This window comes from Treponema sp. UBA7567 (genome assembly GCF_002476655.1).
Lineage (GTDB): Bacteria > Spirochaetota > Spirochaetia > Treponematales > Treponemataceae > Treponema_D.
Genome location: NZ_DLLH01000027.1, coordinates 107,915 through 165,585 on the forward strand (window position 1 = coordinate 107,915; position 57,671 = coordinate 165,585).

General features: G+C 39.6%; 50 protein-coding genes (1 of these 50 cut by a window edge). 15 read left to right on the plus strand and 35 right to left on the minus strand.

Annotated elements, in window-relative coordinates:
* Nucleotides 1-57 precede the first annotated feature (57 nt).
* The 3 genes from B3Y13_RS03305 to pxpB form a co-directional block, all read right to left on the minus strand.
* On the minus strand, nt 58-1,383 hold the full coding sequence (locus B3Y13_RS03305; protein WP_296019408.1) for an aminotransferase class III-fold pyridoxal phosphate-dependent enzyme: 1,326 nt from the start codon (nt 1,381-1,383) through the stop codon (nt 58-60).
* Nucleotides 1,384-1,529: 146 nt separating this feature from the next.
* Nucleotides 1,530-2,336, minus strand: coding sequence for a putative hydro-lyase (locus B3Y13_RS03310; protein ID WP_296692719.1), 807 nt, complete (start codon nt 2,334-2,336; stop codon nt 1,530-1,532).
* 49 nt (nt 2,337-2,385) lie between these two features.
* A complete protein-coding gene (pxpB, locus tag B3Y13_RS03315; RefSeq protein WP_296668366.1) occupies nt 2,386-4,068 on the minus strand; it encodes a 5-oxoprolinase subunit PxpB in 1,683 nt (560 codons plus the stop codon).
* A gap of 107 nt (nt 4,069-4,175) precedes the next feature.
* Between pxpB and sdaAB the strand changes: the two genes are divergently transcribed.
* A complete protein-coding gene (gene sdaAB, locus B3Y13_RS03320; RefSeq protein ID WP_296668364.1) occupies nt 4,176-4,838 on the plus strand; it encodes an L-serine ammonia-lyase, iron-sulfur-dependent subunit beta in 663 nt (220 codons plus the stop codon).
* Nucleotides 4,839-4,859: 21 nt separating this feature from the next.
* Nucleotides 4,860-5,729 (plus strand): L-serine ammonia-lyase, iron-sulfur-dependent, subunit alpha, encoded by an 870-nt coding sequence (gene sdaAA / locus B3Y13_RS03325; protein ID WP_296019420.1) that lies wholly within the window; start codon nt 4,860-4,862, stop codon nt 5,727-5,729.
* Nucleotides 5,730-5,976: 247 nt separating this feature from the next.
* Here sdaAA and B3Y13_RS03330 read toward each other — a convergent pair whose 3' ends face one another.
* The 12 genes from B3Y13_RS03330 to B3Y13_RS03385 all read right to left on the minus strand — a co-directional run bounded on the left by B3Y13_RS03330 (nt 5,977) and on the right by B3Y13_RS03385 (nt 21,762).
* On the minus strand, nt 5,977-6,717 hold the full coding sequence (locus B3Y13_RS03330) for an ABC transporter ATP-binding protein (protein ID WP_296019423.1): 741 nt from the start codon (nt 6,715-6,717) through the stop codon (nt 5,977-5,979).
* Between the two features lie 115 nt (nt 6,718-6,832).
* Nucleotides 6,833-7,669: an ABC transporter ATP-binding protein gene (locus B3Y13_RS03335; RefSeq protein ID WP_288516835.1), complete on the minus strand. Its 837-nt coding sequence runs from the start codon at nt 7,667-7,669 to the stop codon at nt 6,833-6,835.
* Nucleotides 7,666-8,790: a branched-chain amino acid ABC transporter permease gene (locus B3Y13_RS03340; RefSeq protein WP_296692723.1), complete on the minus strand. Its 1,125-nt coding sequence runs from the start codon at nt 8,788-8,790 to the stop codon at nt 7,666-7,668. The genes B3Y13_RS03335 and B3Y13_RS03340 overlap by 4 nt, the downstream gene beginning before the upstream one ends.
* A gap of 21 nt (nt 8,791-8,811) precedes the next feature.
* Nucleotides 8,812-9,723, minus strand: a complete 912-nt coding sequence (locus B3Y13_RS03345) for a branched-chain amino acid ABC transporter permease (protein ID WP_277075869.1) — start codon at nt 9,721-9,723, stop codon at nt 8,812-8,814.
* A 392-nt stretch (nt 9,724-10,115) separates the two neighbouring features.
* Nucleotides 10,116-11,279 carry an ABC transporter substrate-binding protein gene (locus B3Y13_RS03350; RefSeq protein ID WP_296668359.1) on the minus strand — a complete coding sequence of 388 codons (1,164 nt, stop codon included), beginning with the start codon at nt 11,277-11,279 and terminating at the stop codon, nt 10,116-10,118.
* Nucleotides 11,280-11,509: 230 nt separating this feature from the next.
* Nucleotides 11,510-12,418 (minus strand): patatin-like phospholipase family protein, encoded by a 909-nt coding sequence (locus B3Y13_RS03355; RefSeq protein ID WP_296668357.1) that lies wholly within the window; start codon nt 12,416-12,418, stop codon nt 11,510-11,512.
* Between the two features lie 60 nt (nt 12,419-12,478).
* The gene (locus B3Y13_RS03360) at nt 12,479-13,966 is read right to left on the minus strand and encodes a pectate lyase family protein (RefSeq protein ID WP_296692725.1); all 1,488 of its coding nucleotides are present in this window, start codon (nt 13,964-13,966) and stop codon (nt 12,479-12,481) included.
* Between the two features lie 203 nt (nt 13,967-14,169).
* A complete protein-coding gene (locus tag B3Y13_RS03365; RefSeq protein ID WP_296692726.1) occupies nt 14,170-16,428 on the minus strand; it encodes a pectate lyase family protein in 2,259 nt (752 codons plus the stop codon).
* Nucleotides 16,429-16,723: 295 nt separating this feature from the next.
* Entirely contained in the window at nt 16,724-18,343 is a 1,620-nt protein-coding gene (locus B3Y13_RS03370) for an MBL fold metallo-hydrolase RNA specificity domain-containing protein (protein ID WP_296692728.1), read from the minus strand.
* Between the two features lie 127 nt (nt 18,344-18,470).
* Nucleotides 18,471-19,178 (minus strand): tRNA 2-thiocytidine biosynthesis TtcA family protein, encoded by a 708-nt coding sequence (locus B3Y13_RS03375; RefSeq protein WP_296019448.1) that lies wholly within the window; start codon nt 19,176-19,178, stop codon nt 18,471-18,473.
* 1 nt (nt 19,179) lies between these two features.
* Nucleotides 19,180-19,944 (minus strand): protease inhibitor I42 family protein, encoded by a 765-nt coding sequence (locus B3Y13_RS03380; protein WP_296692731.1) that lies wholly within the window; start codon nt 19,942-19,944, stop codon nt 19,180-19,182.
* Between the two features lie 96 nt (nt 19,945-20,040).
* Entirely contained in the window at nt 20,041-21,762 is a 1,722-nt protein-coding gene (locus tag B3Y13_RS03385; protein ID WP_296019453.1) for a GGDEF domain-containing protein, read from the minus strand.
* A gap of 196 nt (nt 21,763-21,958) precedes the next feature.
* Between B3Y13_RS03385 and B3Y13_RS03390 the strand changes: the two genes are divergently transcribed.
* Genes B3Y13_RS03390 through B3Y13_RS03405 form a run of 4 tightly spaced genes read left to right on the plus strand, consistent with a single transcriptional unit; the run spans nt 21,959 to nt 24,978 of the window.
* Nucleotides 21,959-23,080: a C40 family peptidase gene (locus tag B3Y13_RS03390; protein ID WP_296692735.1), complete on the plus strand. Its 1,122-nt coding sequence runs from the start codon at nt 21,959-21,961 to the stop codon at nt 23,078-23,080.
* A gap of 21 nt (nt 23,081-23,101) precedes the next feature.
* Nucleotides 23,102-23,779 (plus strand): hypothetical protein, encoded by a 678-nt coding sequence (locus tag B3Y13_RS03395; RefSeq protein ID WP_296668572.1) that lies wholly within the window; start codon nt 23,102-23,104, stop codon nt 23,777-23,779.
* Nucleotides 23,780-23,796: 17 nt separating this feature from the next.
* Entirely contained in the window at nt 23,797-23,997 is a 201-nt protein-coding gene (locus tag B3Y13_RS03400; RefSeq protein ID WP_273329324.1) for a SlyX family protein, read from the plus strand.
* Nucleotides 23,998-24,021: 24 nt separating this feature from the next.
* Nucleotides 24,022-24,978 carry an RluA family pseudouridine synthase gene (locus tag B3Y13_RS03405; protein ID WP_296668570.1) on the plus strand — a complete coding sequence of 319 codons (957 nt, stop codon included), beginning with the start codon at nt 24,022-24,024 and terminating at the stop codon, nt 24,976-24,978.
* A 29-nt stretch (nt 24,979-25,007) separates the two neighbouring features.
* On the opposite strand, the gene B3Y13_RS03410 is transcribed toward B3Y13_RS03405, so the two are convergent.
* The 6 genes from B3Y13_RS03410 to metK form a co-directional block, all read right to left on the minus strand.
* Complete coding sequence (locus B3Y13_RS03410) at nt 25,008-26,507, minus strand: NAD(P)H-hydrate dehydratase (protein ID WP_296692737.1); 1,500 nt, start codon at nt 26,505-26,507, stop codon at nt 25,008-25,010.
* 275 nt (nt 26,508-26,782) lie between these two features.
* Nucleotides 26,783-28,162 carry an MATE family efflux transporter gene (locus B3Y13_RS03415; protein ID WP_296692739.1) on the minus strand — a complete coding sequence of 460 codons (1,380 nt, stop codon included), beginning with the start codon at nt 28,160-28,162 and terminating at the stop codon, nt 26,783-26,785.
* Nucleotides 28,163-28,174: 12 nt separating this feature from the next.
* Nucleotides 28,175-29,071: a mechanosensitive ion channel family protein gene (locus B3Y13_RS03420; RefSeq protein WP_296019473.1), complete on the minus strand. Its 897-nt coding sequence runs from the start codon at nt 29,069-29,071 to the stop codon at nt 28,175-28,177.
* A gap of 84 nt (nt 29,072-29,155) precedes the next feature.
* Entirely contained in the window at nt 29,156-29,791 is a 636-nt protein-coding gene (nth, locus tag B3Y13_RS03425; RefSeq protein WP_296019474.1) for an endonuclease III, read from the minus strand.
* 30 nt (nt 29,792-29,821) lie between these two features.
* Nucleotides 29,822-30,511 carry a YoaK family protein gene (locus B3Y13_RS03430; RefSeq protein ID WP_296692742.1) on the minus strand — a complete coding sequence of 230 codons (690 nt, stop codon included), beginning with the start codon at nt 30,509-30,511 and terminating at the stop codon, nt 29,822-29,824.
* Nucleotides 30,512-30,626: 115 nt separating this feature from the next.
* Entirely contained in the window at nt 30,627-31,838 is a 1,212-nt protein-coding gene (metK, locus tag B3Y13_RS03435; protein ID WP_296019478.1) for a methionine adenosyltransferase, read from the minus strand.
* A gap of 231 nt (nt 31,839-32,069) precedes the next feature.
* Between metK and B3Y13_RS03440 the strand changes: the two genes are divergently transcribed.
* Nucleotides 32,070-32,459 carry an isoamylase early set domain-containing protein gene (locus B3Y13_RS03440; RefSeq protein WP_296019479.1) on the plus strand — a complete coding sequence of 130 codons (390 nt, stop codon included), beginning with the start codon at nt 32,070-32,072 and terminating at the stop codon, nt 32,457-32,459.
* A 168-nt stretch (nt 32,460-32,627) separates the two neighbouring features.
* On the opposite strand, the gene B3Y13_RS03445 is transcribed toward B3Y13_RS03440, so the two are convergent.
* The 4 genes from B3Y13_RS03445 to B3Y13_RS03460 form a co-directional block, all read right to left on the minus strand.
* On the minus strand, nt 32,628-32,990 hold the full coding sequence (locus B3Y13_RS03445) for a hypothetical protein (RefSeq protein WP_296019482.1): 363 nt from the start codon (nt 32,988-32,990) through the stop codon (nt 32,628-32,630).
* A 412-nt stretch (nt 32,991-33,402) separates the two neighbouring features.
* Nucleotides 33,403-34,587, minus strand: a complete 1,185-nt coding sequence (locus B3Y13_RS03450; RefSeq protein ID WP_296692745.1) for a hypothetical protein — start codon at nt 34,585-34,587, stop codon at nt 33,403-33,405.
* 190 nt (nt 34,588-34,777) lie between these two features.
* Nucleotides 34,778-36,949 (minus strand): hypothetical protein, encoded by a 2,172-nt coding sequence (locus tag B3Y13_RS03455; protein WP_296692748.1) that lies wholly within the window; start codon nt 36,947-36,949, stop codon nt 34,778-34,780.
* A 202-nt stretch (nt 36,950-37,151) separates the two neighbouring features.
* Entirely contained in the window at nt 37,152-40,508 is a 3,357-nt protein-coding gene (locus tag B3Y13_RS03460; RefSeq protein WP_296692750.1) for a DNA translocase FtsK, read from the minus strand.
* Between the two features lie 316 nt (nt 40,509-40,824).
* On the opposite strand from B3Y13_RS03460, the gene B3Y13_RS03465 reads away from it, so the two are divergent.
* Nucleotides 40,825-41,751 carry an alpha-hydroxy-acid oxidizing protein gene (locus tag B3Y13_RS03465; protein WP_296666618.1) on the plus strand — a complete coding sequence of 309 codons (927 nt, stop codon included), beginning with the start codon at nt 40,825-40,827 and terminating at the stop codon, nt 41,749-41,751.
* A gap of 38 nt (nt 41,752-41,789) precedes the next feature.
* On the opposite strand, the gene B3Y13_RS03470 is transcribed toward B3Y13_RS03465, so the two are convergent.
* The 8 genes from B3Y13_RS03470 to B3Y13_RS03505 all read right to left on the minus strand — a co-directional run bounded on the left by B3Y13_RS03470 (nt 41,790) and on the right by B3Y13_RS03505 (nt 49,768).
* Nucleotides 41,790-43,346: a phenylalanine--tRNA ligase subunit alpha gene (locus B3Y13_RS03470; RefSeq protein WP_296019624.1), complete on the minus strand. Its 1,557-nt coding sequence runs from the start codon at nt 43,344-43,346 to the stop codon at nt 41,790-41,792.
* 96 nt (nt 43,347-43,442) lie between these two features.
* Entirely contained in the window at nt 43,443-43,838 is a 396-nt protein-coding gene (locus tag B3Y13_RS03475; protein ID WP_296666616.1) for a hypothetical protein, read from the minus strand.
* A 37-nt stretch (nt 43,839-43,875) separates the two neighbouring features.
* Nucleotides 43,876-44,595 carry a hypothetical protein gene (locus B3Y13_RS03480; RefSeq protein ID WP_296666614.1) on the minus strand — a complete coding sequence of 240 codons (720 nt, stop codon included), beginning with the start codon at nt 44,593-44,595 and terminating at the stop codon, nt 43,876-43,878.
* Entirely contained in the window at nt 44,574-45,209 is a 636-nt protein-coding gene (locus tag B3Y13_RS03485) for a rhomboid family intramembrane serine protease (RefSeq protein WP_296019499.1), read from the minus strand. The genes B3Y13_RS03480 and B3Y13_RS03485 overlap by 22 nt, the downstream gene beginning before the upstream one ends.
* A gap of 5 nt (nt 45,210-45,214) precedes the next feature.
* On the minus strand, nt 45,215-46,339 hold the full coding sequence (gene dgcA, locus B3Y13_RS03490; RefSeq protein ID WP_296019502.1) for a diguanylate cyclase DgcA: 1,125 nt from the start codon (nt 46,337-46,339) through the stop codon (nt 45,215-45,217).
* The gene (locus B3Y13_RS03495; protein WP_296666611.1) at nt 46,336-47,922 is read right to left on the minus strand and encodes a hypothetical protein; all 1,587 of its coding nucleotides are present in this window, start codon (nt 47,920-47,922) and stop codon (nt 46,336-46,338) included. Before B3Y13_RS03495 ends, dgcA begins: the two co-directional genes overlap by 4 nt.
* 82 nt (nt 47,923-48,004) lie before the next feature.
* Entirely contained in the window at nt 48,005-48,985 is a 981-nt protein-coding gene (gene dusB, locus B3Y13_RS03500; RefSeq protein WP_296692752.1) for a tRNA dihydrouridine synthase DusB, read from the minus strand.
* Complete coding sequence (locus tag B3Y13_RS03505; RefSeq protein ID WP_296019508.1) at nt 48,986-49,768, minus strand: TatD family hydrolase; 783 nt, start codon at nt 49,766-49,768, stop codon at nt 48,986-48,988.
* A 296-nt stretch (nt 49,769-50,064) separates the two neighbouring features.
* Between B3Y13_RS03505 and B3Y13_RS03510 the strand changes: the two genes are divergently transcribed.
* The 4 genes from B3Y13_RS03510 to B3Y13_RS03525 are packed head-to-tail and all read left to right on the plus strand — an operon-like array spanning nt 50,065 to nt 53,004.
* The gene (locus B3Y13_RS03510) at nt 50,065-51,087 is read left to right on the plus strand and encodes a M23 family metallopeptidase (protein ID WP_296019510.1); all 1,023 of its coding nucleotides are present in this window, start codon (nt 50,065-50,067) and stop codon (nt 51,085-51,087) included.
* Nucleotide 51,088: 1 nt separating this feature from the next.
* The gene (locus tag B3Y13_RS03515; protein WP_296019513.1) at nt 51,089-51,496 is read left to right on the plus strand and encodes a bactofilin family protein; all 408 of its coding nucleotides are present in this window, start codon (nt 51,089-51,091) and stop codon (nt 51,494-51,496) included.
* Complete coding sequence (locus B3Y13_RS03520; protein ID WP_296019515.1) at nt 51,497-52,051, plus strand: YaaR family protein; 555 nt, start codon at nt 51,497-51,499, stop codon at nt 52,049-52,051.
* Nucleotides 52,052-52,068: 17 nt separating this feature from the next.
* On the plus strand, nt 52,069-53,004 hold the full coding sequence (locus B3Y13_RS03525; protein ID WP_296666604.1) for a PSP1 domain-containing protein: 936 nt from the start codon (nt 52,069-52,071) through the stop codon (nt 53,002-53,004).
* Here B3Y13_RS03525 and B3Y13_RS03530 read toward each other — a convergent pair.
* Nucleotides 53,001-53,729, minus strand: coding sequence for a class I SAM-dependent methyltransferase (locus B3Y13_RS03530; RefSeq protein WP_296666602.1), 729 nt, complete (start codon nt 53,727-53,729; stop codon nt 53,001-53,003). The genes B3Y13_RS03525 and B3Y13_RS03530 overlap by 4 nt on opposite strands.
* Nucleotides 53,730-54,041: 312 nt before the next feature.
* Between B3Y13_RS03530 and B3Y13_RS03535 the strand changes: the two genes are divergently transcribed.
* The 3 genes from B3Y13_RS03535 to B3Y13_RS03545 all read left to right on the plus strand — a co-directional run bounded on the left by B3Y13_RS03535 (nt 54,042) and on the right by B3Y13_RS03545 (nt 57,047).
* Nucleotides 54,042-55,166, plus strand: a complete 1,125-nt coding sequence (locus B3Y13_RS03535; RefSeq protein ID WP_296692755.1) for an NAD(P) transhydrogenase subunit alpha — start codon at nt 54,042-54,044, stop codon at nt 55,164-55,166.
* A 145-nt stretch (nt 55,167-55,311) separates the two neighbouring features.
* Nucleotides 55,312-55,608, plus strand: a complete 297-nt coding sequence (locus tag B3Y13_RS03540; protein ID WP_296692757.1) for an NAD(P) transhydrogenase subunit alpha — start codon at nt 55,312-55,314, stop codon at nt 55,606-55,608.
* An 11-nt stretch (nt 55,609-55,619) separates the two neighbouring features.
* Nucleotides 55,620-57,047: an NAD(P)(+) transhydrogenase (Re/Si-specific) subunit beta gene (locus tag B3Y13_RS03545; protein WP_296692760.1), complete on the plus strand. Its 1,428-nt coding sequence runs from the start codon at nt 55,620-55,622 to the stop codon at nt 57,045-57,047.
* A 61-nt stretch (nt 57,048-57,108) separates the two neighbouring features.
* On the opposite strand, the gene B3Y13_RS03550 is transcribed toward B3Y13_RS03545, so the two are convergent.
* A protein-coding gene (locus B3Y13_RS03550) for a Na/Pi cotransporter family protein (RefSeq protein ID WP_296668118.1) crosses the window boundary here: on the minus strand, nt 57,109-57,671 show its 3' end. 1,105 nt of this gene lie beyond the right edge of the window; the window shows 563 of its 1,668 coding nt (coding positions 1,106-1,668); the start codon falls outside the window, past its right edge — the gene reads right to left on this strand; its stop codon occupies nt 57,109-57,111.

Below are 57,671 nucleotides of genomic sequence, written 5' to 3' on the forward strand. Positions count from 1 at the left end.
TTTAAAGATAAAAACAGACGCTGTTTTCGGCTGTTTTTATCTTATCTCCTTTTTAAGCTAAATGTATTTTTCGTCAACAATACTCAAAACATCGTCCAGCTTTTCAAGTTCCTCGTCGATCTGTGCTTCGGTTATGATAAGCGGAGGAGCAACAATAATTACATTTTCGTGTGAATATGTAAAAAATCCCCGGCTTTTGAGTTCCTTTACAATCGCTCCCATTATCCCTTTTGGATCCTGTCCCCAAGGAACAAGCGGCTCACGGGTCTCTCTGTCCTTTACCAGTTCAATTCCAGAAAAAAGCCCGATGTAGCGAACATCTCCAATGCTCTTATGTTTAGCCTTAAGTTCCTCAAGTTTTTTTCCAAGATGCTTTCCAACTTTCTGAACATGAGATTCAATATCGTTTTTAAGGTAGAATTCCTGGCAAGCAACACCAGCGGCACATGCCAACGGATGACCAGAATATGTAAGTCCGCACGAAAGATACTTGTCGTCAAAGAAATGAGCAATTTCATTCTTTACGATACATCCACCCAGCGGAATATAGCCAGAGTTTACGCCTTTTGCAAAAGTTATAATATCTGGAGTTACGTCAAAATTCATATATGCAAACATTTTTCCTGTTCTGTACCAGCCAGCCATAACTTCATCGCAAATCATCATGATTCCAAATTCATCACAAATCTTGCGGACACCTTTTAAGTAGTTCTTTGGATAGATGATAATTCCGTTTGAACCAACTACAGTTTCAAGAATGATTGCAGCAATTCTGTCGCCGCCTTCAAAAATAACCTGTTCACGCAGACGTTCTACATAATATTCACATTCCTCATCTTCCGACTCAAAGTGAATTTTTTCCTGATAAGGATAAGGCCCGCGGAAGTGAATAAAGCCGGGGATAGCCGGCTCAAGCGCAAAATGGCGTGGTTCACCGGTCAAGTTTCCGGCTCCAAAAGTTGAACCGTGGTAAGAACGGTACTGGCTCATTACCTTGAAACGTCCGGTATACATTCTGGCAATTTTTATCGCATTCTCGTTCGCATCTGCCCCACCGTTTGTAAAGAACACTTTTCCAAAACAGTCAGGCAAACGGTCGATAATCGATTTTGCAAGCTTTGCACGGCTTTCTGCTCCCCAGGAGCCCTGAACATAAGCAAATTTATCAAGCTGAGCCTTTATAGCTTCGGTCATTTCCTTGTTTGCGTAACCGGCATTAACATTTACCTGCTCAGAAGACATATCCGCATATCGTTTTCCGTCGGTATCATAGATATAAATTCCTTCGGCATGATCAACAACAATTGGATCTAGTCCGCCCTGCTTGCTCCATCCCAAAAGCACATTTTCTGTCTGCATTTTTGCAATCTCTTTTGCATTCATATTCCTGCCTCCAAATTAAGTTCAATTTTAGCGTGAAAAACTTCTGCCTTCACGTTTTTGTTTATGACACAACATTAGCACGTCATTGTTTCGTGCACGATAGCAAATATGACAAACATTTATTTATTTTTTGTGCATTTTTTACATTAGTTCTGCAGAAAACTTTCTGGAATATCAGTTATGAGCATGTGTCCAGGCGCATGGGTTATACAAAAGTCAGGTTTTGAATTCATAACGACGCTTTGAGGAGTTACTCCGCATGCCCAGAACACAGGAACTTCATTTTCCTTGATTGTGCTCATTTCTCCAAAATCAGGCTTATTTATATCTTTTATTCCGATAAACTCAGGTGAACCAATATGAACCGGCGAACCATGAACTTTTGGAACCCGCGATGTAATTTCGACAGCACGAACGATTTTGTCATAAGGAATTGGCCGCATAGAAACAACCATTTTTCCGCTAAAAATTCCGGCCGGAACCGTATCTATATTTGTAATGTACATCGGCACATTGTGGTTTTCAGAAATATTCCGGACATCAATTCCACCATCAATCAAAAGACTCTCAAAAGAAAAACTGCATCCAATAACAAAAGAAACAAGATCATTCCTCCAATACGAAGAAACGTCCGTACATTCATCAAAAAGCTTTCCATTTTTCCAAACTCTGTATCCTGGAATTTCTTTGGCAATGTCTGCTCCTGGCGCAGAAGTTTTAAGGAATCTGGAGCCGCAATCGCTTACCTCAAGCAGCGGACAAGATTTTTGATTGCGCTGACAAAACAACAAAAAATCATAAGCATATTTTTCAGGCAGAATACAAAGATTTGCCTGGGCATAACCGTCACACATTCCAGAAGTCTGTCCTGTAATCTTTCCATCGCTTATCAATTGGCGGACTTCATTTGGCAAACTTTTCCGATACGGATTTGAATTTTCAATTTTTTTCATATTTTCCCCCATTTTTCGCAATTTTCTCTTGAATCAAAACTCTCCGAATTCAACAAAACACAAAACGCACTTTTTTTCCAGGACGCGCCTGAGCCAATTCCCGCATACTCCGCTGCAAAACCGTGGCAATCTTCGCATATCCTCCGGTCGTCTGTCTGTCCGCCGCCATTACAACTGGCAGCCCGCTCGATGTTATCTGAACTGCTCCAAATGGAATCGCATCAGAAATTATATCTGTCTTGCCGCAATCAAGACTGTTTCCTAAAAAGCGGATTCCCATCCTGTCGCTTTCAGAACTTACTTCATAAACCGTAGAAGTAAATTTTTCAATTGTTTTTTTGTCAAAAAAATCGTATTGAGCGCCAGGAAGAACTTTTAGTACAAGCGGCAAATTTTCATCGTCTTTTATTTCAATTCTTTCATTTTCTATATTCAAAACTGATGAATAAAATTCTTTGTTTTTAAAACCATGAGAACTTTCTCCAAAAGCAAGCTGTCCGCCTTTAACTAGTTTTCCGCCATAACCGCCCATTCCGCTCTTAACGTTTGTCGACGCACTGCCAAAAACTGGAGGAACAAGAATTCCGCCTCTAAATGCAATGTATGAACGCAAGCCTTTTACTGCAAAACCGCATTTTAGAACGCTTCCGGCGCTTGCCTTGACAGCTGTATTCATTGCGACAGTTTTTCCGTCAAGACTGGCATTCAATTCTGCACCTGTGATTGCAAACACGCAGTCCGAAGAAAATTCAAGTTCAGGACCACACAAGGTTGTTTCAAGGCAGGCTGTGTTTAATTCGTTTTGAACAAGAGCATTTGCAAAGGCAAGACTTTTTCTGTCCATCGCTCCGCTCTCTCCTATTCCGTATTTTTGAAAACCTTTTCTGCCGAAATCCTGCACAGTGGTCAACAATCCGCCGTCAATAATTTTTGCTCCTCCGCCACAGACAAAACGCGCTGTTTTTTTTGGCGCGCTCATTTTATTTTCTGAATAGCCGTTTTTTTCCAGCCAGTCCAATTCATCAAACTCGTCAAATTCGCGCCTTGTAACTGGCACAAATCTAATTTTGTCTCCTGCCGAATATAAAAAAGCAGGATTTCTAAACTGATTGAACACTTTTAATGGAGTACGTCCGATTATTCGCCAGCCTCCGGGAGAATCAACAGGATAAAGCCCTGTCTGGCTTCCGCCAATCGCCACGCTTCCAGCCTGTATTTTTGTGCGGGGAGTTTTTAGACGCGGAGTCTCAAGTCGCGGGTCAAGTCCGCCAAGATAAGCAAATCCCGGCAAAAATCCAAGCATATAAATCAAATAATCTGTTGAAGAGTGAATTCTGACAACTTCTTTCTGCGAAAGTCCTGCGTTCAAGGCAACATCTTTCAGGTCAGGAGCAAATTCTTCATCATCGTAACAGACAGGAATTTTTACAACTCGGCCTGAGTTTTCTGTCGTTTTTTCCCCATCCGAAAGAACCCTGTCCAAAATCCGCCGGGCAGCTTCAAGAACTTTTTTACGTCCTTCATCTCCATTTTCTGCGCAATCAAAATAGACGGTAACGGCGCAATAAGTCGGAACAATCTCTTCAATTTTTACGTCAGAAATCCCAACTGCCGCTTCTTCAAAAAACTTGGCAAACTCAAAAACCATTCGGTTCACTTCAATACAAATTTTCTGCTCAAACTGAACTTCAAGTGAATTTTCGCCCGAAAAAACTATCTTACAGCCTGTCATTTTCGTCCACTCCTTAATCAAGGCAAATCATAAAACCAAACAAAAATTTATTCAATACATCGTGCACGATTGTTTATTTTTTTGAAAATGGTTATTATTGTTTTATTATGAATATTTTCGATATTATCGGTCCTGTTATGGTCGGACCGTCCAGTTCCCATACGGCAGGAGCTGTAAAAATCGGCTATGTTGCGAGAAAACTTCTTGGAGAGCCTGTAAAAAAAGCGCAGATTCTCTTGTACGGTTCATTTCTCGCAACAGGAAAAGGTCATGGAACTCATAAAGCGATTCTGGCAGGACTGCTTGGAATGAAGCCGGACAACCCTGAAATTCCACGGAGTTTTGAAATTGCGGAGAAAAATGGACTTGAATTCAGTTTTGGCGAAGCAAAGTTAAAAGATGTTCATCCAAATTCTGTGCAGCTTATTCTGTCTGGAATAAACGGAAGACATTTGGAAGTTGTCGGAGAATCTCTTGGAGGCTCGCTCATAAACATAGCGGCCATAGACGGACTTAGCGCCAATTTTTCCGGAGAATATCCGACACTGATTGTCCACAATCTCGACCAGCCGGGACACATTGCAGAAGTTACAAGCATGCTGAGCCATAAATCCGTGAATATTGCCGAAATGCAGCTTTACCGTTCAAACAGAGGCGGAAATGCTGTCATGATTATTGAATGTGATCAGGAAATTCCAGAGGAATCCATAAAATGGGTTTCGCATCTGGAAGGAATCGAAAAAGTTACATATTACAGTCTTGAGGGGTAAATTTACAAACAGAGGTTTTAAATGAGTTTTAAAAGTCTAAGTGAAATAGTTGAAAAAGCGAAGACCGAAAAAAAAGAATTCTGGCAGATTATCATAAAAGATGACATGAAAGAACAGGGGACAAGTTTTGAAGAGTCGTTCGCAAAAATGAAGGACATGTACTTGGCAATGAAAAATGCGGACAAAAACTACGATCCTGCCCTTCGTTCAGCAAGCGGTCTAAGCGGTGGAGATGGCGCAAAACTGGAAGAATTCAAAAAACAAAAAAATCGTCTTCTTGGCGATTTTATGACGGAAGTAATGGAAAAAGCCGTAAAAATGGGCGAAAGCAATGCATGTATGAAAAGAATTGTAGCCGCTCCAACTGCTGGCTCCTGCGGAATAATTCCTGCAGTTCTATTAACTTACGAAAAACAGTGCAACACAACAGAAGAAAAAATCGTACAGGCTCTTTTTGTCGCGGCAGGAATTGGAGAAGTAATCGCTCAAAATGCGTGCATAAGCGGTGCACAGGGTGGCTGTCAGGCAGAAATAGGCTCTTCAAGCGCAATGGCAGCAGGCGCACTTACAAGTCTTGACGGCGGAACAAACGATGACATTTTGAATTCTGTGGCGCTTGCCCTAAAAAATATGCTTGGACTTACCTGCGATCCTGTTGCCGGACTTGTAGAAGTTCCTTGTATAAAAAGAAACGTGAGCGGAGCTGTAAACGCCGTTGTCGCCTCTCAAATGACAAAAGCCGGCGTAAAAAGCGCAATTCCGGCAGACGAAGTAATAGACTCTATGGGAAGAATCGGAAAACTTATTCCTGCATGTCTTAGAGAAACAGGAGAAGACGGCCTTGCGGCAACTCCAACAGGACTTATGATAATGCAAAAAATGAGAAAATAATAAAATATATAAAGTTTTTAAAAAATGCGTTAGGGATAGTAGGGGCGCGCCACACAGGCGCGTTCCGGAGCAATTGCGCAGGAATAAAACCCCGGATAGCCCGGTGCCTGGCATTCGCCAGGCAAACGCCCATAATTCAAAAAAAATTGTCTTTAATCAAAATTAAAACAAAAAAACCGCCCCCTTTCCTTGTGTCTGACAGCAACAGTCGGTCCGGGGACGGCCACAAAAAGGAGCAATTTTAATTTTAACCGCCGAGATATGCCTTTTGTACCTCGGGATCGTTGCGAAGCTGTTCACTTGTTCCCGATGCGATTATCTCGCCAGTTGCAAGAACATACCCACGATCGGCAAAATCAAGGGCGACCTTGGCATTCTGCTCTACAACGAGAATTGTCATCTGTCTTGTAAAATTGAGTTGTTTAAGCGCACGGAACATTTCGAACATAAGTTTAGGCGCAAGTCCCATGCTCGGCTCATCAAGCATTATAAAAGGACTGTCCGTCATAAGCGCCCTGCCAACTGCAAGCATCTGCTGCTCACCGCCCGACAAAAGTTCACTTCTCTGCCGGCGACGCTCGTACAGCCGCGGAAAAAGATCGTAAACCTGGTCATAAAGTTCAGCTGTCCGAGCTTTTGAATCCGGATTTTTTCTGCGCCCATAGCATGCCATCTGAAGATTTTCCTCGACGGTAAGATTGCCAAAAATGTGTCTTCCCTCAGGAACAAGACACATCATCTTTTTCTGTATCAGCTCATAAGGCTCAGTCTTTAAAATGCTCTGACCTTCAAACAGAATATCGCCTGATTTTACGACAGGCGCTTCCGGCCGGCCAAGGCGGGCAAGGCTCATCAAAGTTGAAGTTTTTCCAGCTCCGTTCGCACCGATTAGTGTTACAATTTCCCCACGGTTTACATCAAAACTTATTCCGTGGAGAGCTTCTATATTTCCATAGGATACTTTTAAGTCTTTTACTTCCAAAAGCATATTCACCTCACATAAAACGTTTACAACGCAAACTTTTAAAGGTAAAACTCAAAAAACAGCCGAAAATGGCGTCTTTTTTATCTTACCTCCTCCATAAAAATTCAAAACACATCCGTTATTCTGGTTTTCTGCTTTGAGATGCAATCTCAATCGGTTTAAAAGGCGCTTCAGCCTCTTCAACAATCTTCGAGTTTCCAAGATATGCGTCGATTACCTTCGGGTTTTTCTGAATTTCTTCCGGAGTTCCTTCAGCAAGTTCCTTTCCAAAATTTATAACTTTTATATTGTCACAAAGCGTGTTTACAACCTGCATCTGGTGTTCAATCATCCAGATTGTAACTCCAAACGTGTCGTGAATCCATTTTATGTAACTTATAAGTCCGTCAAGATCAGAAGTCGAAAGTCCGGCGGCAGGTTCATCAAGCATAAGAAGTTTCGGGCTCAGACTCAGAGCACGGGCAATCTCAACACGGCGCTGAATTCCATACGGAAGATTTTTTGGATAATCCAGGGCAGAATCCGCAAGTGAAAACTTTTCGAGAAGTGCCCAAGCTTCTTTATGAATTTCCGCTTCCCGCGATTTGTATTTTTTTGTCCGTAAAAAAACATCTTTTAACGAAAAACCAAGACGCGAGTGCTGGGCAATACAAATGTTATCAAGAACCGTCATATCGCTCCAAAGCCGAATATTCTGAAAAGTCCGTCCAATATGAAGGTCGGCAATCTTGTGCGGACGCAGACCGTTGAGTTTTGTTCCGTCAAAAGTAATTGTTCCCTCAGAAGGCACATAAAATCCGCTCACCAGATTGAATACAGTCGTCTTTCCAGCTCCATTTGGTCCTATAAGTCCGTTGATTGTTCCTTGCTTCAATTCCACATTTATGTCTGTAAGCGCCTGAAGCCCGCCAAAACGGTGTGTAAGATGTTCTATTTTCAACAATGTTCCACTCATGCCGCACCTCCTTCTGCAGAAATTTTCGCTGGTCTAATCTGATTTTTGTTTGCTGGAAAAAGTTTTTTGAGGAATGGAAAGAAATGAGTAAGTTCCTTTGAACCCATAATTCCTTCCGGATGAAATTCCATTATCAAAATCAAAATCAGAGGAATTATTACCCATTTCCAAATCTGCGCTGGACGAAGAAGCTCAAGCAAAATCGTAAAAATCACAGCAGAAAGAACAGAACCGCTCAACGAACCCATTCCGCCCAAATAAACCATGACAAGCGATTCTGTAGACTTCATAATTCCGAACGACGATGGATTTATAAAACCAAGAAGATGGGCAAAAAGACCGCCGGCAATTCCAGCAAGGAACGAACTAAAAGTAAACGCAATCAGCTTCATTCTGTTTGTGTCTACCGACATAATTTCTGCCGAAATTTCATCGTATCTTACGGCGCTTATTCCCTTGCCGAGAGTTGAATTCATCAAATAATAAATTGAAAGAATCGAAAGAACCGCAAAAACAAGTCCCCAAACTAAAATCCAAGGCACATCGACTACATCAGCCATTGAACTCATAACGGATTTCATTCCCATAAGTCCACGGCTTGCGCCTACTGCCGGAATATTGTTAATCGCTGTAATTACAATAAAGTTTGCCGCAACCGTAATAATCGCAAGATAGTCATCACGAGTCTTAAACGAAGGAATCGCAACTATAAGACTTACGAGCATTGCTCCAAGACCGCCGGCAATAATCGAAAGCGGAAAACCAAAAAGAGACAGACTTTCAGGCAAAAGAGCGCTGCCAGTAATAGAATTTCCGTCCTTAAACAGAATAAGCGAAATTACGGACGAAACATAAGCTCCTGTCGCCATAAAGCCGCCGTGTCCGCAAGAGAATTCTCCCATGTAGCCGTTTACAATGTTAAGGCTTGCAGACATTATTATGTTTATGCAGATTGTAACGATAATCGTCTGAAAATAATTGTTAATAATCTCAAAATGCGCCAGAACCGTAATCAGCAGAATCATGACAATTGTCGAAACTGGCATAAAAAGTTTCTGTGCACGGACAGAAGGATTCAATCTTCTATCCATCATATTGTTAAAATTTTTAATGAACGTCATTTTTTCACCTCCTGCGCCAGATTAGATTTTTGTCGATTTAGCCACACCAAAAAAGCCAGTCGGTTTTATCGTAAGAATCACAAGAAGAATTACAAACGAAACCAAATCTTTATAGCTTGAAGGAAGAAAAGCCGTAACAAAAATTTCAATAAAACCAAGAAGAAATCCGCCTATAAACGCGCCTTTTATATCTCCAATTCCGCCGACAACAGCCGCAATAAATGCTTTCCAGCCGATAATCATTCCCATATAAGGATCCATAACCGGATACGACATTCCAAAGAGAATTCCGGCGACAGCCGCAAGAGCAGAACCAAGTCCAAACGTAAAGGTAATTACAGTGTTCAGAGGAATTCCCATAAGAGGAATAGCAAATTTATCGAATGATATTGCCCTCATGCTCATTCCCAAAGTTGTAGTCTGAACAACAAACTGCAGCAAGGCAAAGATTACAACTGCGCTTACAATTACAAGAACTTTAAGCGAAGTAATAGTAACCGGACCGATATTCCATACATGTTTTGGAAGAATATCTGGAAAACTCCGTGCGGAAGCTCCAAGAAGAGCGAGATTTCCGTTTTCAAGAATAAAACCTATCATCAAGGCTGTAATAACAACATAAAGGCGGTTTGCACCCTTAGCCCGAAGAGGACGGTAAGCAACACGCTCAATTCCAATTCCCAGAAGAGCAGTCAATGCAACTGTCGCAACAAGTGTTATTACAAAAAGAGGAATACCTGTAAGACCAGCAAAATGTGCCGTCAATCCTGCCACAACAAAAAAAGCGATGTAGCAAGATGTCATAAAAATATCTCCGTGGGCAAAATTTATGAGTCGGAGAACGCCGTAAACAAGACAATAGCCCAATGCAATAATTGAATAAAAACTGCCCCACTGAAGAGCGTTAAAAATATTTTGAATCAAAAATGTCACAGTCTGTCTCCCATAAAAAGTCAAGATTAAAACTTTAAGCTTGGCTTTTTTAAGTTGTTTCGCGATGAAGTGAGAAACAACCGATAATAAGAAAGTTTGCAACGCAAACTTTTAAAGATAAAAACAGACGCCATTTTCGGATGTTTTTAGCACCCTTTCCTTATAAAACTCCGCGTTAGTGGCGAGCCACGGATGGCGAGAATTACAGTTTGCAAAAGTTATGCTTGAGCAAACTGTAATGATAAAAATTACAAGGATGTAATTTTTATCTTATTCCTTTTTGTGTCTGTTTTTAATTGATTAAAACCAATTCGGATAAAACCAAATCCAGCAATCTGAAATCCAGCCCAAAAAGAGCAGATTCCAGATTCTCTAAAAAGCAGCGCCTTAAACTATGGCTGCAATGACTTTACATATTCAAATTCGCCTTCAGGTGTAACTTTTACAACAACAGCGTCTTTAACTGGATCTCCGTCTGGAGTAAAGCGCATATTACCTGTAACTCCGGCAAAACTTGAAATTTTTCCCATAGCCTTCATAACGTTAGTACGGTCAGTCTTCAGTTTTCCTGTAATACCAGCATCCTGAATTGCCTGCAAAACAATATGAATCGCATCGTATGTAAGGGCGGCAACATCGTCTGGAGTATAGCCATAAGCTTTTTCGTACTTTTCAATAAATTCCTTGGTTTTGCCAGTTGCACCTTTTGCCGCATAATGGGTTGTAAAATAATCGCCAACAACCGCACCTTTAGAAAGTTTGAAAAGATCAGCCGAACCCCAAGAATCAGAACCCATAACAGGTTTAGACCAGCCCAAATCCTTAGCTTGCGATGTTATAAGACCAACATGATTGTAATAGCAAGGAAGATACAGAAAATCTGCGCCAGAATTTACAACCTTTGTAAGCTGAACCGAAAAATCCTGGTCTTTTTGGCCAAACGACTCAAAAACAACAACTTTTCCGTATTTCTTTTCCCATTCAGCCTTGAACAATTCTGCAAGAGTTTTAGAATAGTCGTCTTCAAGATTGTAGATAATGGCAACCGACTTTGCCGCAAACTGTTCGCTCGCAAATTTAGCGGCAACAGGAGCCTGGAACGGATCAAGGAAGCAAGCACGGAAACAATAAGGCCGGCCAGCAGTAGCCGCAGGGTTTGTCGCCCAAGGTGTAATCATCGGAACTTTTGCATCGTTATAAACTTCACCGGCAGGAATAGCGCGTCCAGAGCCTTCCGGTCCAATCGAAGCAAGAACTTTGTCAATATCAATCAGCTTATTCGCAACATTTATAGCAGAATCAGCTTTAAGCTCATTATCAACATAAATAAAATCAAGAAGGTATTTTGTGCCTTTTACATCCAGACCGCCGGCAGAGTTAATTTCGTTCTTTACAATCTCACCGGCACATTTTGCGCCCTCACCTACTTTTGGCGAGTCGCCTGTCAACGGAATATTGAATCCAATCTTTATAGTCTTCTGTTTTGCAGCAAATGCACTGCAAACCGCCATTGAAGCAACCGCTCCAAGTGCAAAAATTTTCCAGATCTTTTTCATAAGTGGCTCCTTTCTTGCGAGAAGCCCTTTTTCAAGGTCTCCCGCATATAAAATAAAAGGGCTATACAGCTCTTTTTATGCAACAACCTTGTTGACTTTTAATTACATCGTGCACGATATAATTTATGAAAAAATGGTACAGTTTAGATTTTTTAGTGTCAAGAATTTATTTTTATAATCTTGCACAAATTTTCACACTTTTTTTTATGCAAAATCACCATTCGAAAGGCTCAATTGCGAGCTATAAACTCTTTTATTTCAGAAAGCATTTTTTTAGCAATGTTTCGGCCAATTTCATAAACTCGCTGAAGCTCATCTGGATTTTTTTCGGTACGGCTAATTCCGAGAGAATTTCCAGGACAAATTACGAGAACATTGCCTTTTTTTTCCTGTTCAAAAACATATTCGGTTTCTGCATTATACATTTTGTGCCGATTTTGCATGGCTTGAATAAGCGCCGGATACTTTCTCAGCGACATTTTTATGAACGGCATAAGCGCATTCGGAGATTTTTTGTAGTGTCGCGGCTGAGTAAGAATTACAATATTGCGGGAAAATCCCAGTTTTTCAAAAAATTCCAGCGGAATAGAATCTGTCATGCCACCGTCAAGCAATTTATATCCGTCAACATCAACAGGCCGGCTCGCAAGAGGCATTGAAGCGCTCGCCCGCATCCATTTAAGGTCGTTTTCACCGCAAGTTTCGAGTTTTTTATAAACACATTTTCCAGTCCGGCAATCGCTTGCCGCAACATAAAAAGGAATCGGATTTTTTTTGTAAGATTCAAGGTCAAACACGTCAAGCTCATTTGGAATCCTGTTGTAACAAAAATCAGCTCCATAAAGGTCGCCAGTTTTTAAAAGCGAACGAACTGAACAATACCGCCAGTCGCCAGCAAAACGCTTATTATAACGAATAGTCCGCCCGATTTGCCGCGACTTGTAATTACAGCCAAAAACCGCACCGGCCGAAACCCCGATAACTCCGTCGGTATAAATTTCATTTTCCATTAAAACATCAAGCACGCCAGCCGTAAACATACCGCGCATTGCGCCGCCTTCAAGCACAAGCCCAGTTTTAGAAAAATTGCCGGAACAAACAGCCTCGCCTTTGATATTTTTATCAGCATCATCTTTCATGCCATAAACTCCAGTTCAAAATTCACAACGAACAGTTAAATTTCAATATTATTGTACGATTCATTGTACGCACACTTTTCCAGCGCCTGCATTTGCATTTATCCAGGATTTGACGTTTTTATTTTCAAGCGTAACATACAAATAATAAGACTCCGGATTAAAATTCGAATTTGGCGAATACGAAATTGAACCGCCAGCTTCATTTGGACTTGCAACAGTGCCAAAATAGTTATTTTCCGCACAAACAACAGAACCAGCCCTTGCATTTATCGAAGTCTGACTGTTATAAATTCGGTTGCTGTCGCTGTCATAAACGTTATTCAAAACATGACAAAGCGAATTTCTCACAAAAGGACAACGCTGCCCGCAATTAAGCCAGTAATTGTAAAAAAGCGAAATTTTTCTTGCGGCCGGATCATTTTCACCGTCCTTATCAGAAGAACCAATTAGCATAGTTTTGTCGTGATTTTTAAAAACGCAGTTAGAAACAGTCACATTTGTCGTAGTAGACTTCATATCACAAAGACCGTCATAAACCTGCCATTTTTCGCTATTTGCAGCTTTTCCAAGATTAAGAGTATCTTCAAAAGTACAATGATCAATCCAAATATTTTTTCCATTATCAATGCTAACTAAATCATGCTGAGCATTCCAGCCGTCGCCACTTTCATGATGAGGAAAAGGATCAACAGCATCTTTTAAAGAAAGATTTCTAATAACAACATTAGAAACATCTTTTACGCTAAAACTTCCACCTCGAACATACCCCCCCCTATCCAAAGCAATAATAGCTGTGTTATTTGCAACAGCAATCTGAATAATTTTTTTATACGCATTGCTAATCGAAGTCGTTCCTGTATTGTCACCCACAGAAACGTTTGTCGTATTTTTAATCCATTCACCATAAGTTGAATATTCAGAATTGCTTGCAACAAAAGAATTCATTTTGTCAGTGGCACTTGAACCGTCCATTACAGAGCCTTCGGCCGGCAAAATTCCCTCCGACATATCAATACTGCCTTCCACAAAAATCACATAACCGCCTCTTTTCGCGTATTGTTTTAATTCAGAGCCAGTCGAAACAGTAACCGTATTCACCATTTTTGACATATCAACGCCAAGCCCCGCAAAACCAATCGCTTTGTCAGAAACCAAAATCTCTTCGGAAGGATTAACTCCAAAAATCTTGTATGCAGAATAGCCATTACATTCCACCGCAACTTTTACAAAACCGCCGGCAACCGTTCCCACTTTTAGCAAAACATATTCTCCGCTTTTTGCACTCTCGCTTTTCAAAACAGCACCGCCAGTCGAATCACTTTCAACACAAAAATTTACAACTTCGTTAGAATCGGCACTTCCATCTTTATAAAAAGTAGCGCAAAAAGTAACTTCCTCTTCGGCTTCAACAAAACTAGAATTGCTAGAAATTACCAAACCGTTAAATTCATCTTCTTCCTGCTTACAACCAGCCATCAAAAAAGCCGCCGCCAAAACTAAACAGATTCTCTTAAACACTTTCATAACTTCCTCATCAAAAAATTCCATCTTTAATTATAATAAATTTTTAGAATTCTCCACAACTGCAAAAAAAACACCTCCGGCTCTTAAAAACCAGAGGTGTAATATAAAATTTTTGGGCGTACCGGCAACAAGTTGCCGTCGGGCTTTTCAGGGTTGTCATTCGCAAGCGAACGGCTCCGCCGCCCTTACAATCCCTTACGCAATTAACTCAAAGACAAACGGGAAGGTTATTTTCTTACAGTCCAGACACCAGCTCCGGCGTTGGCAGCAACGTAAGTTTTTGCATTTTCAGCTGTCATTGGTTCATAAGAATAAGTTACAGTAAATGGCGCAGAAGAAACCGCAGTATACTCGCTTGTTTTCTTTGTATTGTTGTCAACACTTCCTGTATCATACACTTTAGCCGTTGAAGCTGTGTCTGAGTTTCCACGGATAGAATACTGCATATTGCTGTCGAAATAATTTGCCTCAGAATAAATCAAGGCGCCTTTTCTTGCACCAATGCAGTAATCTCCTTTAGATTTACCATCTCCAACTGACTGTGTTGTGTCAAAAGTGTACCAGTTATTCAAAACATGGAACTGGCTGTTTCTTGCCATCGGCAAACGCTGAACACAGGTATCAAAATGGTTATTTATAATAGAAACCTTACGCACTGTATTATCGCCTTCGTCATCATCTGAACCTACAAGCATTGTTTTGTCATGATGATACATATGACAGTTAGAAACAGTTATTCCCTTGCCGTCGCCTTTTATATCGCAAAGACCATCATAATTCTGCCATTTTTCTTTTGTTCCAGACTGAACATGCTGCATAACAAGAGTGTCTTTCATTGTGCAGTGGTCAATCCATATATTCGCAGTGCTAGAGCCCTGAATTGTTATGCAGTCAAACTGAGCATTGAATCCATCATTTTTTTCGTGGTGCGGGAACATATCGATTGCATCAACCAAAGTAAGATTTCTAATTACCACATTCTTAATGCCATTGATGCTGATTGTTCCGCCACGAAGTCCAGAATTGCTTCCAAGACCAATAATTGTTGTGTTAGACTTTAAGTTAAGCTGGATTACAGACTTCCATGCATTATTTAAAGTCCATAACATACTGCATAATGAAGAATTGCCTGAATTGCCTTCTTTTTTATCGTCTGTGGATGTTGAACATACAGCGGCATAAGCCTCAACCCACGCACCATATGTTGTATAAGCACTTGAAGTTTTTTCCGCAATCCAAGAATCCATTACAGAAGAAACCGCAATGTTGCTAGCACCTTCAGCAGGAAGTTTTGAGCCGATTCCCTCATCTGACATATCAATCATTCCGTCAATATAAATCAATGAGTTTTCTTTTTTGATTGCGTTCATCAATTCTTTTCTAGTTGTTACAGTCACAACGTTAGCAAAAGTCGGCATTGCATAATTTACTCCAGCAAAACCAAGTGGAGTGTCGCTCGCTTTTATTACGTTTCCAGTCTCTACTGCAGCTGCCGCTCCAACCGTTACTGCGCAAGTGCTTTCTACAGAATTTGTTCCGTCAGAAGCGGTTACTTTTACAGTAACTGTCTGTTCTGCTGTATCTGTATTTTTGCCTGTGAGCGTAACTGTTTCTGTCGTTGACTCAGAAAGCTCCGCATAGTCGCCGCCTGCAGTGATTGTCCAAGTATAAGTGATTTCAGGATTGCCTGAATATTCTGCTTTTGCGGTTAAGGTTGTGCTTCCGTCGCAAGCAATTGAGTCTTTTCCTGCGCTAACGCTTACGGAAGTAACCTTGTTCTCCACAATCTGTCCTGCCGCAAGAATTTTTACAGTTGTTGTTGCTTCCTTAGCTGTTCCGTCGTAAGTTGCAGTTACTTTTACTGTAACTTCGTGTTCTACTGTATCTGTGTTTTTGCCAGTAAGCGTAACTGTTCCTGTTGTTGACTCAGAAAGTTCTGCATATTCGCTACCTGCGCTGATTGTCCAAGTATAAGTTACAGTTGGCGAAACTCCTTCAACTGTAAAAGCCGGAGTTGCCGTAAGATCTGTTTTTGCGGTTGATTCAATTTCTGCTGAACCTGCAATCGAAACGCTTTTTAACTCTGCTTTTGCTGCGCTTACAGTTACCGTTGCTTCTGCCTCTTTTGTGGCCGAAGCAAATTTTACAGTACATTTTATTTTTACGCTCTGAGCGCTTGCTGTTGTGTTTTTGCCTGTAACAATACAAGTTGAAGAAGTTTCATTGTCAAGGGTTGCATATTCACTGCCAGCTGTAATTGTCCACTCATAAACTGGATTGCCGGAGCCCTTTTTGTCAACTTTTGCAAATAGCGAAGTCTGTCCATTTGCGTTTATTGTACTTTCTGAAAGACTAATTGTCACATTGTTCAATTCGTCATCGTCGCTGTCTGTCTTGCATGCTGCTGCAAAAAAAAGCACTGCAAATAATGCGGCAAGACTTAACAAAATTGCGCCGAATTTTCTTTTTTGAGAGTTTTTTTTCATCGATTACCTCGTTATAAATAAAATTCTGTCGTATTGATTGAATTTACTCTTTCCCTTGAATTTGATGATAATCAAGAAAATGCCGGTTTTCTATATAAAACCTCGGATTTTTATATAAAATATGCTTTACAAAGAAGAATTAACTGTTATTTGAGATTTTTTAGAAAAACAAAAAAATGCGTTAGCGGCGGGAGGGGCGCGCAAAAGGCGCGTTGTGGAACGAAGTGGAACAATGCAAACCCCGGACAGAGCGGCGGCTGTTAAAAACAGCCGCAACGCCCAAAATATTTACAAATTACGCCAGTTCGTAAGTTTCGCCGTATTTTACAATCTGAACGTGCTTGTATCCGTTTTCTTTTAAATAGTTTTGCAGATATTCCTGGGCATCTTTTTCGCCGTGAACCAGATAGATTTTTTTAAGGCGGCTTGTATCAACCTGCTTGAGCCATTTTACAATTTCTTCGTAATCGGCATGAGCAGAAAATGCGTTGATTGTTTCGACATGCGCATTTACCTGATACCATTCGTCCATGATTTTTACTTCTTTTGCTCCGTCGCGGATTCTTCGGCCAAGCGTGTTTTCTGCCATATAACCGACTATCAAAATTGTGTTTTTTGGATCGCTTATGTTGTTTGCAAGATGATGCACAACGCGTCCGGCTTCGCACATTCCGTCTGCCGAAATTATAATCATAGGCCCGGATTTTTGGTTCAATGCCTTTGATTCGTCAACGCTCGTAACAAAACTTAGCTGGTCAAAGCCAAATGGATTTTTGTGCCTGTCAAGAAAAGCTTCTTCAACTTCGTGGCTGTAACATTCCGGATGAACCTGAAAAATACTTGTTGCGTTTACTGCCATTGGCGAATCTACGTAAATTGGAATTGAAGGAATTTTTCGCTGGTCTACAAGCATATGGAGGTAATAAACAATTTCTTGAGTGCGCTCAATTGCAAATGACGGAATTATGATTTTTCCTTTGCGGTCGATTGCCCGGCGAACCACTTTCCGCAGTTCTTCCATAGCGATTTCTGTGCCTTCGTGTTTGCGGTTACCGTAAGTGCTTTCCAAAAAAATGTAATCTGGCGCCGGAATTTTTACACTTGGGTCGCGGATAATCGGTTTTGAAGAACGTCCTAAATCGCCTGTATAGAGAATCCGCAGCTCGTCTTTTCCTTCGCGGCGGTCATAGCCAGAACGGCGTTCAATTCCCGAATACTGGGCCTGCTCTTCTGCGGTGGCTTTTCGTCTGTCAGAAGTTTTACGTCTATCGGCTTCTTCACTTTCTGCCCGTTTTTCCAAAATCGAATTTTTCCAGCCAAAAAGTTTGTTCCAGATATTTATTTTGTTTATTGAATCAAATTTTTTTGACGCGCCGCGCTGTCCTTTTATCGTTATAAACGCAAATGCCGAACCCAAAATGTGCCCTGCGTCAAAAAATTCGAGTTCTACGTCTGGCGCAATGTACATCTGGCGGTTATATCCGAGCGTTACAATCTGATTCTCCGCCTTAATGCAGTCTTTTTCATTAAAAAGTGGCTGCCATGTAAATTTTTCGCCTTTTTTTTGGGCCTGTTTGCGGAGATATTCGGCATCTCGCGCCTGAATTCTTGCTGAATCCATCATTACGAGGTCGGCAAGGTCGCGTGTTGCAGGAGTTGCGTAAATATTGCCGTCATAGCCTTTTTTTGCGAGCATTGGCAAAAGACCGCAGTGGTCGTAATGAGCATGCGTTAAAATTACAGTTTCGATTTTATCGACTGGAATTTCAAAATTCCTGTTTTTTGCATCGGCAACAGCGCGTTTTCCCTGAAAAGCCCCGCAATCAACCATAAAAGCCCGGCCATCAATTTCAAAAATATGTTTTGAACCAGTCACTTCTTGAGCCGCACCAAGAGAATAACAAACAACTGACATAAAACCTCCCAAGAAAAAATCGCCAAAATTGACAGCATTTAATCTTTTTTAAATTTTTAAGATTCCTCTTGTTCAATTTTAAATCCGAAAAAACAAATTCTCAAGATTTTTTTATGACAGATTTCTTTTATGGCAAATATTCTGGTCTTATGTTCTTTAGCGCTTTAAAAAGTCTTTCTTTCTTTTTTCTGTCTCCGCCAGTCAAAAGTTCAAGCCGGCGGCGGGCATCTTTTCTTGTGCTGTTATCCTGATACGTGCAAGTGCATGTCCATCCAAAATAGCCGCCTTTTTTAGAATGTTCAACAATTGTCTGAACGCCAGCGTAGCAAAGCGGGCGGATAATTTTTACAGGATATTTTTCGAGTTTTAGGGAAGGCGTCATTGTGCTGAGCTCGCCTTTATTCAAGGCATTCATCAGCAGAGTTTCTAAAATGTCGTCAAGATGATGTCCAAGCGCAATTTTGTTGAATCCGTTTTTTACCGCGAAGTTAATAAGTTCTTTTCGGCGCAAGTTTGAACACCAGTAACAGCTCATTTTATATCCGTCGCTCAAGCGTCCTGTTACATCTACAAAAATGGATTCTACAGGGACATTCCAGTCTTTAAAAAGTGTCTGAATGTCAGGAGGAAGTCCGCCGCCAAAATCTGTCTGAATATTCAATGCCAAAAATTCAAAATCGGAATTTTTTCTTTTTTGACGGTTTGCAAAATATTCTATGAGCGCAGTGGAGTCTTTCCCTCCAGATGCGCCCACAAGAATTTTGTCGCCTTTTTCAATCAGTTTATAGTCAAAAACTGCCTTGTCAATCAGATTGTATAAAAAAGGCTGCGGCATTTTACTGTCTTTCTACCAATGGTTCTTTTACAAGGCGATATTCTGCCGACAAGCCGTTTTTTAAATTTGCAATTGTAAGAATTTCTGTTCCATTTTTAACTGCCGGAATTACATAAAATTCTCCGTTAAAAAGCTGGATGTATTCGTGTTCAAAAGACATTGCATCTGCTGGTCCCATCATTCTGGTCATGGCAAAACCGCCTTCGCCGTTTCCAATATTTTCTGAAAGCTTTATATTTCCATTAAAAATATTTACTCCAGCTTCTCCAGAAACAAAAAAGTCATCCTTTTCTTTTTTTAGGTTTAGCACAACATCGCAAATTGCCTGTGCTTCATCGTTTTTATAAAAAGAATTTATTCTCCATTTTCCTTCTATTGTACCCTGAGCCAAAATTTCTCCATTCTTTACTTCGATTTTATAAACTATTGTATCAAGCGCTTTGTCTGCTTCAAAAGGACGTTTGTAAACAAAAGTTAAATCCGTAGTTCCGTCTTTTAAGGCCTTCACCGAATATTCAAATTTCGAAGGCGCGCCTGTAATTCCATCTTTTCCAAGATATGTTACTTTTTCTTTTATGCTTACAATCTCTTCATTTGTAAGAGTGTTTTCCCAGGAATATCCGGTTGTTTCGTTTCCCTCAAGAACTATTTTTAGTTCTTTTGAATTGCCTGCGTCCAAACTGTTCTTTGTCGAAGCGCATGAACTTGCCGCAAAGACTGCAACTCCTGCAAAAATCAAACTGAATAACGCTGGTGTTTTTTTCATTTTGTTACCTCATTAAATTTATTTTGTATCAGCTATATAAAATAAACAAAAAATCTTACGTAGAGCAACATCTATTACAATTATTTTATTATAAGGCTAGTCAATGTTAAAAGAACTTACTAAAAGCCGCGCGACAACCAGCATAAAAATGATTCTTTCTTTTGGAAAGGTTTTTGCCGGTTTAAAGACGTCAAAGCAGATTAGCGTTTTTTTGTTGCATAATACTTCCAAAGTTGATGATATGCAGTTTTCTTGATAAAAAACATATTTTTCCTGCGAAACTGAATCCAAAACGTTCGTATTGTCTAAATGTAAATAATCAAATTTATTAAAAAACGAAAAATAGTTTTCTTGCTTTAAAGCTTTTTCTCTAAAATTCTTTTCTGTGCGGCCTGCGCTGCAATAAAGTTTGTGTGTTGAATCATAAACCATAATCGTGCTTATGCCGAGATAATCGACCAATTTTTGAAGAATTTGCTGCAGTTCGTTTTTGCTCTTTTTTTCATGAATTGCTTTTAAAATTTCAAATACATCGTCTGCAGCTTCGTTGTAAAGCTGTCCGCTTGCAATTTTGTTTTCATTCTGTCTGTTCTGAATAAAAACATAGTCATGAAGCTCAGGTTTATAGATTATATAACAGTTGCGTCCTTTGTTTTTGGCAATGTAAAGGCATTTGTCGGCAAGATTAAAAAGCGAATCATAATCTTTTGTGTTTAACGGAAATCTTGCGACTCCCATTGAACAGGTTACGGTGCTGCCGGGTTCAATTGAAGTAATATTCCACTGAATTCCTGCGCGAATATTTCGCGTTATATTGCGAATATCGTCTTCTTCAGTTAAATCAAGCAAAACTAAAAATTCATCGCCGCCAATTCTTCCAGCAATTCCTTTTGTACCGATTGCGTCTTTTATACAATTGGCAACAGTAGTAAGAACCCTGTCACCAAAATTATGACCAAATGTGTCGTTGCATCCCTTAAAATGGTCAACATCAATTATAATCATTGAACACGGAACTTTCTGTCCGTTGATTTTTTTGATTGCAATTTCGGTTATTGCCTTTTTGTTGTAAAGTCCAGTTAAACCGTCGTGACTTTCAACATAAGCATTTTCTGCAGGTGCAATTTTCTGTCCAAAATTTACGTAGCCAACGACAATTGTCTTTTTGCGCGTGCTTGCCCGAAGTGTATGAACCGTAAGCATTTTTTTGTCTGTCTGCAAAAAATTGTAGTATTTGCCAGTTTCTAAGTTGCGAATATTTGCAAGCATGGCAATAAGCTGCTTGCTTTCTTGTGTGTACATTTTGTTAATATGAAAAAAATTCTCGAAAAATTCTTTAAATTCATCGCAATTTCCGACAAATATAGTATTAAGGTCTTTTGTGTTTTTTACGGTGAACTTTTCACATTCGTAAATAAAATAATATGCATCGAAATTTTGAAGAAGAGTTGAATATTCCCTGCTTTCCAAAAGCGCTTTATCCAAAATCTGCCGCGAATATGAAAGCTCTTCAATGCTTACCTCAAAAAGATTGTCGCCTGTCTTTATAACTGTAAAAATACAAGTTATTAAATAAAGCCTTGCCCTAAGTTTTGCAACAAAACTGGCAGATTCATTTGAAACTTCCGGATTAAAATTTGAAAGAAAATGTTTAAAATTTTCTGCGTCATTTTCTGAAAGGAATTCGGAAAGATTTATGCCTGAAACTTCTGTTTTACGAAGGAAAACAGAAAAAGTGCGGTTTCCTGCTTTTATACTTAAATCTTTGTCTATGGAAAATGAGATGTCACTTATACGTCTTGCGTTTTGAACATCCAAGACCGCCCCCCCCCCCGCAAAAAAATGCGCCTTATTTCTTAGTTTAGCACAGTTTTCTTATAAAGCAAATAATTTTTTTATAACTTGCAAAAAAAATCAGTGCAAGGCCAGCCTAATCTTGAAAGAAAATTGCGCCTCAAATAAAAAATCGTTCATCTTGCTTGTTATGGCTCTGTTTTTTTACGATAATTGAACTATGACAAGAAATGACAGAAATCAACTAATTGTATGGTTTTGGCTTGGTGCTTTTATTTTGTTTACTCCGCGGCTATGCGCGCAGACAATGGCTGCAAACACGGAAAATGCCGCGGCAAACCGACAAACTTTTGTTGATTACGGGAAAAAATATATTGGCCGCCCTTATGTAAATGGCGCAATCGGCCCAAATTCTTTTGATTGTTCAGGATTGATTTATACAGTTGCAAGAGAATCTATCGGTTATCAACTGCCAAGAACCGTAAAAAGTATTTATTCGTTTTGTAAAATAATTGACGAATCTGAGCGCGAACCAGGAGATTTAGTTTTTTTTAAAACAACAGCTTCTGAAAATCCGAGCCATGTTGGGATTTACATTGGAAACGGTCAGTTTTTAAATGCGGCTTCTGACGGCCCTAACACTGGCGTAATTTTAAGTTCCCTCAAAGAAAATTATTGGAAAGGCAAATATTACAAAACCGGCCGATTTTTGCCGCCTTCAAAAATTTTAGCCGAAAATAATACTGCTTCCAATAAAAACTTCGAATCCGTTTCTAAAGCCAATTTTTCTGGAAAAAACAACAATTCCAGCCAGACAAGCCGGCAAAATGGAAATTTTACGGACAAAATCGTTTTGGACGGAATGTTCTGTCTTGACTGGAACTTTTTTACTCCTGATAATTTTATGCTTACTTTCCGCGGAATTGCTGGAACTGTGCATGCAACTTACGAAGGAAAAAATCTAAAACCTGGAATCGGAACAACTGTGCGTTGGGACAGCGGAACTGGCGTAGTTCAATTGCCGTTGCTTTTTAGCCTTACAATGACCGACTATATGCGAATTTTCGCAGGTCCTGTCTTTACAATCGGAACTCCGTATCTTCCAGGAAACAACGACGAAAGAATAAAAGCTTCTGTTTTTCCAGGAATTTTGGGAATCAGTTTTAATTCACCTTCTTTTAAAGCTGGAAAAACCGACATAAGTTTTGAGCAAGATATTCACTACACAGTTTTTAATGACACCGATGGAAGCGCATTAAACGCTCTCAAAAGTTTTGCAACCGGACTTGTTTTTTCTTCTGGCGTGCGTGTAACCATTCCGTTGCGCAAATTGATTAAATAAAGAAAAGTTTTTGAGGAATTTATGAAATTTTTTAAAACCAAAATTTTTGCCCTTATAAGTTTTTCTCTTTTTTTAGTTTCGTGCTCGCCTTCAATTTCTGTCAAAGCAGAAAATTCTGACTCCGCAACAATCGCTTTTTCGGCGAATTTTTCGCTGTCGGCAAACGCAGCTTTTAAGGAGTTTCTGGATTTGGCTCAAGAAAATTCTGATTTAAACGAAAATGCAAATTCAACCCTATTCTCAAAACAAGAACTTGAAAATTTTCTGATTTCCGCTGGCGCAAAAAATGTTTCTGCAAATGTCGAAAAAGACGGAAAAACAAGCGGCTCTGGAAAAATCGAAAATCTTTCTAAATCTCTTCTTGCTTCATCAAAAATTCTTTCAAAAACTCAGTCGTCGCTCACTTTTTCTTTGGGACCGGAACAATTCAAGTCAATTTACGAAAAACTGGACGAAGAAACTCAGGGCTATTTTGATCTTTTGATGATTCCGTGTCTAACCGACGAAAAAATGAATGTTGAAGAATACGAAAATCTTCTCTCTTTTGTCTACGGTCCGGACTTGGCAAAACAAATCGTTTCTCAAAATCTTCAAATTGAATTAAAAAGTCCCGGCTCAAGAAAAATTCTCTCTCAAAAAATCCAACTTGGCGAACTTTTAACACTCAACGAACAAAAATCGTGGTCAGTTTCGTGGTAATCCGTTAAAATAAAGCTATGGATACAGAAAACCGCTTTATTGCTCTCGAAACAAAAATTGCTTTTATGGACGATTTTATCAACAAACTTCAGAACGAAGTCGTAGAGCAGCAAAAATTGATTGAAATTCTGCGCGAAGAAAACAAAATTCTTTCAAGCAGAATTATGGATTTGTCGGAAAACATTGAAATTCCAAACAGAAAACCGCCTCATTACTAGATTTTTTAATCGAAGGACAGGATTATGGCAAATTTAAGCACAAACAAAAATACAAAAACAAAAAAAGATTTTGGCCACGAAAAAATTGAAATTCTTTATTCAGACGAAACAATCTGCGTAATCAACAAGCCTTCTGGGCTGCTCAGCGTTCCGTATCCTGGAAGCCGGGTCAGAACGGCGCAAAGCATTCTCGAAGAAATCATGCACAAAAACGGAACTTTCAGCAGTTCACACAGACCATTTGCTGTCCACCGCCTTGACCGCGACACTTCCGGCGTAATGCTCTTTGCTCTTACCGAAAATGCGCAGAAAAAAATTATGGACTCCTGGCATCAAATAATAACAGAACGGCTTTACCGCGCAGTTGCAGAAAATCCGCGCAGCAAAAAACTTATTTTGCCGAATTGCGGTTTAATCGATGATGAACTTGCATTTAACGCCCACAACGTTGGCTTCGTTCCAAGAGAATCCGAAAACTCAAAAAATAATTCCGACTCTTATGGCGAAAACCGCTGTTTTAAAACTGTTCCGGCACGCACAAACTATAAAATTTTGCAGTCAGGTCCAACACATACGCTTTTTGAGCTTTCGCTCGATACAGGAAAAAAGAATCAGATTCGCGCTCATCTTGCGTCAAAAGGCTATCCTCTTGCAGGCGATGAAAACTACAGGGCAAGAACCGACCATTTTGGCAGACTTTGCCTTCACGCCAGAACTTTGGAATTTATCCATCCTTTTACGGGTGAAAAAATGAAATTTGAAGTTCCTGAACCAGAGGCCTGGCTCGAATACGTAAAAAGAGGCGATCCAAATCCAAAAACTCCGCTCTGGATTGAATCCTTAAAAAATTCTTTCGATAAAAAAGGCGAACGCTTCCACGGAAGACACGAAATTTCAGTGGATTTAGGTCAAAAACGCCTGAGCAAAAAAGATCGCGCCCATATGAATTTCATTGAAGCAGGAAAAAAAGAAAGAAAATAAAAAACTGGACGTTTTTGCGTTCAATTTCTCTATAATTCTCCAATATTTTGGATTAAATCTGTAGGTGTAAGAGCAAAATTATTTTTTATTTTGCAGGCAGCGAGAGAGTGGGCAAGGCAGGCTGTAATTGCGGCGTCTTTTGCTTCGTAATTTTGAGCCAAAAGCGCGCAAATCATTCCTGCAAGCGCATCTCCGCTTCCACCTTTTGCAAGCGCTGGAGAACCAAAACTATCAATAAAAAGATTAAAATCTTCTTTTGCAGAAAACACACCAATTGCAGAATTTGAGCCTTTTGCAACCAAAACGGATTCAGGAAAGCGCCGGCAAAACTTTTCGACAAGTTCAGAACGCCGAAAAATACATTCATCAACACTGTAATTTCCAAAACCGCAAAGCCTCAGAAGTTCGGAAAATTCTTTTGGATGAGGAGTCAAAACACAGCCTTTTGGGCGCCTCTCCAAAATTTCAAGAATCAACGGAGAATATAGAATATCCGCATCGAGCACACAGCGCACATCTGGCGAATCTAAAAGAAATTTTGCATAAAATTCAGTGATTTTTTCGTCATAGCCAAGTCCCATTCCAACGCAAAGCGCGCTAAGCCGTGGACCAAAATTATTTGCTACAAGAAATTCCATCGAAAGACCTGGAATTGGAGTTTTTGAAAAATTCTCCTCTGGACGAATAAGAGTTACAAGACCTGCTCCAAATTTTAGGCAGGCATTTGCTGCAATAATGCTCGCTCCGGATTTTTCGCCGCAAGCAATATAAGCGTTTCCAAAGCTTCCTTTATTTACAAGATTGTCTGTCCGATACGGCAAAATCATATCTTTTTGTTCAAGAAGGAAAAGATTTTTTTGACTTTCTTCCAAATTTTCAGCAGATTTTTCAAAAAGTTCTCTCGAAATGCCAAGTTCGCAAACCTTTATTTTTCCTGTAAAATTTTTTGCCATGTCGCTGTAAAGACAGAATTTTTGCGCGCCCATTGTAAGAGTAATATCAGCCTTAAAAACAGATTGCGCCAAAGTTCCGTCGGCATGAAGTCCTGTCGGAACATCGCAGGCAATTTTTAAACATTCTGAAGAATTTACAAAAGCAAGAAGCTTTATGAGTTTTTCGCCGGTTTGATCTGTAAATCCGCCTTTAAAACCGCTCCCAAAAATGCAGTCTACAACAACAGCCGAATTCAAATTTTCTGAAAAAAAACTGTCCGGTTCCAAAACCGAAACTCCGCACAACCTTGCGCGTTCAGCCTGCAAAACACAAAGTGACGATGAAGGCTTGCTGCACTCAAAAACATAAGTTTTAAAAAAACCAGAAATCAGTCTGGCCAGCGCATAGCCATCGGCACCGTTATTGCCGCTTCCGCACAAAATTAAAACTTTCTGAATTTTTCTAGTTAGCGAAATAGAGCAAATTTCGTTTTTAATGGCAACAGCCGCATTTTCCATCATAATTTCTTCGGAAAGAGCATATTTTTGTCGGCAGACACAATCCAAAGCGCGCGTATCATAAAACATTTTTTGCATAAAAAAATTATAGCACGAAAAAACAAAAAATGTGAAAAACTAATTTTACGTGTGCGCGCGAGCGTCCGCTTTTGCGGATAGAGCGTTAGCGGAACCCTGGAAAGCCGGTTTTTGCGGCAACTGGACGGTTCTAACTGACAAATTTTCTTTTTCGCTAATTGCGCTCCAAAAATTTATCCAGCTTGATCCGATAATCAATTGAAATTTTAGGTTTCCGTGTCGCAGCACGAAAATGACGCATAACTGACTGTTTTTTCCAATTTTTAAAATCCAGGCTAAATTACTTTTTTTTCAAGCCATTTTTTGCCACAAAAGCGCGCGTAGAACATAATTCCGCGGAAAATCCAGTCCAAAAACATTCCAATCCAAATGCCAAAAAGCGCAAGATGTGTGTTTCCCGGATAAATGTGCAAAATCCATTTTGAAATCAAAAAACTGCCAAGAACGCGGAAAAGCCACATGCTTATATTTGAAATTATCATCGTATACTTTGCATCGCCTGCTCCACGAAGAATATTTGGCATTGTAAAACTCATTGGCCAGAAAATTATATTTGCAACCATACAGGCGCGGATTACAAGCACGGCCAAACGTTGAGCTTGCGGCGTCAAATTGAAAACTTTTGTAACAAACGGCGCAAGTCCAAAAACCACAATTGCCGTAACAAACATTCCGCCGTAAGACAAAAGCATCATCTTTCGGCCATAAGATTTTGCCTGTTCTTTTTCGCCGGCGCCAATGCACTGACCGACAATCGTTACACTTGCAAGACCTATTGCATTTCCCGGAATATTTGAAAAACTCGCGACTGTGTTTGAAATTGCATTTGCAGCAATTGCCGTAATTCCAAAACTGGACATAAACGAATAGACAAGGGTTTTTCCGATATGAAAAACAGAATTTTCAATTCCACTCGGAACTGCAATTTTTAAAATTCGCCCCATGAGTGAAAAATCAAACTTCGGTTTCCAGATTTTTTCTAAAAAAAGCGGCCATTTTTTTTGGCTTAAAATGCAAAGCATTACAACGGCGGCAATGCCTCGGCTTACGAGAGTTGAAATTCCTGCTCCGGCAACTCCAATTTTTGCTCCGTAAATCAAAATCGCGTTTCCAGCAATATTTGCCAAATTCATTATAAGGCTGACTTTTAAACTTATTTTGCTATTTCCCATTGCCCGGCACAACGCAGCGCAACTGTTATAAATTCCAAGCAACGGAAAACTAAACAAAATCCAGACAAAGTAAGTTAGCGCATTGTCCATAATCTGCGGTTCAAGCGCGCCAAAAATTCCGTTCAAAATAATCCGGCGCAAAGGCAGACATATTGCTATAAAAAACACTCCGGCAATCACGCACAAATTTAGAAGTTGTTTTGCAGAAGCCTGAGCCTTTTTTTGTTCTTTATGACCGAGATATTGACTTGCAACCACCGCTCCGCCAGTAGCGAATGCAGCAAAAAGTTGAATTACAAGCTGCCCAAGCTGATCAATCAAACTTACTCCGCTAACGCCAGCTTCTCCGACAGAAGAAACCATAACCGTATCGCAAGCACCGATTGTCATTGCCAGAAATTGCTCTGCAACCAAAGGCCAGATTAAGCGATTGAGAAAATTTTTACTGAACAGCTGATTTACTGGTTTTGCCTGAGCTTGCATTCAATTCACTTCTTATTTTTTTTCGTTCAAAATCGCAACGTCCATACGGTTAAACGGAATATTGATTTGAGCCTCGTTAAAAGCTTTTAAAGTATTTACTGAAATATCGCTTTTTGTCTGCAAAAAATCTTCTATTTTGCTCCAAACAATAATGTTCAAATTCACTCCGCTGTCTCCATGAGTTGTCCAAAGCACTTTTGGAGAGTATTCCGGTTTATCAAGAACAACAGTCGGACATCGTGCAGGAACAGTTTTTGCAACTTCCATAACCTTGTCAAAATCGCTGCCATAATCAACACTGGTTTCAAAAATGTAGCGTCTGTACGGAAAAGCCGAATAATTTTTTAATTTTGTATTTATTATTGTTGCATTTGGAATTCGCACAAGCTGGTTGTCGCCAGTATGAATTTTTATCGAAATTATTCCTATTGAATCAATCGTTCCAGAAATCCCGTCAACTTCTATAAAATCGCCGATTTTCATTGCCTTGTCGGTAACAACAAAAAGACCGGAAATCAAATTGCTTACGGAAGTTTGCGCTGCAAAACCAATGGCAACTCCAGCAATTCCTGCAGCGCCCCAAATTGCGCTCAGTTTAATTCCAAAGAGTCCGAGAACATACATTACGATTAAAACGTAAAAACAATAACTGACTGCCTTTACAATAAGCGAAACAGTTTTTTTCTGCAAAGTTTTTGAAGCCGTTTTTTTTACAAAATGCCTGATTATGCGATAAAACACCCAGAAAATAAGAATTGCCACAACGCTTGTAATCACTTTTGCAAGATTTGCCCAAGTAAAATAAGCTGACAGTTCATCGAGATGAAACAGCGACTTTACTTCATTTGCCGTTCCATTTGCAAGTGCAATCGCACCGTTTGCCGCTTCCGCAATTACGCTTTCTTCCATTTTTATTATGCCTCCAATAAAAAAATACTAAATTTTTTCCAAAACTTGCAATTCATCATTTTATCAATTCAAAAATCAATTGTCTTAAAGACTTCTGCCGTTAAGACACAAATCTCTTATCAAACATTCATTGCACTTTGGATTCCGGGCTGTGCAAACATAGCGGCCGTGAAGCAAAAGCCAATGGTGCGCATGCTGCAAATATTCGGCAGGAATATTTTTTAAGAGCGAATTTTCAACCTGCTCCGGAGTTGAGCCTTCTGCCAGCCCAATTTTCGGACAAATCCGCAAAAGATGCGTGTCGACCGGCATTGTATTCTGACCAAAAACCACATTCAAGACAACATTCGCAGTTTTTCTTCCAACTCCCGGCAAAGACATAAGTTTCTCTCTGGAATTTGGAACAATTCCGCCAAAATCTTCAATCAGCTTTTTAGAAAGTGCAATTATATTTTTAGATTTATTTTTCCATAAACCGATTGGTTTTATAAACTCAATCAATTTTTCCTGACCAAGGGCAACAATTTTTTGAGGTGTGTCGGCAGCTTCATAAAGCGGTTTTGTATAAAAATTTACGGATTTGTCGGTTGCCTGAGCGCTCAAAACTACAGAAACAAGCAAAGTAAACGGATTCTTAAAATCAAGTTCGCTCTTTGGATTCGGATTTTGAACCTTAAAACGTTCCATAATTTCAACAATCTGCTGCTTTGAAAGAATCATTTTTCCAACCTTGCAAAATCACAAAAAAAACTATTTTGCTGAATCCTTTGGAAAAGTCGCGAGCAAAACCGCAATTATCGCACAAGGAATCGTAACCAGCGTAAAACAAAAATTTCCAAGTTTTTCAAAAAGCTTAAATCCGGCAAAAATTCCAAGATAATAGCCGGCAAGAACCGCGCCATAAAACTGCGCCTTCAATTTAAATTCACTTTTTCCGTTACAAAAATATTCCGTCAAGGCACTGATTGTCTGCTTAAAATTATTCGTGCAAAAATTTGTCGAAGCCGCATAGCCGTAACTTCCCGAAAAACTGCTCCACTGAAGCGACATTGCAAAAAAAGTAGGATAAAGATAAACAACCTTTGGCAAGTCTGCCGGCAAAAGCCACATTAAAAAGCCCATCGCCACATCAACCAAAAGAGCCGCATATTTTACGTTAATTTTTGTGTGTTCTTTGGCAAAAGTAACAAAAAAAATCGGCAGAGCAAAAATTAAAACACCGACAAACCTAAGTCCAAACTCAAACCAGTCTTTTCCAATTAAAAGACGCACCATTTCTATTAAATGCGTCGTCTGAGAAGAACCAAAACTCTTTACAATGTTCTCCAGCGGAAAAACCGTCAAAAAACCGCCGCAAAAAGCAACAATATAATGAATATGCGCATCCCGTTTTGCCTGCGGCGTAATTCTCGAATCAATTTCAACAGCTTTTGACTTCATTTTTTTATTGGCGTTCCCCGACATTCTGCCGGGTCGCTATGTCCGTGGTTCGCTACGCTCATTGCGGAGCAGTTTCGCAAAACTCAACCGCCCCGCAACTCCGCCACTCCCAGCGCTAACGCAACACCTCTTTTTTAAGTTCTTCAACTTTGTCAGTTTTTTCCCAAGGGAAACCTTCGCGTCCAAAATGTCCATAAGACGCCGTTTTTCTGTAAATCGGCTGTTTTAAATTCAAAGTTTTGATAATTCCAGCCGGTGTGCAGTCAAAAATTTTCTCTACGGCAGCAGCAATTTTTGAACGCTCAGCTTTTTCAGTTCCAAAAGTTTCCACAAGAATCGAAACAGGGAACGGAACTCCAATTGCATAAGCAAGTTCAACTTCCACTCTTTCGGCAAGTCCCGCGGCAACAACATTTTTTGCAATGTAGCGTGCCATATAAGCAGCCGAACGGTCAACTTTAGAAGGATCTTTTCCAGAAAAAGCTCCGCCGCCATGACGGCCCATTCCGCCGTAAGTATCGACAATGATTTTTCGGCCAGTCAAACCAGAATCTCCATCCGGGCCGCCAATTACAAATTTTCCAGTCGGATTTATAAAGAATTTTGTATTCTCGTCCAAAAGTCCAGTTGGTTCGAGAACAGGTTTTACAATCTGATTGATAATAGTTTCTTTTATTGTCGCATAATCAACGTCAGGATCGTGCTGATGAGAAACAACAACCGTGTCAATGCGAACAGGCTTGTTGTTTTCATCATATTCAACAGTAACCTGAGATTTTGCATCCGGCCTAAGCCAGCCAATTGTTCCGTTATGGCGAAGCTCATTTGCCTTTAAAAGAATCTGATGCGAATAATAAATCGGAGCAGGCATTAACGATGGAGTTTCGTTGCAAGCAAATCCAAACATCATTCCCTGATCACCAGCTCCCTGTTGACCTTCGTATTCGTCAAGTCCTTTACCGACAACGCCTTGATTTATGTCCGCAGACTGAGCATGAAGACGGTTCATAAAAAGACAGTTTCTGCCGTCAAGACCAACTTCTGGCGAAGTATAGCCAATGTCAACAGCAACCTGACGTGCGATTTTTTCGATATTTGCATTAAATTCTTTAGGATTCACCTTGTAATTCTGAAAACCAATTTCGCCGCCAACAAGCAAAAAGTCCGTTGTAGAAAAAGATTCGCAGGCAACGTGGACATCAGGATCAAGCGAAAGGCAATAATCCAAAACAGCATCAGAAACCTGATCGCAAAGTTTATCCGGATGGCCTTCGCCAACCGACTCAGATGTAAATAAATAATGATTTTTGTTAGAAAGACTGCTCATAGCCGAGCCTCCATTTTAGCAAGATTTGCCGGTTCAAATAAACCGGTCTCCGCTCTGCAATTTAGGTTAAATCGGCGGAATTTTTTTATCTGTTCGCTTTTTAATATATAATTTATTGGCAAGTCGGACAATAAGTTGTATACTTCTGAATGAATTTATAGCAAATAATTTTTAAAATGCCCCGCAAAACATAAAGTTTTAGGGTAAATATACTTTTTAAAGGAGAATGTCATGGCATTAAAAAAAGTTTATTCAGCAGACGCAACAAAATGCAAAGTGACTTTCATTGTTGAAAAAGAGGCCGCCCAGGATGCAGCAACTGTATCTCTTGCTGGAGATTTTAACAGCTGGAGTTCAACAGAAACTCACCTAAAAAAATCAAAAGACGGTTCTTTCTCTGTAACACTCGAGCTCGATGCCGGAAAAGAATACCAGTACCGCTATCTTATGGACGGCAAACGCTGGGAAAATGACTGGAAAGCCGACAAATATATTCCAGCGCCTTTTTCAAACACAGACAATTCAGTTGTAATTTGTATTCCTTCAGAAGCAAATTTAAAAACTACGGCAAAAAAGCCAGCGGCAAAAAAAACAACTAAAAAATCTACTGCAAAAAAATAAACAAAAAAAAACGGTCAAAGCACACATTGCATTTTGACCGTTTTTTTATTTTGGGTGGCTTTTTGCATTCGCAAAAACCGGGCTATCCAGGGCTACGGCTCTCGCCTCCGGTATTTTTGCAAGCAAAAACACGCGCTATGCGCCCCTTCCTATCCCTGCCACTTTAATTTAATCGTCAGATTTTAACCATTTTCCAAGAGCCTGAGCAATTGCCTCAGGATTTGCCATAACCGACTCCCTAAGCTTTTCTTCTTCAGAAGCGGCTGTTTTAATAAATCCATGCGGAACATCCTTATAAATTCCACGAAGCTCCCCAAAACTTTTAAGTTCCTCAAGAACAGCAATTTCTCTGTTTACCTGAGTTTTATCTTTAGGATTGTAAATTTTTCCGTCATAACTGCGAAGTTTTTTAGTAGCAGCATTGATTTTTTTAAGTTGTTCAGGAGAAAAATTAAGCTTTTCAAGAACAGCCTCGCGCGCTCCATTCCCCAGTTCCGCAAGCAAAATAGCAATTTTGTCATATCCAGTCATAAAACGACCTCCCAACCGCAAAACATTATAAACTAGAAAAAAAATCCTGTCATTTTATTAAAGAAAAATATGCTTTTACTTGCGCAAAACCCGTTTATTTTTCGTGTGCGCTCCCGCGCACGTCCGGGCTTGCAGCCCGGATTGGAAGGGCGCGAGCGTCCGCCTTGGCGGATGAAGCGTTAGCGGAACCCTGAAAAGCCGGCTAGACTGTGCGGTGCGCTCCTAATTTAATAGGTCAAATTTCGAGTTTTAATAAAAATAGCTGCTAAACAGTTATTCCTATGCCAACAAGGCTGTCATTGCTGTGCTTGACACCGCGATGTTTGCATAGCTAACTCGATTAGCAATCTTTCCAATGGATTATCGGGTCAAGCCCGATAATGACACTAAAATTTAAAACTCGAAATTGAGCCTAATATTTAATTTTTAACGATAAAATCGTACCGCTCAGCAAAATAGTTTTTATTTTTTGTAAATTTTTTGATGACGACAAACCTAAGCTTGAATTTGCGGAACTACTTAATTTTGTTTTTAGTCCATTTTTTGCAGTATCTGTCAAAAGAGGAAGAACAAATAGTCTTGAAAGTCTTAATTCTGGCTCAACGCGCTTTAATTTTAAAATTGTTTTTGCGTTATATGACACGCTTAGTTTTCCGGCAAAGAATCCACAATTTGTAAAATCTGCAAAATCAAAGTCTTTTGAAGCTACAGAACCGTCAAAAAAAATATTTTTCTTATATTTATATGAATAATTTGCATCCGGCTTATTAGCAAAACAATGAAAATAATCTGTATCAAGCCGAACTTTTAAGGACGAACGCTTATATTCATAAGAAAATCCAAGTCCAGCAACATAAAATTTATCGTTCAAATGCCCATAAATCCTTTCGTAAGGAAAAAAGAAATAGTCTTGTGTTTCACTTGTCGCAAGAACCGAACCAAATATCTCTGCATAACAATAAAATAGTTTTATTGAAAGAAAATGCCTAAAATCAATTTTTGTTTCTGACCCCAAAATATCCTTTTCTGCTTTTAATCCAATAAAATTTCCACTGCCTGTTCCCAACTTTTCTTTTATTTCCGTGTTATCTGCCTGAATTTTTGCTTTAATTTTTCCTCCAAAAAACGAAAAATCAAATCCATAAGGAAGCGAAAATTCTGTTTTTTCGAAAAAAAATCTTATATTTTCCGGATGTCCAAAAAAGTAATACAGATCGCCCCAATCAAATCCGCCTTTTCCGGCAAATAATTCGGAAGAAAGTTTTATGCTTTTAGAAAAGCAATAATTTACAGAAGTGTAAAATCCAGCAAAATCTCCGTTTTCCAAAATAAAACGCGGTTTTCCATTTAAAATTTTAGTTTTGCCTGGAATATTTACTCCAAACGCACCTGCAGAAAAATCCAGTTTTTTTAAGCCGATTTTTATTTCTGCATAACCTGAATAAAACTTCCCCTCAAATTTTGACAAATCTGGTTTTGCGCCAAGAAAACCTCCAGAAGCACTTAATTTAGAAAAATAATTTGATTCTGTTTTTAAAGAGCCTTCCGCCGTTGCTCCAAAAACCGGAAAAAACAAATCTCCGGCAAATGAATTCAATTCAAAATTTTGCGACGACAAAAGCGATGAAAAAAAAATTAAAATTGAACAAATAAACGTTTTTTTTAACTTCATAAACACAAAAAAGCCGCAAGACTTTGTGAAGCGAAGTTCATAAAGACAATGCGGCTAAAATTAGACTGAAAAAGATTTTTTAGACACTAAAACATTTTGTTTTCAGCAAAAAATCTTACTTATCAGCTATAAGAGACTTTATATCGTCCGCAATCTCGCCGTCATGGTAGAAGTTGTAGACATAAAGACCAGAAAGAACACCAAGCTCCTGAGCAAAATAGTAACTTTGTGAAGAAGAGCCTATACAAATGGCTGGAGAAAGTTCTCCAAAATCAAATCCACCAAGTACATTCTGAAGAGGTGTCATATAAATTCTCAAACCAAGACTGTGACTGTTAGAAATTTCATCGCCATGCTTTAGAATATATTTCATAGTTTCAGAATTGAGTACCGAAGATTCCATCGATAAAATAGTTTCACCAGAATCATTTTTTAGTTTATTAGTTGCTTTAAAATATTCATCATATGTTTCTGGATCATATTTTTCTTCAAGAAGACAAACATCAGCCATTCCGTCGGTATTTCCAATAAAATTCTTCAGCGCAAAGTTGCTTGCATCAAAAAGTTTTCCAATGTCGATATACAATGAGCCGCTTGCAGGCCAAGAAGCCGGCAGGCCGTCAGTTTCCGGAATATAGAATTTTCCGCCATCTGTAATTGCGGCTTGCAACTGAACGGCGCCTTCACGCAAAACTTTGTATTCGTTAAGAACATCGGTCAAAGCTGTCGGATAGCCGTAGTCTGCCGCATTTGCAAGAATGTCGTCATAGGCTGCAATCAAGTCGCTTACAGCAGACGCAAAGTGCTCTTTTGAGGCCGCCATTTTTTCAGTGCTTCTCTGGCTCATAAATCCGTTTGCAAGCGGGTCTATGCTAGCGTCATATTGCAAATATTTTTCAAAGACTTTCATTGCAGCGTCTTTGTCTGCCCAGTCGAATTTAAGGAATGAAAGGTCGCTGTTCAAATTGTATGACTGCGCGTACTCAACTGTCGACTTCAGAATATTGAATGAGGTCTTTATAAGGGCAAGCTCTGCCTTTCCAAGTTTTACGCTTGTGTCTCCGACAATTTCTGTAAGACCAAAATCCTCGATTACGCGGCTAGGAATTTTAACACTTCCTGTAACTGCATCGATTTTTTTGCAGGCATCTTCATATTCTGAGCTGAACAAAACATTGTACAAATCATCAAGAGCATCATTTAAGCCTTTTGTGTTTCCATTCAAGATATTTGCAAGAAGAAGCTCGCCAAAGTAGTTGCTAAACTTTGAATTCTTGAACCATTCCGGAACAGAAAGTGTCGGGAACATAGCCTTTTTATAATATGTGTAGTCAACTCCATCCCAACTACTGCTGCTATATGACTGATAAGAAGCAAGGCTTTCGTCTGAAAGATTCCCAATATACACATAATATTCGCCGTTCTCGTCAAGCGTGTAAGTATAATATTGAGAATATGATGAAGAGCCTTTTGTATCTTTTTCATAATATGCAAGATCTCCGAGACTTGGATAAAAAGTCTTGCCTTCTATTGTTGCTTTTTTATAGATGCTATGGTAAGAAACAGTATTTGAAGAATATTCAGCAGCAGGAGTTATATTAACTTTGTAATAAGTGGCATAGTTATCAGTAGATTTCGTAAAATCTTCATATCCAAAAATCCAATCCTTATCCTCATACTTAATATACTCTGTCGCGTCAAGCCAGTCTGGCCTAAAAAGAGCGTTCATTGTCGCAGGATAGTTTGTAATACCGAGGTGTTTTTTAACGAAATCTGCAGTGGTTTGTTTTGTGCTTATTGAGGCAAGGCTTGCAAGAGCCGAATAAACGCGCGTCTCATCGTTGGCTTCTAATTTATAAGCCTGATTGAATTTTGTAATTGCCAAGTCAAAATTTGCATTTTCAACAGCAGTAATTCCTTCTTCGATATACTTTGAATAATCTTTTGTGCTTGTTGTAGTTGTAGTTTTGCCGCTTGCATCGGTCGTTTCTGTTGTAACTTTTCCGTCAGCGGTTTCTGTAACTTTTACAGTCTCGGTTACTTTTCCATTTTCATCTTTTTTGACTGTTGTTGTTACTGTAGAGCCGTCAGACATGACTTCTGTTGTAGTTACAGAGCCATCTTCATTTGTAACAGTGCTGGTATCTTTTACAGTAACTGAATTAGAGCTCCCCCCCCCCTCGCCATCATCATTTTTACAAGAAACAAATGCTGTACAAGTCAACAGCATAACCATAAGACTTACTAATAAGCCCTTTCCGAGATTTTGTTTAAAAACTCTTATCATTCTCTTTCTCCTTAGAAAACTCCGCGTTAACGGTGAGCCCCGATTGAGCAAACTGTAATGATAAAAATCACAGGAATGTAATTTTTATCATTCCTCCTCAGAAAAGCAGATTTTTTAATACTGCGATTTCTAAAAAGAACAATAACATAGTGTTAATGATTTTTCAATGAACAAGAATTTTCTTTGCACGATGCTCCAAATTTTATGGAACATAGATTACTTCGCGCGGTTTTGAGCCGTTTTGAGGGCCTACGATTCCTCGTTCTTCCATTTCTTCTACGAGGCGGGCTGCACGGTTATAACCGATTTTGAGTCTGCGCTGAAGATATGAGGCACTTGCTTTTCCTGACTGCACAACAATTTCTAGCGCCTTGTCGTAAAGAGGATCATCGCCTTCGCCAAAGAGTCCCAAATTTCCGTCATTCTCTTCTTCGTCATCTTCAACAAAAATTTCATCGTCAATATAATCTGGCTCTCCATACTGTTTTACATAATCCACGACTTTTTCAACTTCGTCATCGCTAACTAAAGTTCCCTGAATTCGCACTGGGAATGGATCTGTTGCGCTGGCATAAAGCATATCGCCTTTTCCCAAAAGTTTTTCGGCTCCAATCTGGTCAATAATGATGTTTGAATCCGTACGGCTTGCAACCATAAATGCAATTCGGCTTGGAATATTTGCTTTTATAAGACCGGTGATTACGTTTACTGACGGTCGCTGAGTTGCCAGAACAAGATGAATTCCAACTGCACGCGACATTGCCGTAAGCCGTGCAACTATTGATTCAAGTTCGCGGCCTGTTGTTGCCATCAAATCTGCAAATTCATCAATAATTACTACGATATATGGCAGTTTTTCCTGCATGAGATGCCGTTCTTCTATGCGTCGGTTAAAATTTGAAATATCGCGCACTCCCATGTTATCCAAAAGCGCATATCGGCGTTCCATTTCGCAAAGACAATACTGAAGCGACTGCAATGCCTTTTTTGGCTCGGTAATTACAGGAGTTAAAAGATGCGGAATATCGTTGTAAAGTTTTAATTCTACGACTTTCGGGTCAATCAAAATCAATTTTACCTGATTAGGATTGCGTTTGTACAAAATCGAAAGAATAAGCGAATTTACACAAACCGATTTTCCAGAACCGGTTGAACCCGCAATCAGAAGATGCGGAGTTTTTGCAAGATCGATTAAACGAGGCTCGCCGGAAATATCTTTTCCCAAAATTACAGGAATCGCCATCTTCTCAAAAGCCGGATTTTTCTGTTCCATAATTTCACGGAAACTTACAACTGCGCGATTTTTGTTCGGAATTTCGATTCCAACTGCCGATTTTCCCGGAATTGGCGAAACTATGCGGACAGAAGTTGCAGCAAGCCTAAGCGCAATATTGTCCTGCAAGGAGCGGATTTTGTTTACATTTACGCCAGGAGCCGGAAGAATTTCAAACATCGTTACAACAGGTCCTTTTCGGATTCCTGTAACCTTCACTTCAATATTGAATTCAGCAAGAGTCTGAGCCAAGTCGGTAGCTTTTTTCTTTGTCTCGTCATCTACAATCCAATATTCGCCGTTATCATATTTTTGCAAAATTCCTTCAACTGGAATTTTATAATCTGCAATTCTGAGCTTTGGCTGCGGTTTTTCTGGCTGAACATTTTCGCTTTCAACTGCATCTTCTGGCTGAGTTTTTGCAACTGCCAGAGCAGAAGTCCGGGCCGACAAGGCAGAAGAATTTTTTGCAGGAGAAGCTTGTTCTTCGCGGAGAATTGAATTCTTTTTTTCAAACGGCACACCGTTACTGTCTACAACAGGCTTTGCCGTCGGATTAAATTCAAAATCCGAAAACGTGCTGTCAAAATCGTCATCGTCCGCTTTTTCCGCATTTTGCGATAATTCTTCATTTTTTTGCTCAGGCTGAGTTTCAAAATCAGAAGTTTTCTGCGCAATCATTGGATTTTTTTTAGCGTCACTGTCCATTTTTGCAAAAATCGAGGCAAAACTGTTGTTTCTCTGCTCAACAAAGCTTGAAAGGTCGTCGTCTCCGTTTTCGCAATCCAAATTATCGTTGCCAAAACCGTCATCATCGTCTTTGTCAAAATCGTCTTCAAAACCAGTATCGTCCTCAGAACTTTCACCTTCATTTTCAGGCTCATTTTCCGCAAAACCGGCACTTTCGTTCTCAAAGCTTTCTTCTGTTTCCGGAATTTTTGGCATTACCGGCAGATTTTCAGTTTCGCCTTCCGCAAATTCAGTTTCTGTTTCCGGCTCAATTCCGTCCTGAACTTCAAATTCGTTTTCCAGCTCTAATCCATCTTCCGGTTCAGCTTTGTCTTCCGCAAAATCTTCATCGCCATCAAAAATCTCAGCATCATCAGCATCAAAGTAATCTTTTACATCATCTAAAATTTCAGTTTCGTTTTCATCCGAAAGAATTTCGCCTTCCACTTCTTCTTCATTTTTTTGTTCCGAAGAATAATCAAAATCTTCAAAAGGCTGATTTTCCAATTCGCCGTAATTTTCTTCGTTAGTAGCTCCAATTTCCGGAGTTTTCAAAATTTCGCCGTCAGAATTTTCCAAAAAATCCGCATCCAAAGAATCCGAAATTTCGGTTTCGTCAGAGTCGTTCATAAAATCATCAGTCAAATCCGGCAAATCAAAATCTTCATCGCTTACAGGAATTTCTTCTTCGATAAGTTCAAAAGAATTTTCTTCATTCTTTTCGGAATCTTCTTTTAGTTTTTGAGCCTCATTTTCATCCTGCTCATCAAAAATATGTTCAAAAGGATTTTCTTCAATTTCTGATTTTTCGCCGGCTTCAAGCTCATTTTTTTCTCCGCTTTCCAAATTTTTTGGAATTTCAAGGCCAACATTTTTTTCTTTTTCCGGCTCGTCCCCAAAACTTTCAATTTCTACATTTTGTTCGTTATTTTTCGGCTCAATTTCTTTGTTTTCCGCATTTTTTTGAACTTCGCCCGATTTTTCGCCAAAAATGGCCTTTTCTGCGTCAAAATTTTCAGCCGCCAAACCAGAATTTTCGTCTTTTTGAGCAAATTCTTCAATTTCGCCAAATTCATCAGAATTCTCGTCAAAATCAATTTCTTTCTCTTTTTTTCCAGCGTTTTCAATAACATCGCCAATCATCGAAAGAACCAGATATTCGACAACGACAATAATCGCTCCAGTCACAAGCGCAACCAAAAGTTTCATTACAAGCACGTCGCCCGAATTTTCCGCAATAAGCATCCGGCAAATATGTTCAACCGCATCAAGAGTAAAAAACGGAATCACCGAACCTGCAAGCACAACGCCGTTTCGCACGTGCCAAGAACGCATAAAACATTCAAAAGCGGCAACCAGCAAAAACAGAGGAATTAAAACTGAACAAATTCCGTAAACTCCTGTAAAAAGTTTTCCAAAACGCCACAAAGCAGAAAAACGCGCCGTCTCGAGTCCGCAAAAATCCAAAAGCACAAATAAAAGCGAAATACAGAAAAAAGCGGCAATGGCATAAAGAATAAATCCGGCAACCGCCGAAATTTTCAAATTTTTATTCATCAAAAAACTCCACGAGAATTTTCAGTTAAAGTTACTTTTTATTTATCGGCCAAAAAAAACCGAAGTTTAGAATGATTTTGAACCTAAAAAAGCTGGAAAATTTCCAATTTTAAAAATTCAGACCAAATTTTTCCGACCGCGTCCGGCTTTTCACGGTTCCGCTTTCGCTCCATTGCTGCGCAACTAGCGCCGTTACAATCCGGGGTAAAACTTCCGCAAAAAGCTCATTCACTTTTCGCGCCTTTTTGTCCAGTTTTTACAAAACCTTCTATAATCTATATTACAATTTGTTCATTTATCTTATAATTCTTCTAAAATGAACAAATTTAAGTGCCACTTTTGCACAATTTGCAACGGAACAGGCTGCATCGACCAGCTTCCAGGCATGGGCGGCGTAAACCGGAACATAAATTTTCGTCTCAACTGCGACGGATGGGAAGTTCTCCGCAAAGAAAATCCTCTCGTCTTTATAAATTTTATTGAACGCCCAGTAAACGAACGAATTCCTCAAATTGCCTTTGCGCCAATCACTGGAGCAGTCGAAAACATCGGTTTTTCCAGCGAAGAAGAATATTACAGCTCGATTTTTTCAGCAATCCATAAAAGCGGCATTGAACTTTGCGCAGGAGATGGATTTCCAGACGACAAAATCAAATTCGGCCTGCAGGCCATAAAAAAAATTCAAAAGACCGACAAAAATGCAAAGGCAAATTTCTTTATAAAACCTTTTCAAAACAAAAAAATTTTTGAACATATCGAAATGGTTCTGCCGTTTGCAAAATCAATCGGAATCGACATAGATTCTTACAACATTGCAACAATGCAAAATCTTGTTCCGCTCGAAAAAAAATCTGCTTTGCAGCTACAGGAAATAAAAAAATTCTTGCACTCAAAAGACATTCCTTTCGTTTTAAAAGGCATTTTTGACAAAGACGGAATAGAAATCGTTAAACATGTCAAACCAGATGCCGCTTACATTTCAAACCATGGCGGACGCATTCAAACCAAAATCGGCTCAACTGCCGAGTTTTTGCAAAATCACGGCGAAGAACTAAAAAATTACACAAAAAAAATCTGGGTAGACGGCGGAATCCGCACAGCCCTCGACGTAGCAACAGCCATGGCTTTCGGTGCTGATAAAATTTTAATAGGACGCCCCTTTGTAACCGCTTATTGCAAAAACGGCGAAACCGGAATTTGCCAAAAAGCCCTCGAATTCAGCCTTTTGCAGTACGCAAAATAAAAAAAGACTGTCCGAGCCGGGCAGTCTTCTCAATTTACCTAGAATTTTGCTTTTCTTAAACGAACTTCTTCTATATCTTCGCTGAAAAGTTCTCGCAAATCGTTCAATCCCAGCGCCATGAGAGCCATACGGTCAATTCCCATTCCCCAGGCAAGAACTGGACAGTCAAGTCCCTGAGCTTTTGTTACTTCTGGTCTAAAAATTCCTGCTCCGCCAAGTTCAAACCAGCCCAAAACAGGGTGCTTGATATGAACTTCTACTGACGGTTCTGTAAACGGAAAGTATCCCGGAACATATTTAACTTCTGTTGCGCCGGCAACTTCTTTTGCAAACATTTCAAGCATACCGAGCAAAGTGCGCAAATTCACATCATTTCCGGCAATAATTCCTTCTGTCTGGTAAAAGTCAGAAAGATGAGTTGCATCAACCTTGTCATAGCGGAAACAGCGGGCAATACCAAAATATTTTCCCGGAACTTTTGCTTTGTGCAACTGATGAGCCGAAAGAACGGTTCCCTGCGAACGCAAAACTAAACGGCGTGTAAATTCGTGGTCAAAATCATAATTCCAGCCACGGCTTCCTGTATTTCCGCCGTTTTTGTGAGTTTCGGCAACGTTTGAAAGCCAAGGCTCTTCTATTGATTTTGCATGTGTCGGATTTTTTATACGGTAAACATCGTGAATATCGCGGGCAGCGTGGAACTGAGGCATAAAAAGCGCATCGCCATTCCAGAATTCTGTTTCTACAAGCGGACCGTCATATTCTTCAAAACCAAGAGAACATAATTTGTCTTTTACATGTTCAAGAAACTGCACATAAGGGTTTGTGCGTCCAGGAATAATGCGTGCCGGCGGAATTGCAATGTTATAACCGCGGAATGTGCCTTTTTTCCAATCGCCTGTTTCAAGCATTTTTGGAGTAAGTTCTCCAATTTCGTTTCCAGTAATTCCTGCTTTTTTGAGAGCCTCAACAACTTCGCCAATCGCCGGAGTAAATTTATAAATTACGGTTTCGCGTTCAATGATTTTAAAAGCACTGTCGGCCGCACCACGTTTTTTTGCGTAAGATGCAATTGCAGTTTTTTCTTCTTCGGACAAAGAAGCGCTTTCCAACTGGCCGTTTTCTGCTCCAGCCGCCTTTTTAAGAACTTCGCGGGCAAGCGTAATTCTTGCAGGAGTCTGAGCACCTGTATATTCGGCTTTTTTTTCGGCATTCATTTTTAAAACGCCATCTTTTGAAAGCGGACCAAAGGCAGAACCAACATCTCTCTGTTCAAGACCAATTCCAGCTGCAATTTCCGGCAGAGTTTTTGCTCCATTGTCTTTTACGTATGCAATGATTTTTTCTTCTGGAGTGCCATTTTCTGCAAAATTGCGCCCCAAATCTGTAATTTCGTAAAAAGTATGTGGAATACGGCGCTCAACGTTTAAAAGTTCTTTTCCGCCAAGCCAGCTAAAAGCCTGATTGGCATGACCTTCTTTGTAGCCAAGTTCTTTCTGAAGTTTTTCTGAACTCAATTCATCTTTTTCTGTATATTTTAAGAGAACTTTAATTTCGAGTGGGTGAAGATTTTTAATAATATTCTGAATATCCATTTTTAATTCCATTTTCCAGCAACGCCGGTATAAAAAATTTGAGCCAGTTTCCGTTTGGAATCCAGCTCATATTTCTGACAAAAATTTGTTTTTTATTTAACGCTGAAACCTAACAAAAGACTGATACATAGCCCACTTAAAGCCTGTTTTTTCGTCTTTGTAGTATTTTACGGTATCGCGTTTCATATATTTATATCCGTAATATTCATCGTGCTGATCCTGAAAATCTTTCAAAACAGCAAGCGCTGTATTCATTGCCTCGCCCTGATCAAAAGCTACTGCATGGCAAGTATAGAACAAGCGTACTTCGTCAGTAAGCGGAGTATACTGTAGCTCAACCTTAGCGGTTTTATTTGTAACATGCTGGTCTTCCGGAATAATTGTTTCAATTCCGTTATCCGGCTTAGGTTTTAAAAGATCGTCAATTTCGTCTGCAAATGCAACGGCAGAAAAACAAAATACTGCTGCTGCAATGGCACAAATTTTTTTCATTATTAAATTCCTCCCCAACCCCCGATAATTTTATGCTTCAAAACATTTCGTAATTTAATATTCTATCGGTTTCCATAAAAAAATCAAGCATAACACGATAGCGACCGGCCTCAACGCCAATCACCGGAGCACAACAGATTAAAAGTCTGCTTTCTATTTCTTTTGGTTTATTTTTAATTTGCGCGCGCCAATATTCCCGAACTGCATTTTTTATTGCTTCTGCGCAGGCCTGCTCAATTCCGGCAAAACCGTCTTGAAGTTTTCCATAGCCAACACCACGAATTCTCGGATTTTTTACAGTTTGCCACGATTTATAAAGATTCTGCTGAAATTCACTTCTTTCAAATTCAACACGACAATAAAGCCTGTCATCTTTAAAAGCCGGATTTTTATATTGAATAGAATTTAATTCACTTTGCGTAAGCTCTTGAACCGGCTCAAAATTCAAATATTCCTTAACACCGCGGGCTTTATCGTAAGGAGTATATTCAACTTTCCAACCGTAAAGCATTCCTTGAACAAAAAAAGGCGCAGTTTTTTTTAAACGGTTTACCGGAAGAACGTTTTCGTTTTTTTCCAAATCAAGATTTTTTTCCTCTTCATTCCAGACAAAACCTGGAAAAGCTTCTTTTTCTGCCCACAAAAGAATTTGAATTTTCCGCTCCTGATTTAAATTTTGGGCAAAAATTGAATTCAAATTCACGTTCAAAAAAACAAAAATCGAAAAAAACAAAATTATCGGTAAGCGTTTTTCCATACTTTTAACGGATTTATTCCAAACCTTACAACAAAATACAGCCAGGCAAATGCAAATCCTGCCAAATGAACAGAATGTGCAACTCCGTCCCTAAACGAAAAAAACTGTTCAAAAAATTCAATCAGAGCATAAGAAAGAACCAAAATCGGCGCAGGAACTGGAATCAATCCCCAAATAAAAATTGTGCTTCTTGGAAAAAGAATTGCATAAGCAAGCAAAATTCCGTAAACCGCTCCGCTGGCGCCCATCAAAAAAACTTTGTACAGTCCGAAAAAATAATAAACCGCCAAAGAAAAAATTCCGCCTGCAAAACCAATCAGAAGATACATCAAAACAAATTCTTTTGTGCCAATCGCCTTTTCAACCGCAAGTCCAAAACAAAAAAGTCCAATCATATTAAACAAAACATGGGTAAAACTTCCGTGTATGAACATATAAGTAAAAGGCTGCCAAAACATTTTGTATACAAAACAGTTATAGACGTTCAGTGAACAAAAATATTGAATTTGCGGAAACATTTTTTCAAGCAAAAAAATTCCTGCATTTATAAGAACGATTATTATCGTTGCATTTTTAAAACTGTATTTAAAAGGTTTTCGTATTATCGATGCCATATTTTTTATTCAGTAATTTTAATTTCGGAAATAAGTCTCTCGTCTGCAAAAGTTACCCGGTTTCTTCCGCTGCGTTTTGAAACATAAAGAGCCTGGTCAGCCTGATCAACAAGCTGCTTTGGCGAAGAAACAAGATTTTTTTCAGAATCAAAAACCGTAACGCCTATCGAAATCGTAACTTTTACATGCTGATTTTCGTAACAAAAATCATACTCTTCAACATGCTGTCTGATTCTTTCTGCAACAGTCATTGCATCGTCTTTTCCGGTTTTGTCCAGCATGACGGTGAATTCTTCTCCACCGTAACGGCTTGCTAAATCGCAGGAACGAATGCATGAGCGTATAATTTTTGCAACTGTCTGCAAAACATAATCTCCGCAGGCATGACCGTAAGTGTCATTAAATCTTTTAAAAAAATCAATATCGAACATAATTACAGCAAGCGGCAAATTTTGCGTCATAGCAACATCAAGCTTGTCCGTAAGCACATTGTAGAAAAAATATTTCAGTTTTAAGTGCGTCATCATATCGGTAGAAGAACGTTCGAGCAAAGTTGAATTATAAATCGCAACAGCAGCAAGAGAGGCAATTGTCAAAATCAATTCTTTTTCGTACGAACTGTAGCCTTGCTCTTCAGGCAAAGAAATTTTTTCGCCAAGCACCAAAATTCCGTCAAGATGATTTTTTTGAACAAGCGGAACAATCAATGACGGCTTTAAAGAAGAGATCGGTTCCAAATCCGCATAGGCAGGAACTTCCGCCTTTAATTCATCAATCGTAAAAACTCTGTCAGTTTTTGTAATAACATTTATGAGCGGATTAGACACTGAAATTTTATAAGTTACATTCGGATCAAGTTCAAGACCGTTATAGTTTCTGTTCAAAACAAAATAATCCGAATCCAAAGGCTCAGGAACAAAAACACCGGCCCCCAAAACCCTAAACTGTCCCATGCAAGTATAGAGAATTGACTCAATCAACTGCGAAAATTCAATTGTCGAACAAAGCGAACGAGAAATTTCCAGAAGTGTCTTTAAATCATAAATCTTCTTTTCATATTGACTGACAATTTCAGCATATTCGGGATTTAAATTTGGAGTTAGTTCTGAATGTGATAAATTTTGACTCATTTCCTTTCGACCTCTCCAACTATAACGTAATTCTTCATTATTTCAAGAAAAATTGCCCACTTTTCCAGCTGAGTTTCCAGCCTGTTGGAATTTTCTCTGTTTCGTGAAGAGCCCAGCAAAACTTTTATATTTGAACATAAATCTGGCTTTACTTTTTTTGAATCAATAAAAAGGTCGCCAATCTGTCTGTACAAATCAAAGAACTGCGATGCAAAATTTTGAACAGTTTCATAAGCCTGTGCATTTATATTATCGACAGTTGCTTCCAATTTTTTTACAAAATCTGCATCGCGCTGACCGTCACGGATAAAACCTTCGATAACTGCCTGATCGTTTTTTCCTTCACGTTCAAAAGAGCTGTCAAATTCTCCCAAAGCCTTTACACATTCTTCGCAGCCGTAAACCGCATCTGAAAAAGATTTTTTAATCGACGGATTTTCAAAGAAGCCTTCAATTACAATGTCTTCAAGAAGATTTTGAATCGAATCCGTAAAATAATGAACTGCAAACGTTTTTTCAATCTGCAAAGGTGTAATCCAATCGTATGATTTTGTACAATTAGACCGTATATTTGCACTGTTCTGGCTGTTATAGGCAAAAAATTCTTCAAGCGGATTCTCTTCAAAAAGTTTTTTTAAATCTGTCGAAATCGTGCTGTCCTTAATTTCGGTTTTAATTCTCGTTTCGTCGGAAACAAATTTTTCTTTCATAAAATCTGCAAAACGATAGCGCGAGCCAGGTTTATAACTTGCAGTCTGAGGAACAAGCTCTGGTTCTTTTTTAGCGAGACGAATCACTTCTAATTGAATTTCGGGCTTAAGAAATTTTACAAGAACCGAATTCATTTTTTTTAAGGCTTCGAGATATTTTTCTGAACTTGCAGAATCAAGTTTTTTTCCGCCACTGCGTATTTCTGCCAAGGCGACAACTGCCCGTCCGAGCGCTGAAGTTATTTTAAAATGCGCCGTAAGATAATAAAAATCTAATAGAGAATTTGCCATTGCCTCTGGAACGCAGGCAAAAAAATCTGCCTTATAACCAGAAATCAAAGCGGAATAATTCGGGTCAAAATTATGAATTATATTCAAATAATTGAATTGACAGACGTCGTTCAACTGCTGCAAGGACGCAATAATTTCATCAATTTTAAAAAATTCCGGTGAATTCAATTCTTTTAAAAGATATTCTAAAGTATGTCTTTGATTTTCAAAAACCCTGCTCATTGGCAAATTCGAATCAAGAACTTCCTGCTTTCTTTTTTCCAATCCAAGATTTTCGAGTTTTTCCTGATTTATATCAGAAAATCCAGTTAATAAAAGCTGAGCTTCATAAAAGGTCTTTCGTTTTATATCTGCGCTGCAAATTGTCTGAGAAAGCAATTCTTCAAGAATTTTTGAATTTTCAAAAAGAATTCTAAAAAGCTCGGCAAAATTCGGCTGCAAAAAACCGTTTTTAAAAATCACCGGCTGAATCAGCTTTAATTCCTGTTCAATTTTATGCAAAGCCTGTTTTTTCTTTACTTCCGGGGACGAGGGCATAAAAATTGATTCAAAAATGTCAGTTAAAAATGATAAAATCCCCATAACAACTATTTATTCTAAATTTAAAAAAAGTTTTTTACAACCCGACAAAAACATAAGAAAAAACAGTTTTTTGATTTAGCCGTTACAGATACTGCTGCAAAACCTCTTTAAATTCATTTTGCGTTGAACAGGCAATAACTTTTAAGCGAAGTTCTTTTGCTCCGTCAAAGCCTTTTATGTAGTTGCTAAAACGGCCGCGCATTTTAAGGCAAGCTGCTTTTTCGCCGATTGAATCAACCAAAAGCTGCATTTCCTTAAATCCCATTGCCAAACTCTCTGACATTGAAATTTCAGAAACTGTGCCTTCCGTCAGATATTCCCGCACCCGCTTAAAAATAAATGGATTTCCTTGAGCGGCTCTTCCAATCATTATTCCATCGCATTTTGTTTCTGTGAGCATGCGCTGAGCATCTTGCGGAGTTTTTATGTCGCCGTTTCCAAAAACACAAATTCTTCCATTAACATACTCAACAAGTTCTTTGATTGAATTCCAATCGGCACTTCCACCATAACCCTGAACCGCTGTTCTTCCATGCAAAGTAATTGCCTTTGCCCCAGCTTCAATCGCCGCCTGAGCACATTCCTTAAAAGTTATGTGTTTTGAATCCCAGCCAGTACGAATTTTTACAGAAACCGGCACATCCACGGCCTGAACAACAGCTTTTGTAATTGAGTAAAGTTTTTCCGGCTCACGAGTCAAAACGCTTCCAGCTCCAGTTTTTGTAACCTTAGGAACCGGACAACCACAATTTATATCAATACATTCGCATCGAGTTTCTTTTCGAACAATTTCTGCCGCATGCGCCATGGTTTCCGGCAAAGAACCAAAAATCTGAACGGCATAAGCCTTTTCGTTCGGCGCACGCCTCATCATCTCAAGAGTTTTTTTATTATCCCGAACAAGCGCTTCAGAACTGATTAGTTCCGTATATCCAAAATCCATGCCGCAGTCAGCACAAATACTTCGATAGCTTGCATCGGAAAAATCTGCCATAGGAGCAAGAAAAACATTCCCGCCTAAATTGAGAGAACCAATAGAAACTGGATGATAAAGAGAGCTCATTTATTCCGGCAAATTGAAAACTTTACAGCTGTTTGTCCAAAGCTGCTTGCTCAAATCTTCCAGAGGAACTTCCAGCATTTCTGCAAGGAATTTTGCAGTTGAAGGCAAATAAGCCGGCATTGTGCGTTTTTTCTCGCGGAATTCGGCAGGAATCATGAACGGACTTTCTGTTTCGATTAAAATTCTGTCATGAGGAATATTCAAAACCGTTTCGTGCAAATTTCTTGCGTTGCGATAAGTCAAATTTCCTGCAAAAGAAAAATAAACGTTAAATCCAGCTTCAAGACATTTTTTTGCAAAAGGAGCATCTTCGCTATAACAATGCAAAATTGCGCCTTTTGAAGGAATTCTGTGCTTTAATACATCAAAAATATCTTTTCCTGCATCACGGTTATGAATAATTACAGGGAGCTGATGCTTTTCTGCAAGCTCAAGCTGAGTAATAAAAAGCTCCATCTGTGTGCGTTTGTCGCCAAACTGCTTAAAATAATCAAGACCAGTTTCGCCAACAGCAACAACATTTGGCAAAGAAAGACTTTCTTCAATAATATCAATCCAATCTTTTCCCGGAGTTGTAACTTCAGATGGAGCAACACCGACAGCATGATAAATTCCCGGAATTGCTTTTAAAGTCTGGTAAACTTTCTTAAAGTCAATCAGAGAATTATTGATAGAAACGATGCGTGTAACTCCGGCAAGGCGTGCCTGAGTAATAACGCGTAACTGTTCAATAGGATCATCGTAAATAAGCCCGATGTGAGCGTGAGTATCAAAAAATTGCATGGCTTTTTCTTCCGAAATAGAAAATGATATGACAGAGCACCCGCAAAAAAAACAAGTAATCTGTAAACTAATTTATACCGATAGAATATACGAGAAATTATATATTGTCAAATTAAAGGGGCTTGAAAAAGAATTGCATTTTACAAGCAACTAAAAAGACGTTATTTCACAACAACAGCGCTAAAATTGACATATTCATAGCGCTTTGTTATGATAAAATGTTAATGGCATATTTGGAGACTATTGTTCCTAAATATTTCAGTAATTTATGGTGAACTGCAATCACCGGAGAAAAAATGGCTAAAACTCGGCATTATAAAAAATTAGAAAAAAACATCGCTTCTTCTTTTATGTCTGTTTTAAAAGCAGGTTTTTCGAAGATTGGACGCTTTTTTGTTAAATTTTTCAAAATTTGCGACAGCAGACTTACAATTATGATTGTTCCGCATTCGCAGAGCAAAGTCGTAAATTTCCAGACGAATGTTTTTGCACTCTGCTTTGGAATCGTGCTTATAGTAGGAATTATTTCTTCCTTTGTTTATTTTAACAGACAGGCTGCCGGTTCGAGCGCAGAAATCAGCCGTTTAATGAACGAAAACCGTCAGACACTTGCAAGTCTTGACGAGCTTCGGGATGAAAACAACAATCTCTTACAGACAGCAAAGCGTTTTCAATCATCACTTTCGCAGTCTCTTTCGCTCCTTGGAATTGACAGTTCAAGCTCAGTTTCAAAAGCTTCAATGAACGACTCCGACCTTTCTTCGCTTTTTGACACAAAAAGTCAGGTTACAGGCTCAACAAGAGAAGCAACAGATATCCGCCAGTTGAATTCTTATCTTGAAAATGCGGTTCAGCCAATCGAACAGATTGGAAAAATGCTCGAAAGCCAGGGCACACTTTTTACAGATATTCCAAACATCTGGCCAATCCGCGGAGGAATCGGACATGTTTCCATGCCTTTTGGACAGAATATGCACCCGATTACAGGCCAATGGTATATCCACAAAGGACTTGACCTTTCTACATGGCGAAACGGCGACCCAATCGTAGCTACCGCAAACGGACAAGTCGTTTCTGTAGGTTATGATTTCAGTTTTGGAAACTTTGTAATCATCAAGCACAAACACGGAATTTACACACGTTACTGCCATATGCAGACAGCACGCGTAAAAAAAGGAGACTTTGTTTCACAAAGACAGATTATCGGCACAATCGGTAACACTGGAATTACGACAGGTCCTCATCTTCACTACGAAATCCACATTGGTTCGGACGTAGTAGATCCTGCAAAATACGTAAACGTAAAACTTTCAAAATAAAATGGCATTCACCTCCGACGATATTTCAATCAACACGCTCATTGGTCCTGGTTCATTTGTTTCAGGAGATATAAAAATAAATGGATTTATTCGAGTTGATGGAGATATAAAAGGAAAAATCGAAAGTCCAGGCAACATAATAATTGGCGAACGTGCAAAAATTCAAGGTAATATAACAGCTTCATCAATTGTTGTTGGCGGAATTGTTCTTGGCGACATAACCGCTCCAAAAGGAATCAAACTGCTTTCAAATTCCGTGGTCATAGGCGACATTATGACAAAAAGCCTTCAAATTGAAGATGATGTTATCTTTAACGGACATTGCATTTCTCTCAGCAACGAAGATGAATTCAAAGCTTCTAGCAGACAATATCTGGATCAGCAGGCAATTCGAAGCAAGGTTATTTAGATGGCTGGAATCGACGCAATAAAAAATCAGTCCCTTTATTTTGCCGCAACACAGGAAGCCGCAAGACAAAAAGCCAGAGAAGCCAGTAAAAATTCAAAAACAGCAACGACAAAAAAAAGTCTTTTTGCAAATTCCCTTCAAAAAAAACAAGAAGAATTCAATCTTGCAAGCGAAGGACTTCCAATAGAACTTGCGGGAATGGAAATTGAAGAGGCAGTTGTCTTTTTAAAAGACGAACTGGACTTTGCCGGCGACAAACTCGCTTCAGACCAAAGTTTGGAGCAAATCGAAAATTACCGGAAAAAACTCAGCAACTTTATGAAATATGTAACCAGAAACAATTATGAAGTTCTGATTTATAAACGGAAAAAACGAGGTTTTCCGCTGATTGACACAAAAACAGGAAAGCCGGCATATTTTGTGCAAATTCAGGTTATAAACGAAAAACTTGAAACTCTTACGAACGACATAATTTACAACCACAGCAAAAACCTGAATATACTTGCAAAAATTGAAGAATTAAACGGACTGATCGTAGATTTACTTGCCGATTAAAATTCTGGAGGAAAAAAATGAGTGACATTTTTGAAAACGATATAGATGACGAAAACGAAAATATTTCAGCATTGGAAGATTCGGACATCCGCAAAAATACCAGCGGAACAAATGAAAATTTTATTTATCCAAAACCGCTTTATCTTGCAAAATTGGAATATTCAAGCGAAGGCGTTTACTGTTCTGTTCCTAAAAAATTCCCAGAACTAAAAAAAGGCGATGCCATCATAATTCCAACACGCTACGGAAAAGACCTCGCAACAGTTTTAGGAAAAGCAAACCATCCAATCGGCATAAAACCGTCAGACATTGTAACCGTAGAACGAAAAGCAGCAGACGCAGATTTAAAAAAATACGAAGAACTTGCGGAAAAAGAAGAATCTGCATTCAAAACGTTCAGAGAAAAAGTCGCTCTCCACAAACTCGATATGAAGCTTGTTTCCGTGCACTTTCTTTTGGAAGAATCAAAGGCTCTTTTCTTTTTTTCGAGCGAAAACCGCGTAGATTTCCGCGAACTTGTAAAAGACCTTGTAAGCATTTTTAAAATGCGCATTGAATTAAGACAGATTGGCGTACGCGACGAAACCAGAATTACCGGCGGGCTTGGAGTTTGCGGAAGACCTTGCTGCTGCCACTGCGTAAGCGACAAACTCGCTCCAGTTTCCATCAAAATGGCAAAAGAACAGGGGCTTTCTCTAAATTCCATGAAAATCAGCGGACAGTGCGGAAGACTTTTGTGCTGCTTAAGCTATGAATTCAACTGGTATTCGGAAGCAAGAAAAACCTTGCCAAACGAAGGTGTTCATATTTTTTACGACGGAACCCAATTCAAAATCACAGATGTAAATCCGCTCACAAAAATGATAAAAATGCTCGGCGAAGACGGCCGCATTCTCGAAATTCCAGCAAAACGGTTTGAAAAAGAAAATTCAAACCGCTGGAAAATCAACTAGCTTACAACAGCAACAACTCTCTGGCTTTTTTCTGTAAACGGATTTTCAGCAAAATCGCTGTATAATTCAACCTTAGAAAAGCCAGCTTCGAGCGCAAAACTTTCAATTTCGGAAGTTGTTAAAAGGTAAACCGGCGCATTCTGCGTTACAACTAGTTTTTTGTCATTGCTGTTCGTCAAAACCTGTTCAAGATAAAAATTTTCGCCGCGTTTTTCAATTACAGACTTTAAATTCGAACGAATGCTTTCCCGAACTGGAAATTCAATTTTTTCAAGTTCAGAATAATTTCCAAAATTTGGCAGTTCAAGAATCAAAAGACCATTTTCGGAAACCAATTGCCGGCAATCAAAAAAAAACTTTCTCATTAAAGTTTTGTCGTGCGTAAAAACAATTCTGCCATTTAAAATCGAAATAATATTGTAAAAATTTTTGCCTAAAAAACGGGTCATTTCTAGCGACGACATTTGAAAATAACGGACAGCCATTAACTGAGTCCGCCTTTTCCGGTTTGCACTTTCCAAAAGTTCCTGAGAAGTTTCAATTCCCGTAACGTCCGAACCTTCCCGTGCAAGATTGTGTTCAAAAGTCCCCGAACCACAGCCTATCTGCAAAAATTTAACCGGTTTTTTGAACAGAATCATTTTTTTTTGATAAAACACTTTTTGTTCTTCAGTAACAGGATATAACTCATCATAGTATTCTGCTATGTTCTGATTTATTTCCATAATAAAAATTATAAAGTCAAATCTCAAATTACGAAAGTTTTATTTTCTTAAATTTTTGGAGCACATTTTTCGCTCTAACCGGCTCTGCACGGTTCCGCTTGCGCTCCATTCAAAAGCCGGAAAATTTTTCCGCCTTTTGAACGCTCCGCGCCGTTCCGATCCGGGCTAAGCTCACGAATTTTATCTCTTCAAATTTGCGTGTTTTTAAATTCAGCCTTAAAATTAAAATGGTTTATTCAAAGAAAATAGCACATTTTGGCAGTTTGCTTTTGCTGTGCAAAAATTCCAATAAAAAAAGGAGTGCATAGTTTTATGAAAAAAGTTCTTGTCTGCCGGGAAAAAGACGAAAGAGAAACACGCGTTTCTCTTATTCCCGACGATGTAAAAAAACTTGTTTCGATGGGATTTGAAATCAAGGTTGTGTCTGGAGCGGGCTTGAAAAGCGGTTTTAGCGACGAGGCTTACAGGGCTGCCGGAGCTTTTGTTGTGGAGAGCGAGGAAAGCGCGTACGGCGACAGCGAAATAATCGTGCGGATTATGAAGCCTGAAAGCATAAACGGAATAAAAAGCGGCACACTTCATCTGAGCTATCTTGACCCTTTCAATCAGAAAGACTTGCTGAACGGATTTGCGGAGAACGGAATTCAGGCGGTCTCGCTTGAGATGATTCCGCGTACTACCCTTGCGCAGAAAATGGACGTTCAGTCTTCACAGACTTCGCTTGCAGGATATGTCGCGGTTTTGAACGCGGCTTCGCATCTTCCAAAGGCGTTGCCGATGATGGTGACTCCTGCCGGAACAATAAATCCGGCGCGCGTTTTTGTTATTGGTGTCGGTGTTGCAGGCTTGCAGGCGATAGCGACCGCAAAACGTCTTGGCGCGCGTGTTGACGCTTTTGACACGCGTCCTGTCGTTGAGGAGCAGGTAAAGTCTCTTGGAGCTTCGTTTTTGAAAATCGACCTGGGCGAGATGGGGCAGACTTCGCAAGGCTACGCGAAAGAGCTTACGCCCGAGCAGATTGCAAAGCAGAAAGAGGCTCAGGCGAAAGTCTGCGAGAAAGCGAATATCGTAATCACGACGGCGAAAGTTTTTGGAAGAAAAGCTCCGCGCCTTATCGAAAAGAATGTTCTTGACCGGATGATGCCGGGCTCGATTGTTGTTGACATGGCGTGCTCAACCGGCGGAAACGTTGAAGGCTCAAAGCTTTTTGAGAATGTCGTCACAGAAAACGGCGTTACGATTATATCAGGCGATATGCTTGAGCGGCAGGTTCCTTACGACGCGTCAAAAATGTTCTCTGGAAACATTACTGCGTTTCTTACGCATTTTTATGACAAGGAAGCGAAAGAGCTTAAAGTGAATCTTGACGACGAGATTATGAAAGGCTGCCTTTTGACTCAGGGCGGAAAAATTATCCACGAGAGATTCAAAGATTAGGATTTTTGCGGTTTTTCACTTTTGATTAAAGCCGGCGGGTTTTTAAGGGCGCAGCCCTTAGGAGAATGGGGTATGGCGAAACTTTAGTTGAGCCTAGGGGAAAGGCTTTTCCCCTGACTTTTAATATTTTTAACTGGAGAAAATTATGGATATTATGCTTATTTTTGTTTTTGTGATTGCGGCTTTTCTGGGGCTTGAGCTGATTGCAAAAGTTCCGAGCCAGCTGCACACTCCGCTGATGTCTGGAACGAACGCGATTTCAGGAATTACGGTTGTAGGCGCGGTGAGCATTACGGCGGTTGCTGTTAAAGTTGGAGGAAAGCTTGGCGCAGTTCTTGGTTTTCTTGCGATTGTCTTTGCGACAATAAATGTTATCGGCGGCTATATGGTTACTGACCGTATGCTTGGAATGTTCAAAAAGAAAGACGACACGAAAAAATAACGGAGATTTTTATGAGCGATATTTTGATTAAAATTTTGTATATGGTTTCGTGCGTGTTTTTTATCCGCGGAATCAAGCTTATGGGAAAGACTCCGACTGCGCGGAAAGGAAATCTTCTTTCTTCCGTCGGAATGTTGATTGCGGTTGTTACGGTCTTGTGCGAGAACGAGGTTCTAGGCTCGTGGAATTCTGATAACTGGATTTTAAACGGATATGTCTGGATTGCGGCGGCGATTCTTGTTGGAACGGTAATCGGCGCGATATGGTCAAAGAAAGTCCAGATGACTGGAATGCCGGAGCTTGTAGCTCTTTTCAACGGATTCGGCGGCTTGTCTTCGCTTTTGGTCGCGCTTACGCAGTATCTTTGCTCTGACAAGGGCGATTCTTTTACGGCGGTTTCTCTCGGCCTTACAATTGCAATCGGAGCTGTCGCCTTTACAGGGTCGCTTGTGGCATGGGGAAAACTTAGCGGAAAGATGACTTTTAAGGGCTGGAAAATTCCTGCGAAAAATGCTGTTAACGCTGTTTTGTGCGCAGTCGGGCTTGCCGGAATTGCCGCGTATTCGTTCTTTTCTAAAGAGAATGTTTTTGGTTTTCAGAACATTGAATTTGCCGGAATCGTTGTCTCGACTGCCGCGTTCATAATTCTCGGATTTACGATGGTGATTCCAATTGGCGGCGGCGATATGCCTGTAATCATTTCGTTCTTGAACGCGCTTTCTGGTCTTGCGGCGGCTTTTGCCGGATTTGCAATCAACAATACGGTTCTTGTTGTTTCTGGCTGTCTTGTCGGGGCTTCGGGATTGATTTTGACATTGATTATGTGCAAGGCGATGAACCGCACTTTTGGAAGCCTTTTGTTCAAGAGTTTCGGCGGCTCAAAGAAAAAAGGCGCGGCTGGTCCTGCAAAAGAGCCGAAGGCTATTTCTGTCGATGACGCTTATCTTATTCTTGAGGCTGCGAAAAACGTTGTTATTGTTCCGGGCTACGGAATGGCGGTTGCTCAGGCGCAGCATGCGGTCAAGGAGCTTTGCGACAAGCTCGAGGCGAACGGCGCGGAAGTGAACTTTGCGATTCACCCGGTTGCGGGCCGAATGCCTGGACATATGAATGTTCTTCTTGCGGAAGCGAATGTTCCGTACGAGCAGCTAAAAACAGCCGATGAAATAAATCCTCAGATGGGAAATGTCGATGTTGCAATCGTAATCGGCGCGAACGATGTTGTGAATCCGAGCGCGGTGAACGACCCTGACAGCCCTCTTTACGGAATGCCGATTGTGAACGCTTACGAGGCGCGCACGGTTTTTGTCTTGAAGCGCGGAAAAGGAACAGGATTTTCGGGAATTGAGAATCCGCTTTTCACAAACGACAACACTGTAATGATTTACGGAGACGCAAAGCAGACTATAACGCAGCTTGTTGCGGAATTTTCTGAATAAAATTTGAATTGATTTTACTTGTGTCCGCAAAAAAATGTCCGCATTTTTTTGCGGACTTTTTTTAAATAGCTTGAACTATTGTGTAGATGCAGTCGCCGGCTTTTTCGATTTTTCTTACTAGATCGATATAAGCAAGCTCTGCTTTTACATCGCTTCCAGATTCAATTCGCTTGCGGCTTTCGTATTTTAAGTTCTTCTTTGTACGGTCAATTTCGTTTTCAAGCTTTTCGTATTCATATTTTTGTTCACCTGTCATGCCAATCGTAAAGTTTACGCAAACTCGTTCATAGAAAAGGCGAACCGATTCAAGATAGCCACAGATTTTTTTTGTCTGGTCAGAAACAAAATTAAAACTTTCGCTTTCAATGTACTTTTTGAGCGTGTACATTATCGAAGAATTTTCATCGCTCAAGTTTTCAAGCGTATCTGTAATTGTCATCAACCGCGAAAAATGAACTCTGTCTTCGTGGTTTGCATTCGGCAGACGAGAAACATGCTGCAAAAAATGAGTGATTGCTTCGTTCATTTCGTCAATATATTCTTCCAGCTGCTGAACCAAATCAACCGACTTTTCAACCTCAACTTCCTGAGGATTTTTGCCTGCGCTCGCAAGAGTATTCGAAA

Bases quoted from the DNA above. Each gene is read 5' to 3' on its own strand.
- B3Y13_RS03305 (WP_296019408.1), bottom strand. From the start codon at position 1,383: ATGAATGCAAAAGAGATTGCAAAAATGCAGACAGAAAATGTGCTTTTG.
- B3Y13_RS03310 (WP_296692719.1), bottom strand. From the start codon at position 2,336: ATGAAAAAAATTGAAAATTCAAATCCGTATCGGAAAAGTTTGCCAAAT.
- pxpB (WP_296668366.1), bottom strand. From the start codon at position 4,068: ATGACAGGCTGTAAGATAGTTTTTTCGGGCGAAAATTCACTTGAAGTT.
- sdaAB (WP_296668364.1), top strand. From the start codon at position 4,176: ATGAATATTTTCGATATTATCGGTCCTGTTATGGTCGGACCGTCCAGT.
- sdaAA (WP_296019420.1), top strand. From the start codon at position 4,860: ATGAGTTTTAAAAGTCTAAGTGAAATAGTTGAAAAAGCGAAGACCGAA.
- B3Y13_RS03330 (WP_296019423.1), bottom strand. From the start codon at position 6,717: ATGCTTTTGGAAGTAAAAGACTTAAAAGTATCCTATGGAAATATAGAA.
- B3Y13_RS03335 (WP_288516835.1), bottom strand. From the start codon at position 7,669: ATGAGTGGAACATTGTTGAAAATAGAACATCTTACACACCGTTTTGGC.
- B3Y13_RS03340 (WP_296692723.1), bottom strand. From the start codon at position 8,790: ATGACGTTCATTAAAAATTTTAACAATATGATGGATAGAAGATTGAAT.
- B3Y13_RS03350 (WP_296668359.1), bottom strand. From the start codon at position 11,279: ATGAAAAAGATCTGGAAAATTTTTGCACTTGGAGCGGTTGCTTCAATG.
- B3Y13_RS03355 (WP_296668357.1), bottom strand. From the start codon at position 12,418: ATGAAAGATGATGCTGATAAAAATATCAAAGGCGAGGCTGTTTGTTCC.
- B3Y13_RS03360 (WP_296692725.1), bottom strand. From the start codon at position 13,966: ATGGAATTTTTTGATGAGGAAGTTATGAAAGTGTTTAAGAGAATCTGT.
- B3Y13_RS03365 (WP_296692726.1), bottom strand. From the start codon at position 16,428: ATGAAAAAAAACTCTCAAAAAAGAAAATTCGGCGCAATTTTGTTAAGT.
- B3Y13_RS03370 (WP_296692728.1), bottom strand. From the start codon at position 18,343: ATGTCAGTTGTTTGTTATTCTCTTGGTGCGGCTCAAGAAGTGACTGGT.
- B3Y13_RS03375 (WP_296019448.1), bottom strand. From the start codon at position 19,178: ATGCCGCAGCCTTTTTTATACAATCTGATTGACAAGGCAGTTTTTGAC.
- B3Y13_RS03380 (WP_296692731.1), bottom strand. From the start codon at position 19,944: ATGAAAAAAACACCAGCGTTATTCAGTTTGATTTTTGCAGGAGTTGCA.
- B3Y13_RS03390 (WP_296692735.1), top strand. From the start codon at position 21,959: ATGACAAGAAATGACAGAAATCAACTAATTGTATGGTTTTGGCTTGGT.
- B3Y13_RS03395 (WP_296668572.1), top strand. From the start codon at position 23,102: ATGAAATTTTTTAAAACCAAAATTTTTGCCCTTATAAGTTTTTCTCTT.
- B3Y13_RS03400 (WP_273329324.1), top strand. From the start codon at position 23,797: ATGGATACAGAAAACCGCTTTATTGCTCTCGAAACAAAAATTGCTTTT.
- B3Y13_RS03405 (WP_296668570.1), top strand. From the start codon at position 24,022: ATGGCAAATTTAAGCACAAACAAAAATACAAAAACAAAAAAAGATTTT.
- B3Y13_RS03410 (WP_296692737.1), bottom strand. From the start codon at position 26,507: ATGCAAAAAATGTTTTATGATACGCGCGCTTTGGATTGTGTCTGCCGA.
- B3Y13_RS03415 (WP_296692739.1), bottom strand. From the start codon at position 28,162: ATGCAAGCTCAGGCAAAACCAGTAAATCAGCTGTTCAGTAAAAATTTT.
- B3Y13_RS03420 (WP_296019473.1), bottom strand. From the start codon at position 29,071: ATGGAAGAAAGCGTAATTGCGGAAGCGGCAAACGGTGCGATTGCACTT.
- nth (WP_296019474.1), bottom strand. From the start codon at position 29,791: ATGATTCTTTCAAAGCAGCAGATTGTTGAAATTATGGAACGTTTTAAG.
- B3Y13_RS03430 (WP_296692742.1), bottom strand. From the start codon at position 30,511: ATGAAGTCAAAAGCTGTTGAAATTGATTCGAGAATTACGCCGCAGGCA.
- metK (WP_296019478.1), bottom strand. From the start codon at position 31,838: ATGAGCAGTCTTTCTAACAAAAATCATTATTTATTTACATCTGAGTCG.
- B3Y13_RS03440 (WP_296019479.1), top strand. From the start codon at position 32,070: ATGGCATTAAAAAAAGTTTATTCAGCAGACGCAACAAAATGCAAAGTG.
- B3Y13_RS03445 (WP_296019482.1), bottom strand. From the start codon at position 32,990: ATGACTGGATATGACAAAATTGCTATTTTGCTTGCGGAACTGGGGAAT.
- B3Y13_RS03455 (WP_296692748.1), bottom strand. From the start codon at position 36,949: ATGATAAGAGTTTTTAAACAAAATCTCGGAAAGGGCTTATTAGTAAGT.
- B3Y13_RS03460 (WP_296692750.1), bottom strand. From the start codon at position 40,508: ATGAATAAAAATTTGAAAATTTCGGCGGTTGCCGGATTTATTCTTTAT.
- B3Y13_RS03465 (WP_296666618.1), top strand. From the start codon at position 40,825: ATGAACAAATTTAAGTGCCACTTTTGCACAATTTGCAACGGAACAGGC.
- B3Y13_RS03470 (WP_296019624.1), bottom strand. From the start codon at position 43,346: ATGGATATTCAGAATATTATTAAAAATCTTCACCCACTCGAAATTAAA.
- B3Y13_RS03475 (WP_296666616.1), bottom strand. From the start codon at position 43,838: ATGAAAAAAATTTGTGCCATTGCAGCAGCAGTATTTTGTTTTTCTGCC.
- B3Y13_RS03480 (WP_296666614.1), bottom strand. From the start codon at position 44,595: ATGGAAAAACGCTTACCGATAATTTTGTTTTTTTCGATTTTTGTTTTT.
- B3Y13_RS03485 (WP_296019499.1), bottom strand. From the start codon at position 45,209: ATGGCATCGATAATACGAAAACCTTTTAAATACAGTTTTAAAAATGCA.
- dgcA (WP_296019502.1), bottom strand. From the start codon at position 46,339: ATGAGTCAAAATTTATCACATTCAGAACTAACTCCAAATTTAAATCCC.
- B3Y13_RS03495 (WP_296666611.1), bottom strand. From the start codon at position 47,922: ATGGGGATTTTATCATTTTTAACTGACATTTTTGAATCAATTTTTATG.
- dusB (WP_296692752.1), bottom strand. From the start codon at position 48,985: ATGAGCTCTCTTTATCATCCAGTTTCTATTGGTTCTCTCAATTTAGGC.
- B3Y13_RS03505 (WP_296019508.1), bottom strand. From the start codon at position 49,768: ATGCAATTTTTTGATACTCACGCTCACATCGGGCTTATTTACGATGAT.
- B3Y13_RS03510 (WP_296019510.1), top strand. From the start codon at position 50,065: ATGGCTAAAACTCGGCATTATAAAAAATTAGAAAAAAACATCGCTTCT.
- B3Y13_RS03515 (WP_296019513.1), top strand. From the start codon at position 51,089: ATGGCATTCACCTCCGACGATATTTCAATCAACACGCTCATTGGTCCT.
- B3Y13_RS03520 (WP_296019515.1), top strand. From the start codon at position 51,497: ATGGCTGGAATCGACGCAATAAAAAATCAGTCCCTTTATTTTGCCGCA.
- B3Y13_RS03525 (WP_296666604.1), top strand. From the start codon at position 52,069: ATGAGTGACATTTTTGAAAACGATATAGATGACGAAAACGAAAATATT.
- B3Y13_RS03530 (WP_296666602.1), bottom strand. From the start codon at position 53,729: ATGGAAATAAATCAGAACATAGCAGAATACTATGATGAGTTATATCCT.
- B3Y13_RS03535 (WP_296692755.1), top strand. From the start codon at position 54,042: ATGAAAAAAGTTCTTGTCTGCCGGGAAAAAGACGAAAGAGAAACACGC.
- B3Y13_RS03540 (WP_296692757.1), top strand. From the start codon at position 55,312: ATGGATATTATGCTTATTTTTGTTTTTGTGATTGCGGCTTTTCTGGGG.
- B3Y13_RS03545 (WP_296692760.1), top strand. From the start codon at position 55,620: ATGAGCGATATTTTGATTAAAATTTTGTATATGGTTTCGTGCGTGTTT.